The 45,395-nt window shown below is 36.8% G+C and carries 43 protein-coding genes; 14 read left to right on the forward strand and 29 right to left on the reverse strand.

Annotated features, from left to right (window positions below; genetic code table 11):
- Positions 1–47: 47 nt before the first annotated feature.
- Positions 48–332: a hypothetical protein gene (locus N782_RS12295; protein ID WP_036820326.1), complete on the reverse strand. Its 285-nt coding sequence runs from the start codon at positions 330–332 to the stop codon at positions 48–50.
- Between the two features lie 11 nt (positions 333–343).
- A complete protein-coding gene (locus tag N782_RS12300; protein WP_052111319.1) occupies positions 344–718 on the reverse strand; it encodes a YlaH-like family protein in 375 nt (124 codons plus the stop codon).
- Between the two features lie 149 nt (positions 719–867).
- Between N782_RS12300 and N782_RS12305 the strand changes: the two genes are divergently transcribed.
- A complete protein-coding gene (locus N782_RS12305; RefSeq protein ID WP_036820329.1) occupies positions 868–1,053 on the forward strand; it encodes a DUF5325 family protein in 186 nt (61 codons plus the stop codon).
- A gap of 204 nt (positions 1,054–1,257) precedes the next feature.
- On the opposite strand, the gene N782_RS12310 is transcribed toward N782_RS12305, so the two are convergent.
- Both N782_RS12310 and N782_RS12315 read right to left on the reverse strand, forming a co-directional pair.
- Positions 1,258–2,064 (reverse strand): inositol monophosphatase family protein, encoded by an 807-nt coding sequence (locus tag N782_RS12310; protein WP_036820332.1) that lies wholly within the window; start codon positions 2,062–2,064, stop codon positions 1,258–1,260.
- A gap of 230 nt (positions 2,065–2,294) precedes the next feature.
- Positions 2,295–2,483, reverse strand: a complete 189-nt coding sequence (locus N782_RS12315; protein ID WP_036820335.1) for a hypothetical protein — start codon at positions 2,481–2,483, stop codon at positions 2,295–2,297.
- 227 nt (positions 2,484–2,710) lie between these two features.
- Here N782_RS12315 and N782_RS12320 point away from each other — a divergent pair, with 227 nt between their 5' ends.
- Both N782_RS12320 and typA read left to right on the forward strand, forming a co-directional pair.
- Positions 2,711–3,346 carry a YktB family protein gene (locus N782_RS12320; RefSeq protein ID WP_036820337.1) on the forward strand — a complete coding sequence of 212 codons (636 nt, stop codon included), beginning with the start codon at positions 2,711–2,713 and terminating at the stop codon, positions 3,344–3,346.
- Positions 3,347–3,505: 159 nt separating this feature from the next.
- Entirely contained in the window at positions 3,506–5,335 is a 1,830-nt protein-coding gene (gene typA / locus N782_RS12325) for a translational GTPase TypA (RefSeq protein WP_036820340.1), read from the forward strand.
- Between the two features lie 50 nt (positions 5,336–5,385).
- Here the strand turns inward: typA and N782_RS12330 are convergent, their stop codons facing one another.
- Together N782_RS12330 and N782_RS12335 are read right to left on the reverse strand one after the other, a co-directional pair.
- Positions 5,386–5,673 (reverse strand): UPF0223 family protein, encoded by a 288-nt coding sequence (locus N782_RS12330; RefSeq protein ID WP_036820342.1) that lies wholly within the window; start codon positions 5,671–5,673, stop codon positions 5,386–5,388.
- A gap of 17 nt (positions 5,674–5,690) precedes the next feature.
- A complete protein-coding gene (locus tag N782_RS12335) occupies positions 5,691–6,647 on the reverse strand; it encodes an NAD(P)H-dependent flavin oxidoreductase (protein WP_036820344.1) in 957 nt (318 codons plus the stop codon).
- A gap of 223 nt (positions 6,648–6,870) precedes the next feature.
- Here N782_RS12335 and N782_RS12340 point away from each other — a divergent pair, with 223 nt between their 5' ends.
- Positions 6,871–8,343: an aminotransferase class I/II-fold pyridoxal phosphate-dependent enzyme gene (locus N782_RS12340; RefSeq protein ID WP_036820347.1), complete on the forward strand. Its 1,473-nt coding sequence runs from the start codon at positions 6,871–6,873 to the stop codon at positions 8,341–8,343.
- A 1,113-nt stretch (positions 8,344–9,456) separates the two neighbouring features.
- On the opposite strand, the gene N782_RS12345 is transcribed toward N782_RS12340, so the two are convergent.
- On the reverse strand, positions 9,457–9,570 hold the full coding sequence (locus N782_RS12345; protein WP_036820350.1) for a GapA-binding peptide SR1P: 114 nt from the start codon (positions 9,568–9,570) through the stop codon (positions 9,457–9,459).
- Positions 9,571–9,781: 211 nt separating this feature from the next.
- Between N782_RS12345 and N782_RS12350 the strand changes: the two genes are divergently transcribed.
- Positions 9,782–10,198, forward strand: coding sequence for a DUF1885 family protein (locus tag N782_RS12350; RefSeq protein ID WP_036820353.1), 417 nt, complete (start codon positions 9,782–9,784; stop codon positions 10,196–10,198).
- A 119-nt stretch (positions 10,199–10,317) separates the two neighbouring features.
- Here N782_RS12350 and N782_RS12355 read toward each other — a convergent pair whose 3' ends face one another.
- On the reverse strand, positions 10,318–11,238 hold the full coding sequence (locus N782_RS12355; protein WP_036820356.1) for a polysaccharide deacetylase family protein: 921 nt from the start codon (positions 11,236–11,238) through the stop codon (positions 10,318–10,320).
- Positions 11,239–11,409: 171 nt separating this feature from the next.
- On the opposite strand from N782_RS12355, the gene N782_RS12360 reads away from it, so the two are divergent.
- The 3 genes from N782_RS12360 to N782_RS12375 all read left to right on the forward strand — a co-directional run bounded on the left by N782_RS12360 (position 11,410) and on the right by N782_RS12375 (position 14,967).
- Entirely contained in the window at positions 11,410–12,471 is a 1,062-nt protein-coding gene (locus tag N782_RS12360; RefSeq protein WP_052111320.1) for an FUSC family protein, read from the forward strand.
- Between the two features lie 85 nt (positions 12,472–12,556).
- Positions 12,557–14,104, forward strand: a complete 1,548-nt coding sequence (locus tag N782_RS12365; protein ID WP_036820357.1) for a glycine betaine uptake BCCT transporter — start codon at positions 12,557–12,559, stop codon at positions 14,102–14,104.
- Positions 14,105–14,583: 479 nt separating this feature from the next.
- Positions 14,584–14,967, forward strand: a complete 384-nt coding sequence (locus N782_RS12375) for a hypothetical protein (RefSeq protein WP_036820362.1) — start codon at positions 14,584–14,586, stop codon at positions 14,965–14,967.
- Between the two features lie 98 nt (positions 14,968–15,065).
- Here N782_RS12375 and lpdA read toward each other — a convergent pair whose 3' ends face one another.
- From lpdA to N782_RS12400, 5 genes are all read right to left on the reverse strand, one after another.
- A complete protein-coding gene (gene lpdA, locus N782_RS12380; protein WP_036820364.1) occupies positions 15,066–16,472 on the reverse strand; it encodes a dihydrolipoyl dehydrogenase in 1,407 nt (468 codons plus the stop codon).
- A 4-nt stretch (positions 16,473–16,476) separates the two neighbouring features.
- Positions 16,477–17,784: a dihydrolipoamide acetyltransferase family protein gene (locus N782_RS12385; protein ID WP_036820367.1), complete on the reverse strand. Its 1,308-nt coding sequence runs from the start codon at positions 17,782–17,784 to the stop codon at positions 16,477–16,479.
- A gap of 27 nt (positions 17,785–17,811) precedes the next feature.
- The gene (locus tag N782_RS12390) at positions 17,812–18,789 is read right to left on the reverse strand and encodes an alpha-ketoacid dehydrogenase subunit beta (RefSeq protein WP_036820370.1); all 978 of its coding nucleotides are present in this window, start codon (positions 18,787–18,789) and stop codon (positions 17,812–17,814) included.
- 3 nt (positions 18,790–18,792) lie between these two features.
- Positions 18,793–19,872: a pyruvate dehydrogenase (acetyl-transferring) E1 component subunit alpha gene (gene pdhA / locus N782_RS12395; RefSeq protein ID WP_036820373.1), complete on the reverse strand. Its 1,080-nt coding sequence runs from the start codon at positions 19,870–19,872 to the stop codon at positions 18,793–18,795.
- 808 nt (positions 19,873–20,680) lie between these two features.
- Positions 20,681–21,451 carry a YkyA family protein gene (locus N782_RS12400; protein WP_237582654.1) on the reverse strand — a complete coding sequence of 257 codons (771 nt, stop codon included), beginning with the start codon at positions 21,449–21,451 and terminating at the stop codon, positions 20,681–20,683.
- Positions 21,452–21,784: 333 nt separating this feature from the next.
- On the opposite strand from N782_RS12400, the gene def reads away from it, so the two are divergent.
- Positions 21,785–22,339 (forward strand): peptide deformylase, encoded by a 555-nt coding sequence (gene def, locus N782_RS12405; protein ID WP_036820377.1) that lies wholly within the window; start codon positions 21,785–21,787, stop codon positions 22,337–22,339.
- A gap of 96 nt (positions 22,340–22,435) precedes the next feature.
- Here def and N782_RS12410 read toward each other — a convergent pair whose 3' ends face one another.
- Positions 22,436–23,212, reverse strand: a complete 777-nt coding sequence (locus tag N782_RS12410) for a Cof-type HAD-IIB family hydrolase (RefSeq protein ID WP_036820380.1) — start codon at positions 23,210–23,212, stop codon at positions 22,436–22,438.
- Positions 23,213–23,810: 598 nt separating this feature from the next.
- On the opposite strand from N782_RS12410, the gene N782_RS12415 reads away from it, so the two are divergent.
- Entirely contained in the window at positions 23,811–24,020 is a 210-nt protein-coding gene (locus tag N782_RS12415; RefSeq protein ID WP_036820382.1) for a DNA-dependent RNA polymerase subunit epsilon, read from the forward strand.
- Positions 24,021–24,023: 3 nt separating this feature from the next.
- Positions 24,024–25,691, forward strand: coding sequence for a ribonuclease J1 (rnjA, locus tag N782_RS12420; protein WP_036820384.1), 1,668 nt, complete (start codon positions 24,024–24,026; stop codon positions 25,689–25,691).
- A gap of 413 nt (positions 25,692–26,104) precedes the next feature.
- On the opposite strand, the gene N782_RS12425 is transcribed toward rnjA, so the two are convergent.
- The 3 genes from N782_RS12425 to N782_RS12435 form a co-directional block, all read right to left on the reverse strand.
- Positions 26,105–26,776 carry a potassium channel family protein gene (locus N782_RS12425; RefSeq protein ID WP_036820387.1) on the reverse strand — a complete coding sequence of 224 codons (672 nt, stop codon included), beginning with the start codon at positions 26,774–26,776 and terminating at the stop codon, positions 26,105–26,107.
- 181 nt (positions 26,777–26,957) lie between these two features.
- Positions 26,958–27,971, reverse strand: coding sequence for a cytochrome d ubiquinol oxidase subunit II (locus N782_RS12430; protein ID WP_036820390.1), 1,014 nt, complete (start codon positions 27,969–27,971; stop codon positions 26,958–26,960).
- Complete coding sequence (locus N782_RS12435) at positions 27,968–29,323, reverse strand: cytochrome ubiquinol oxidase subunit I (protein ID WP_036820393.1); 1,356 nt, start codon at positions 29,321–29,323, stop codon at positions 27,968–27,970. Before N782_RS12435 ends, N782_RS12430 begins: the two co-directional genes overlap by 4 nt.
- A 368-nt stretch (positions 29,324–29,691) precedes the next feature.
- Here N782_RS12435 and N782_RS20760 point away from each other — a divergent pair, with 368 nt between their 5' ends.
- On the forward strand, positions 29,692–29,991 hold the full coding sequence (locus N782_RS20760; protein ID WP_052111321.1) for a spore morphogenesis/germination protein YwcE: 300 nt from the start codon (positions 29,692–29,694) through the stop codon (positions 29,989–29,991).
- Positions 29,992–30,317: 326 nt separating this feature from the next.
- On the opposite strand, the gene qoxD is transcribed toward N782_RS20760, so the two are convergent.
- From qoxD to qoxA, 4 genes are read right to left on the reverse strand one after another with little or no spacing between them, the layout of a single operon-like run.
- Positions 30,318–30,626, reverse strand: a complete 309-nt coding sequence (qoxD, locus tag N782_RS12445; RefSeq protein WP_036820395.1) for a cytochrome aa3 quinol oxidase subunit IV — start codon at positions 30,624–30,626, stop codon at positions 30,318–30,320.
- A gap of 1 nt (position 30,627) precedes the next feature.
- Complete coding sequence (gene qoxC / locus N782_RS12450) at positions 30,628–31,239, reverse strand: cytochrome aa3 quinol oxidase subunit III (protein WP_036820397.1); 612 nt, start codon at positions 31,237–31,239, stop codon at positions 30,628–30,630.
- A gap of 3 nt (positions 31,240–31,242) precedes the next feature.
- Entirely contained in the window at positions 31,243–33,195 is a 1,953-nt protein-coding gene (gene qoxB / locus N782_RS12455) for a cytochrome aa3 quinol oxidase subunit I (protein WP_036820399.1), read from the reverse strand.
- A gap of 17 nt (positions 33,196–33,212) precedes the next feature.
- The gene (gene qoxA / locus N782_RS12460; RefSeq protein WP_052111322.1) at positions 33,213–34,097 is read right to left on the reverse strand and encodes a cytochrome aa3 quinol oxidase subunit II; all 885 of its coding nucleotides are present in this window, start codon (positions 34,095–34,097) and stop codon (positions 33,213–33,215) included.
- Between the two features lie 134 nt (positions 34,098–34,231).
- Between qoxA and N782_RS21550 the strand changes: the two genes are divergently transcribed.
- Positions 34,232–34,432, forward strand: a complete 201-nt coding sequence (locus N782_RS21550; protein ID WP_161783108.1) for a hypothetical protein — start codon at positions 34,232–34,234, stop codon at positions 34,430–34,432.
- 157 nt (positions 34,433–34,589) lie between these two features.
- On the opposite strand, the gene N782_RS12465 is transcribed toward N782_RS21550, so the two are convergent.
- From N782_RS12465 to N782_RS12480, 4 genes are all read right to left on the reverse strand, one after another.
- Positions 34,590–36,434, reverse strand: coding sequence for an ABC transporter ATP-binding protein (locus tag N782_RS12465; protein WP_036820402.1), 1,845 nt, complete (start codon positions 36,432–36,434; stop codon positions 34,590–34,592).
- A gap of 14 nt (positions 36,435–36,448) precedes the next feature.
- Positions 36,449–38,206, reverse strand: a complete 1,758-nt coding sequence (locus tag N782_RS12470; protein ID WP_036820405.1) for an ABC transporter ATP-binding protein — start codon at positions 38,204–38,206, stop codon at positions 36,449–36,451.
- Positions 38,207–38,450: 244 nt separating this feature from the next.
- Complete coding sequence (locus N782_RS12475; RefSeq protein ID WP_036820408.1) at positions 38,451–38,900, reverse strand: TlpA family protein disulfide reductase; 450 nt, start codon at positions 38,898–38,900, stop codon at positions 38,451–38,453.
- An 87-nt stretch (positions 38,901–38,987) separates the two neighbouring features.
- Complete coding sequence (locus tag N782_RS12480) at positions 38,988–39,530, reverse strand: peroxiredoxin (protein ID WP_036820413.1); 543 nt, start codon at positions 39,528–39,530, stop codon at positions 38,988–38,990.
- Between the two features lie 401 nt (positions 39,531–39,931).
- Between N782_RS12480 and N782_RS12485 the strand changes: the two genes are divergently transcribed.
- Entirely contained in the window at positions 39,932–40,780 is an 849-nt protein-coding gene (locus N782_RS12485; RefSeq protein WP_036820416.1) for a mechanosensitive ion channel family protein, read from the forward strand.
- A gap of 732 nt (positions 40,781–41,512) precedes the next feature.
- Here N782_RS12485 and N782_RS12490 read toward each other — a convergent pair.
- The 4 genes from N782_RS12490 to dapD form a co-directional block, all read right to left on the reverse strand.
- Positions 41,513–42,808, reverse strand: coding sequence for a hemolysin family protein (locus N782_RS12490; protein WP_036820418.1), 1,296 nt, complete (start codon positions 42,806–42,808; stop codon positions 41,513–41,515).
- Between the two features lie 116 nt (positions 42,809–42,924).
- Positions 42,925–43,173, reverse strand: coding sequence for a YkuS family protein (locus tag N782_RS12495; RefSeq protein WP_036820421.1), 249 nt, complete (start codon positions 43,171–43,173; stop codon positions 42,925–42,927).
- Positions 43,174–43,255: 82 nt separating this feature from the next.
- Positions 43,256–44,371 carry an N-acetyldiaminopimelate deacetylase gene (locus tag N782_RS12500; protein ID WP_036820423.1) on the reverse strand — a complete coding sequence of 372 codons (1,116 nt, stop codon included), beginning with the start codon at positions 44,369–44,371 and terminating at the stop codon, positions 43,256–43,258.
- A gap of 68 nt (positions 44,372–44,439) precedes the next feature.
- A complete protein-coding gene (gene dapD / locus N782_RS12505) occupies positions 44,440–45,159 on the reverse strand; it encodes a 2,3,4,5-tetrahydropyridine-2,6-dicarboxylate N-acetyltransferase (RefSeq protein WP_036820426.1) in 720 nt (239 codons plus the stop codon).
- Positions 45,160–45,395 lie beyond the last annotated feature (236 nt).

Consider the following 45,395-nt stretch of genomic DNA (forward strand, 5'->3'; position numbering starts at 1 on the left):
GTGGGGGCCACTTTTAGTTTAATTTACTGGGTTTTGTCCCAGCCTCTTTATTCGTAATTAGGAAATTTATGTGGTTCATCTTGGATGGTATCATTCATGCATTCGATCAATTCTAATGGGAAACGAAACACTCTCTCTTCTGTTAACGTCTGACAATGAACAAGATACATCTCTTCTTTCTTAGATATATGCATGTCGTTCACCTGATAATTCTTTTCAAGCATCTCTTCGAAAAATTGCATCGTTTCTTGAGCTGCCTTATCTCCAGGTCTTTCCCTTGCGACAATTTGAATAGTTAGCCAATTGTAAACCAAATCCTGCATGGAATGCATCCACATACCTCCTATTCACTTTGTGGGCGATCTTTACGCTCCCGATGTAGCCTAAACCTATATATACCTAATACGGCAGAGGAGATAAGTAATCCTTCCGCAATTGGTAAAGATAAACCAAAGAATGTAAGAATCATGCAGCCTATGGCAAGAACTACATAAACAACTGCAGATTTTAGCAGTGGTAGTTGCTTAGCAAAACCTAATTTATAGGTAACAACAGATAAAAACAAAATGATCAGATAAAGAAAAATAACCCCTCTTATTGCTATGGCCACTTCACTGTCATTATTTAAGTTTAATTCATCACCAAGTCCATTAAATAATAGTTTTGCAAAAAATGATAAATCATTCGGTACTTGAATCATATTTTCTGTTTGATCCATTGGTGTTCCTCCTAATTGTCCACATCAAATCTCTTTCTAATGATACTAAATCTCACAGTATCCTGCTACCCTAATGTTAGTTACATTTTTCAAATCCAATTAAATACTGTAAACTGGTAATAAAATGCGTTGGACGAGGTGAACTACATATGAAAAAAATTAACGTACCATTCTTTATACTGGCCCTATTAGCAGTATTTTGCTTTATGCTTGTAGGGGTAGCAATTGGCTTTCGTTCCGTTATATGGTCCATTTTCTTTTTATTACTTGGCTTTGGGGTAATGGGATATGGATTTACCATTAAACGAAAACAACGACTTTCCCAACAATCTTAGATGAATAGGAATCATTATGTCCATAATATGCTTCGTAGTATTTAAGAGATTGGCTTATAAAAAGAGTTACTAAGATTTTCAAAACCCATGACTGCAAAGCAATCATGGGTTTATTTACATAAGTAAAAAAGTATATTCGTGTTTCCTTTATCTCTTACGTAGCCGTCCAGTTTGTACGTCGCTAGCAGGGCACTTGGGCTTTTCTTATGTTTTCAACTCAATATGTTCATCAATGATTTCTTGATGTATGGCCGGATTACATGTAATGATGGAATTCTTATCAAGAAGTGTAATAGGTTCACCATCTGCCTGAGTTGTTATGCCACCTACTTCCTGAACTAAAATCACCCCCGCTGCTATATCCCACGGAGAAAGTTGCATCGTTACATATGCATCTACAATCCCCTCTGCCACAAAAGCGAACTCCAATGCTGCAGATCCATAGGACCTTGTTCCTCTTGCTTTTCTAATTAATGATTGCAATCCTTCTTTATGAACTAGCTTATTATCAATTGACCAGAAATGATTTAAACCGATGATGGATTGTTCTAGCTTTCTTTCCTCAGGCAGTAAAGGTAGCTTCTCATCGTTCTTATAAGCACCTTCGCCGCGCTTTGCATGGTACAAGCAGTCTTTCATTACATCATAAATAAGGCCAATTTCACCAACACCATCTTTATATATCCCTACAGAAATGGCAAAATGCTGCTTCTGATGAACAAAATTCATCGTTCCGTCTATAGGGTCTACAATCCATACTGTCCCTTGAACATGATTAATTTCATCCCCAAAACCTTCTTCTCCTAATACTTGATGGTCAGGATATTGAGTTCGTATCCGTTCAATAAAAAATTGTTCTGTCTCTTGATCTAATTCGGTAACCAAATCATTTGGGCTCGATTTTGTTTCAATTACAATTGGTTGATCCATCTTAGTTCGTATACGTTCCCCTGCTTCTAGCACCCAATTTTTGGCTCGGTTATATATTTGTTGCCTTTCTTGTTCATTCATACAAAAGTGCTCCTTCTACTCGAGATTGAAATTTGGTTATTTACAAAAAAACTTACTCTAATGGGTACACCATAAACTCTATAGAACTCCTATAAGTAAACTTTTCCATGTTGTAAGTGTAAGTGTATCAAACATTTAAACCAAGTTCACTCCGGCCTACTTATAGGTTTCGCTTAAGAAAGCATTCTAAACATAGAAAAGAACGAGCATAATTGCTCGTTCTTGGACCTTTATTGTTGTAATGTCACCCATTCTAATCGTAGTGCCTCTAATTTATCTTTAGTTATACTTATTCTTTCCTGATCTTTCTGTTCGATCGCCTCATGTAGATTCATTAATTCATAGTCAATTTCCATCTTTAGAACTGGCATACGTTCCAATACCTTCTTTTCATTTAATGCATCCATGACACGCTTCATATTGTCACTCCTTTTTAGAGCTTTGTAGTAATATATGTTAGAAGATTTTAACCTGACAAATGTTTTATTACTTTTATTTATCCAAATCCCTCTATATTCAAACCTATCCATGAAAATTGGGTATTCTCCTAGAAGTGTGTTAAAATTTGATAGCTAACAAAACGTACGACAAAATAAAACAAAACCTATACTTATTTTCGTACTAATCACAGAAAGGAGTTTTGATAATGAATCACTTTCCTGGCTTTACTCAAGATGATTTCAATGTGTTTACCATTTCAGGACTCGAACAACGAATGGAAGCTCTTAAGTCTAATGTATCACCAAAACTGGAAATAGCCGCTCAAGAATTAGCCCCATATATTACTTCCATTACAGGAGATGAAATGTTCGTACACGTGGCTAAACACGCACGTAGAACCACCAACCCTCCGAATGATACATGGGCTGCTTTAGCCAATAGTAAAAAAGGCTATAAGAAATTGCCTCATTTCCAAATAGGTTTATGGGAAAGCCACGTATTTATATGGTTTGCAGTTATTTATGAAAGTCCAATAAAACAAGATTTTGCTAAAGTGCTTAAACAAAATCTGAAACAAGTTCGTGAGCATATTCCTGCTGATTATGTTTGGTCTAAAGACCATACTAAACCGGAAGCTATCCCAAACAAGGATTTGTCTGATAGAGAATTCGAAAATCTAGTCGATCGATTACAAAACGTAAAAAAAGCAGAATTATTGTGTGGAGTTCATATTGATCGCCATGATGTTGTTCTCCAAGATCATGATGCATTTATTAAAAAATGTGAAGAGACATTTCATAAGCTAGAATACTTGTACCGCCTTACAAAAGAAGTTGAGTAACACAGACAATTCCTACAAATATTAAAATCGATGTTTGATTAAAGTTTTGTAAATTTGTTAGGGTTAAATAGGCAAACAACGTACTAGAGGTATGATGTATGTTATAATATTTAAGTTCAACGAGAACGCCATTTGAATTGATAGAGGAGAGTATATCAAATGAACGTAAGACAAGATCTACGAAACATTGCAATTATTGCGCACGTTGACCACGGGAAAACAACTTTAGTTGACCAGATGCTACGTCACTCTGGGACATTCCGTGACAATGAAAACGTTGATGATCGTGCAATGGATTCCAACGATTTAGAAAAAGAACGTGGCATTACCATTTTAGCAAAAAATACAGCAATCAATTACAACGATACCCGAGTGAACATCTTGGATACACCTGGACACGCGGACTTCGGCGGTGAAGTTGAACGTATTTTGAAAATGGTTGATGGCGTTATGCTAGTAGTAGACGCATATGAAGGTTGCATGCCTCAAACACGTTTCGTATTGAAAAAAGCACTAGAACAAAAACTGACTCCAGTTGTTTGTTTAAATAAAATCGATCGCCCAAATGCCCGCCCTGAAGAAGTGGTCGATGAAGTATTAGACTTATTCATTGAACTAGGTGCTGACGAAGATCAATTGGAATTCCCTGTTGTTTATGCTTCTGCATTACAAGGAACTTCCGGTTATGAAGCTGATGAGCAAAATGAAACAATGGATCCAATCTTTAATACGATCCTAGAATCTATTCCTGCACCAGTTGACAATACAGAAGACCCATTACAGTTCCAAATTACGTTGCTAGATTACAACGAATTTCTTGGTCGTATCGGAGTTGGACGTGTTTTCAGAGGTGGTATGAAAGTCGGCCAACAAGTTGCTCTTATGAAGAAAGATGGATCAGTTCAAAACTTCCGTATTACTAAATTATTTGGTTTTATTGGACTTAAGCGAATTGAAATTGAAGAAGCAAAAGCTGGAGATATCGTAGCTATTTCAGGTATTGAAGGAATTAACGTAGGGGAAACTGTAGCAGATGTAAATCATCAAGAAGCTCTGGAAATCCCGCGTATTGATGAGCCAACCCTTCAAATGACTTTCCTAACAAACAACAGTCCGTTTGCAGGTAAAGAAGGGGAATTCATTACAGCTCGTAAGATTGAAGAGCGCTTACGTACACAACTTGAGACAGACGTAAGCTTACGTGTAGAAGAAACAGATTCACCTGATAAATGGGTTGTTAGTGGCCGTGGTGAACTTCACCTTTCAATCCTTATTGAAAACATGCGCCGTGAGGGTTATGAACTACAGCTTTCTAAGCCTCAGGTCATCATTAAAGAAATTGATGGCGTAAAACATGAACCTATGGAGCATGTACAGGTAGACGTACCAGAAGATTATACAGGTACTGTAATGGAATCAATCGGCTACCGTAAAGGTGAAATGCTTGATATGATTAACCAAGGAAATGGTCAAGTACGTATTGAATTCAAGGTACCGTCTCGTGGTTTAATTGGGTATTCTACTGAATTCATGTCCCAAACACGTGGTTACGGAATTATTAACCACACATTTAGCGGCTATGAACCACTACTTGGTGGTACAGTTGGAGGACGTCGTCAAGGTGTTCTTGTTGCCCTTGAAAATGGTAAAGCTACCACATATGGTATCATGCAACTTGAAGATCGCGGCACAATCTTCGTAGAACCAACAACTGAAGTTTATGCTGGTATGATTGTTGGTGAACACAACCGTGATAATGACCTAACAGTAAATATTACTAAAGAAAAACACCTAACAAACGTACGTTCCGCCACTAAAGACACGACCAATTCCATTAAAAGTACTCGTAAATTAACTCTAGAAGAAGCACTTCAGTATCTAGATGATGATGAATATTGCGAAGTTACACCTGAAAACGTTCGTTTACGTAAGAAGATTCTTAATAAAAACGAGCGTGAAAAAGCAGCTAAAACCAAAAGTGGTAAATAAAATATAGAGTCAAAAAAAATGCGCCTATTAATCAGGCGCATTTTTTTATATTATTTTACTTTTATAATCTCTTTTGAATCATTATTTTTAGCTTCTTTCACAACTCGATATAGGGAATAACCTGATTCTTTTTCGAACTGTGAACCAATTTTCTTCTCCTCGCTTTTCGACGGTACAACTTGCTTGAATTTTGTATAAGCTTGCATTAATTCATCTTGTTTAACACCTTGTTCATATGCTTGTTCGACAAGCTTATAAAAATTAACAACATCAATTATTTCGTCGGTACTCCAATGTTCTGTATCTAACGGATAGTTGTATGCATTTTCTTCACTCATGTTACTTACTCCTTTCGTTATGACCATGTTTCACGAATACAATTCGCTTCATTTATCATTCGGTTCAATAATTCCTGAACTGAAGGGATGTCATCAATTCTTCCCGTAATTTGACCAGCCCAACCAAACCCTTTTTGATTATCACCTTCGTAGATATAACGCTTGTTGGCTTCCCCACTAATAAATGATTTTAACACTTCAAATCCAGGTTCGTCCTCTTCAAGTTTTAAAATTTCTTCGGTCCAATTGTTCTTTAGCGCTCTAGCTGGCGTACCAAGTGACCTTTTTATAACGACAGTCGAGGTCTCATCTCCTTCAATAAGATCTTGTTTATATGCTGCATGGGCATGTACACACTCTTTGGTAGCAATAAAACGGGTACCCATTTCAACTCCTTCTGCTCCTAGAGCAAGAGCTGCCATCAAACCTCTTCCATCTCCAACTCCACCTGAAGCAATTACAGGGATTTGGACACTATCTACCACTTGAGGGGTGAGTACAAAAGTTCCAATATCGCTTCTTCCTAAGTGACCCCCACCTTCATGACCGACAACCATAACAGCATCTGCACCTAGTTCCTCAGCCTTCACAGCCTGACGTTTAGCTGCAACTAGGACTAACGTATTTATTGGGTGATCTTCCACCATATCTAACACTGGCTTTGGGTTTCCTCCCGTAACCGATATAACAGGAACCTTTTCTTCGATAGCCACCTGCACCATTTCAGCAAAAGGTCTACCGTGTTGACCAATTGCAAAGTTTACACCAAAAGGTTTAGAAGTTTTCTGCTGTACTTTATGTATTTCTTCTCTTAAAGCTTCTGGATCTTGTAAACTCATCGCTGTTATTTGTCCTAGACCACCAGCATTAGATACAGCCGCAGCTAAGTCAGCGTATGCTAAATAGGCCAACCCTCCCTGTATAATAGGATATGTGATTCCTAACAACTCAGTCACCCTTGTTTTATACTCCATATTTCTTCCTCCCTTTTTAAAAATAACCCTATTGTTACTTGTATCCTAACAGAAAACTCTTCCACAATGTAGTAACTAGTCATCATCATTGCTTTTTGCTATAATTTGTTTTTAAGCATAAAAGACGTTTAGGAAATCTATGTTTCAACCGTCTTCCCAATTAATAATATACGTTTTACAATGGAAACGTTTTATAAATTCTAATACATAAGAGGTGTTGTCAATGTCTCAACAACATACCCCATTATTCACAGGTCTTGTCGAGCACGCCAAACGCAATCCAGTTCAATTTCATATCCCTGGTCATAAAAAAGGGGTTGGCATGGATAAGGCCTTTCGCGAGTTTATTGGTGATCAAGCTCTTTCCATAGATTTAATCAATATTAGCCCTTTAGATGACCTCCATCACCCTCACGGAATGATTAAAGAAGCTCAACAGTTAGCTGCTGAGGCATTTGGTGCAGATTATACATTCTTTTCTGTTCAAGGTACAAGCGGTGCTATCATGGCCATGATTATGTCTGTATGTAAGCCAGGAGATAAACTAATTGTACCAAGAAACGTTCATAAATCTGTGACTTCAGCTATTATTTTCTCTGGAGCAACACCCATTTTCATTCACCCTGAACTAGACGAACAACTAGGTATTTCTCATGGCATAACTCCTGAAGCTGTAGAAAAAGCATTAGCAGTTCACCCTGACGCAAAAGGAGTGTTTGTCATTAATCCTACCTATTTTGGTATTGCTGCTGATTTAAAAAAGATTGTTTCAATCGCACATGAGTATGCTGTTCCTGTACTTGTGGATGAAGCACACGGAGTTCATATTCACTTTCATAATCAATTACCACTTTCAGCAATGCAGGCAGGAGCAGATATGGCCGCTACTAGTGTTCATAAATTAGGTGGATCTTTAACTCAAAGCTCCGTGTTGAATATGAGAGAAGGATTGGTTTCACATGAAAGAGTACAGTCTGTATTATCTATGTTAACTACAACTTCGACCTCCTATATTCTACTCGCATCACTCGATGTAGCTAGAAAACACTTAGCCACAAAAGGCAAAGAATTAATGGACCAAACGTTACAACTTGCTGAACGCACCAGAAGCCTAATAAACGAGATCCCGTCCCTTTTCTGTGTAGGCGGAGAAATTATCGGGAGTAAAGCAACATTTGACTATGACCCTACAAAACTTATTATTTCTGTGAAACAATTAGGTATTACAGGTTACGATGTAGAGGTTTGGTTACGAGAACATTATAATATCGAAGTGGAACTCTCAGACCTGTATAATATTCTCTGCATTATTACACCTGGTGACACCGAAGCGGAGACAAAGTTTCTCATTGATGCCTTACATGCTCTATCGGAAAATTTTCAGCATAAGAATCAGACCGATACTCCCATACCTGTAAAAGTGCCGGATATCCCTTTACTAGCCCTCTCACCCAGAGATGCGTTTTATGCGGATACAGAGACTCTTCCCCTAGTGGAAGCAGCAGGAAGGATATCTGCTGAATTTGTGATGGTCTATCCCCCGGGAATTCCAATTTTCTTGCCAGGGGAAATTATTACTCAGGATAATATACACTACATTCATGAAAATTTAGATGCCGGATTACCAGTACAAGGACCTGAGGATGAAACACTGACACTTATTCAAGTCATTAAAGAACGACGAGCTTTTCAGTAATTCTATATTTCAAGATTAAGTGTTGAATTTACATTTAAAAGTACTAAATACGTATATTAAAATTATTCTATATTAGAGGAATAATCGTGAAGACTTGGTTAGAAGTAATTGGAGTGGTCCGATGCTTAAAAAGGCTTAGGGGTGGGTGGGAAACAAATCGCTTTCCTGAGGGCGAGCTGGTAATCCTCCTTGGGCCAAAATGCGGCCCTGCGTGGTATCACCAACCTCTTTCATTCGTGGGCCTCTCGCTGTTTCCCAGCCAAACCTGTCGATATGTTGCAATCGGAATCGGTAATAGGTAGGACAACTTTTTTTGGCGGACATATAATCTCTTATTTTCTGTAAAAACCCTCTTTTGGAGAGGCTAACGGACATATCGTATCTTATTTGTGAAAGGCTAAGTTTAAGTTTGGTGTTGATTTTAGAATCAATTAATCTGAATAGTTTTATTCAAGATAAGAAGCATAATTTGGACTAAGGGTTTTTGGTTCTGAGTGGTTGATTCGTTTGGAATTCACTCGCTTTCCGCGGACAATCGGTGAAGCCTCCTAGTTCGGCATTCTCCTCTCTGCGGGGTCTTCACACGATCGTTTTTCTGCAGGAGTCTCGCAAATTCCCAACGATTCAACGCCGTGTATTGGATTACTTATCTAGGAGGGTATTTGCCTTTTAATTGGATTAAGGGGAAAGCTTCAACACTATTAACGCATATATTCAGGGTGGTAAAACATGCTTAAACCCCTTTGGTATCAAGGAATTTAGGGTTATAAACAGATTGGCCAATCTGTTAACATCATTATACTCAACCTGGCACTAACTACGATGGATCCGTTATCCTAAATACCGATGGGCGGAGGGAAATGGTGAGACTCCTGCGGAAGAAGGGACAATGCGAGACCCCACAGAGAGGCGTAGCCGAACGAGGAGGCTTGCATGTTCCTCCGCGGAAAGCGAACCATTTCACCGCAGCCCCTTCCTTACAAACGTAACGGGTCCAGCCTCACCAGTTATTCAAGAGTATGGTGCTATTATGGATATCCACATAAATGTACACTAACATAAAAAAAGCCTGTCACTCTTCTACTATAGAGTGGCAGGCTTTTCTATTTACATCTATTCTAGTTCTTCGTCATTACAAGAAGTACATTTACCGTAAAGAGTTGATACCTTTTCATCTTCAAAATGATCAATAATTCCCTGACAGTCCTGACATACGATTGTACCCATTGATAATTCAACTCCCTTTTCAGTATTATTAAACCGCTTTCAAAAGCTATACTTATAGTATAATGTGACATACTAATATTTTCAACCCTCTTTTTAGTATGTCACATTGTTTTTTGCAACTTTACTATCCTAATCATTTTGTCTTACATTACATGTTTCATGTAAGCTTTTCATAGACTACTAGTACAAGTTGTGGAAAGGGGATTCGAAGATGTCTGAAAGTGCTTATATAACCTTGGTTGACCAAAGTAAACATCAAACCATAACCTTAAAGGAAATAGAAGAAATTTTAGAGATGTATCAGCTTATATGCCAAAAAACTGGAGCTCAGCTTGGATGGGATTACCACTCTTCCTCCTTCCCATATAACGTTGAAGAAATCCAACTTGAAAACACTTCTTTTCTATTATTACGCGGTAATAACGAAAAATATAGCTACATTTTAATGGGGGTACAAACCAATTTATCTAATGAAGATAAAAATTGTGTTATACAAATAACATTGCCTAATGGATACACTCAAGGAGATAAAAATAAAGCCATTGAATTTTCAAAGTATATTACTACTCAAGTCGAGGGAGAGCTTATATTGTTTAATAAGCGAAAGATGTACTTTTATAAACGCTGATAACATTTAGTCAGTACAGTAAAAAAACCCTGGAACTTTCACTTAGGAGTTCCAGGGTTTTTTTATTAGTTTATTTAGGGAGTAACAAAATTGAATTAGTGTGTGCGATTTTGTTTTTATTAAGGTGTTTTAATTTCTTCAGGACGAACAAAGCTATAACCTTTGTCTCTAAGTCCTTTTACAATATCGTCTAACCCCTTTGCAGTCCATTCACGATCATGCATAAGTAAATTTGCGCCATTGTGGAGCAAATTGGTGTTAACCATAATATCTGCAATTGCTTCCTCTGTCATGTATTCTTGATTCCAATCATAACCATACGTCCAATTCATGACTAGCATATCTTCATCTAGAGAAGTTTGTGTTGAATAATCTGTATTTGCGCCATGTGGAGCACGGAAAAATATTGGTCTTGTTCCTATAACTTCTTCAATTAGATCACTTAAAGGAAGAATCTGTGCTTTTTGTTCTTCTTTTGACAGGTTTCTTAGATTTTTATGATCCATCGTATGGTTTCCAATAGCAAATCCCATCTCATGGATTTTCTTTACAGTATTTTTCTCTTCTTCCGTATCCATAAAATGACCGTTTACAAAAAAGATGGCTGGTGCATCTAGCTCTTTTAAAGTTTTGGCCATGTCAAGTGCATGTTTATCTGGTGCATCGTCAATAGTAAGTAAAACTACTTTTTCTTCCGCGTCCCCTATTGGTTTAAGGTCCCAATTCTTTGTAAGTTCATACTTAGGTTCAACTGGCTCTTTACTCGTTTCCTCCTTTTCTTCTTCTATTTTCTCAGCTTTTGTTTCATTATCGTTATCTTCCTCGATAGATTCTTCATTGGAAGAAGCTTCTTCTGTTTGACCTTCATTGTCTTTGGGCTCTTCTGATTCTTGATTCGAAGATGATGTATTATTATCTTGTGTACTTTCTTGTACCTTATTTTTGTCCTGATCCCCATTTGTATTACCACTTGTTGTTTGATTTTGACCACATGCGGTTAAAACAAAGATAAGTATCAAGAGGCTGATTGTTTTTTTCATTAATATGACTCCCCCTATACTTTATATGTTGGTTTCTATTTCCATTATAATAAATTCCAACTCCTACTCCTATTGTTTTTTATTAATTTTATTTATTAAAATAAAGAATAGGTCTTTTTAACCTAATCTATATTACAATAGAATCGACAAACTTATAAAAAGGTGAGGATTATGATTAATGCTTTAAAAAAATTAAACTTATTTGGAGGGCGAACTTTAAAAACAGGCGTTTCCGTATTTGTTACAGCATTTATATGTCTTTTATTCGATTTGCCTGTAATGTTTGCTGTAATTACTGCAATTGTAACAATTGAGAATACAGCAGCAGACTCCATTAAAAAAGCAATGGTGAGGTTTCCTGCTTCTGCTATAGGTGCATTATTAGCTGCCTCATTCTATGGATTGCTTGGTCAAAATGCTCTAACTTATGCATTAGCAGCTATGTTAACTATAGCGGTATGTCATAAATTAAAACTTGATGATGGCATCTTAGTAGCTACTCTAACAGCTATAGCTATGATCCCGGACTTTAATTCACATTATATAGTTTCCTTTTTCATGCGACTGGGAACAACATCGGTAGGTATCATTGTATCTTCCCTAGTAAACTTCTTTTTGCTTCCACCCGATTATTCGAAAATGATTTATCAAAACATAAAGAATTTATTTGATGAGGCTGCTGACATATTGGAAGGATCATTGCCAAGATGCATGAATCAAGGTGGAGAACATGCTAGACAAATGCAAAGGGCCTATCGTCAATTAACTTTTCAATTAGAAAAGACGTATCAGCTTTCTCAGTTTCAACGAGAGGAATGGAAATACCATCGACACTCTACAAAAGAAATGAAAGCATTCCAATATGCACAAAAGAAATTGAATATGCTACAACAAATTGCATATCATCTTGGAAACTTACAATACGTTCAATTAAAAGAAAATGCATTTACAAATGAAGAAAAAAAATTAATAAATAGTATCATTTCTTCTATGGCGGAAATATTAAGAACACCAAACCATGAAATAACTGATGATCACTTCCTACAAATTGAACAGTTAGATAATGAGTTCTGGCATTGGAAGGAAGAGCACATTGAGCATCCAACAAAATATCGTCATCACTTCCCGCCACAAACGATTATCATTTATGAAATCTTATGTTTACATGATGTTCTAGAAGAGCTACAAGATGTTTCAAAAGACCGCTATCAGCTCATACAAATCCCATCTTGAGTTTGATAATACGTTTACGTATAATAGGCGAAGTGGTTAAGAAATCGTAAACAATGGACGTAAACGGAAAGGAATGAATTTTTTAATGAAAAATGTAACTAAAGTGTTTTTCATTTCTCTTGCCGTAGCCATCCTATTTATAATTTGGGGTGTTATACCAAAAGAGACATTACCCGAATACAATTTAGATGCTGTGACAAGCCGAGTTCAAGGATTTTTAGTTGAAAAATTTGGCTGGTTTTATCTACTTTCAGCCACAGGCTTTTTACTATTTGCCTTATTCCTGATTTTTTCTAAGTACGGAAATATTAAATTAGGAAAAGACACAGATGAGCCGGAATACCCTTATATAACGTGGTTCGCAATGCTATTCAGCGCAGGTATGGGTATTGGATTGATTTTTTGGGGAGCTGCAGAACCAATCTCCCACTTTCATAATCCTCCTAATGCTGAGCCTGGTACTACAGCAGCAGCTAAAGAAGCTTTACAATATAGTTTTTTCCATTGGGGACTACACCCATGGGGAATTTATGCTGTTATCGCGTTGGCTTTAGCCTATTTCCAGTTTAGAAAACAAGCTCCAGGTCTAATTAGTTCTATTCTTACACCGCTTCTCGGAGAAAAGCGTACAAGTGGTCCAATAGGAACACTTGTAGATTTTATTGCAGTATTTGCAACTATCTTTGGGGTAGCAACATCCCTTGGATTCGGTGCCAAGCAAATATCTGGTGGTGTATCGTTCATGATTGATGGTCTTAATGATACATTCACATTGCAACTATCCATTATCTTAATTGTTACCGTCCTATATATGGTTTCAGCTCAAACGGGATTAAATAAAGGGATCAAATACTTAAGTAACACAAACATTGTACTTGCTATAGGCTTAATGATATTCCTTTTATTCTCTGGGCCAACAAATTTTATAATGGATCTATTCACCACAACATTTGGAGGCTACTTGCAAAACTTACCTTCTATGAGTTTCAAGTTAAGCCCATTTGAACAAAGCTCTTGGACTCAAAACTGGACTATTTTCTATTGGGCATGGTGGATTGCATGGGCACCATTCGTAGGTACATTCATTGCACGAGTATCAAAGGGACGTACAGTGCGTGAATTTATTCTTGGTGTATTACTAGTACCAACGATTTTTGGTGCACTATGGTTCTCCGTATTTGGTGGTACAGGTATGCATCAAGAGTATTTTTCAGATGCAAATTTACAACAGTTGATTTCTGACCAAGGTGCAGAAGTAGCTCTATTCAGCGTGTTAGAACAAGTACCTTTAGGTAGCGTTATGTCGATTATAGCCATTCTGTTAATCACTACTTTCTTTATTACATCTGCTGACTCAGCAACTTTTGTACTTGGAATGCAAACAACAAATGGAGACCTAGACCCTTCAAATCAAGTGAAATTTATCTGGGGAATAGTTCAGTCTTCAGCTGCTTCCATTCTCTTATGGCAAGGTGGTTTACAAGCCTTGCAAACAGCCGCAATTATTGCAGCTTTTCCTTTTACGATTATAATGATTATGATGGTGTTCTCGCTTCTCAAAGCCTTTCAAGAGGAAGCCAGACGCTATCCATTAACAAGACAGAAACGCAAACCAAAAAGAGAAACAGAATAGAGTATTACGTACAAATACCAAAAAGCTCACCGCCTTATTTAAGGCGGTGAGCTTTTTTAACTTATTTCACCTATCCAATAATCCAAGAAAAAAGAACATGCCCTCCTGAAACTACACCAAAACAAATCACACTATGCAATAAGATTGATCGCTTACTAAACTTAAGTCGCTTTAAATATGGAACCGTTAATACAATCCATAAGATAACCAAAATTCCTTGAAAAGACCAATGATCTTTATTTGAAATGTGAACAACAAGTAAATAAAGACTCCAACTGATAATGAGTATATTATATAGCAACACATATTTCATACGCCTCTCCCCTACCTTCATTGTAAGGACATGCTCTAATTCAGTATATGATGAAGAGGCAACAAGTATTTTTCAATTTTATAACATTTGTATAACAAGCCTAATTTTTCCGTTTTTGTTTGATACAATGAGACAAAACAACAATATGTAGGTAGGTGAAGCACCCATGCTAAAAGGATGGCTTCCATTAGTAATTATATTTGTACTAATGACTGGATCCTGTTCACCAAAAGAAGCTTCTACTTTAAATGTATATGAAATGAACCCAGCTGATTATAGTGTGTTCTTATACTCAGAAGAATCGAAAATTGAATTAGAAGAAAATTATATAGATGCAATATTAGAATTGAGATTATCTAATCCAGAAAAACTTGGAAATATATCCTTAACGAAGAGTTCTATCTTCAGTAAGGAAACAAACCACCCTTCCATTTCTCATTATCCGGCTTTAGTGATACAGAAGAATGGACAAACATTAGCTACTATGACGGGACAAAAAAGAAAAAATGACATATTCACTCTGCTGCAAGACACGATAACTTATAAGTAGTTTTATAAATATGAGGAGCAATGAATGCTCAAATAGATGTTCATTTACCCCTAAAAAATCCCTCCCATCCACAAAGGATGGGAGGGATTTTATATGCTTTACATAGAGTGAATTGGTTTTCCTAGAGCAACTTCAGCTGCTTCCATCGTAATCTCACCTAATGATGGGTGAGCATGAATCGTAAGAGCTAAGTCCTCAGCAGTCATACCTGATTCAATAGCCAAGCCTACTTCAGCAATCATATCACTAGCGTTTGCACCAGCAATTTGACCACCAATGATTAGGCCGTCTTCTTTGCGAGTAACAAGTTTTAAGAAGCCATCGTTTTCATTAAGCGATAAGGCACGACCATTAGCAGCAAATGGGAATTTAGCTGCGTTAACGTCGTATCCAGCTTCTTTCGCTTCAGCTTCAGTGTAACCAACACTTGCTAGTTCAGGCTCAGAGAATACAACAGCAGGGATGCCATGATAATCTATTTCAGAAGCATGTCCACTAATTGCTTCAGCAGCTACTTTACCTTCGTAAGAAGCTTTGTGAGCTAGTGGCGGTCCATCTACGATGTCTCCGATAGCATAGATATTATCAATGTTTGAACGGCACTGCTTATCAATTTTAATTAAGCCTTTATCGTCTAGTTCAATACCTACCTGCTCTAGACCAAGCTCGTCAGTATTAGGTTTACGTCCTACTGTAACAAGTACGTAGTCTGCATCAATTGTGTGTGTTTCACCTTTTGCTTCGTACGTTACAGTAGCACCATTTTCACCTTCTTCAACGCCTTGAGCCATTGCATTCGTTACAACATTTACGTTCTTCTTTTTAAGCTTCTTCTTAACAAGTTGACGCATTTGTTTTTCGAAACCAAGTAGAATATCTTCTTGACCTTCTAGGATAGTAACTTCTGTACCGAAGTTTGCATAGGCAGTACCTAGCTCAGTACCAATGTAGCCACCACCTATTACTACCATTTTTTCTGGTATCTCTTCTAGCGCCAATGCTCCAGTAGAGCTGATTACACGATCAGAGTACTTGAAGTTAGGTAGCTCGATTGGACGAGAACCAGTCGCGATAATACAGTTATTAAACGTATAGGTTTGAGAGTTCTTCTCATCCATAATACGTACGGTGTTTTTGTCAACGAAGTAAACTTCACCTTTAACGATATCTACTTTATTACCTTTAAGTAGACCTTCAACACCACCTGTAAGCTTATCAACAACTTTCCCTTTCCATTCTTGAACCTTAGAGAAATCAACCGTAACGTTCTCAGATTTTATTCCCATTTCATCAGCACCATGAGCATGCTCATAGCGGTGACCTGCTTGGATTAATGCTTTTGATGGAATACAACCAACGTTTAAGCATACACCACCAAGGTTTCCTTTGTCTGCAATTGCTACTTTTTGACCTTCTTGAGCTGCGCGGATAGCGGCAACATAGCCGCCAGGTCCAGCACCAACAACAAGAGTGTCTAATTCAATTGGAAAATCTCCTACTACCATACGATTACGCCTCCATCATGATTAATTGTGGATCGTTCAGTAAACGTTTGATTTGATTCATTGCATTTTGTGCTGTAGCACCGTCAATTAGACGATGGTCAAAGCTTAGTGACAATGCAAGAACCGGAGCTACGACAACTTCTCCATCTTTAACAACTGGTTTCTCAGCAATACGGCCAATTCCTAGAATAGCTACTTCAGGATGGTTAATTACAGGGGTGAACCATTGTCCACCAGCTGAACCGATGTTTGTAATAGTACAAGAAGCGCCCTTCATCTCCTCAGATGTTAGTTTACCATCACGAGCTTTTCCTGCCAATTCATTGATTTCTGAGGAAATGTCGAAAATGGATTTACGATCAGCATCTTTAACTACAGGTACTACAAGACCTTTATCTGTATCTGCAGCAATTCCAATATTGTAATAATGCTTATAAACAATTTCTTGTGCTTCATCATCAAGAGATGCATTTAGAGTTGGATACTTCTTCAACGTTGAAACAAGAGCACGTACTACGTATGGAAGATACGTAAGTTTAATGTCTTGATCAGCAGCTACCTGTTTAAATTTCTTGCGATGAGCAACTAACTCAGTAACGTCAACTTCATCCATTAAAGTTACGTGAGGAGCTGTTTGCTTAGAATTAGACATTGCTTTAGCAATAGCTTTACGCATACCACTCATTTTCTCACGAGTTTCAGGATATTGACCTTGAGGAGCTTCTTGCTGTTGTGTTTCTTGAGTTGACTCTTGACCAGTAGTCTCTTCTGTCTCTGTTTGGGCAGCTTCAGACTTCTGATCACCGTTAACATAAGCTTCTACGTCTTCTTTAAGAATGCGGCCATTCTTTCCAGACCCAGATACTTTATTGATGTTTACGTCTTGTTCACGTGCAAATTTACGAACAGAAGGCATAGCAATTACGCGTTCGCCCGATTCTTCTTCCTCGTTATCAGAAGTAGAGTCATCTGAGCTTTCAGTTTTAGCTTGCTCTTGTTTTTCTTCTTCTTTTGATTCTTTTTCTTCTTCCTTAGAAGAATCATCAGAACTTTCGCTAGTGTTACCTTCATAACCAGGTGCGTCAATGGTGATAATGACAGTACCTACTGTCGTAACTTCACCTTCACCAACATGTACTTCTTTGACGGTACCTTCAACTGGAGAAGGGATTTCAACTACTGCTTTATCGTTCTGAACTTCACAAAGGACGTCATCTTCTTTAATTTCGTCGCCATCTTTGACGAACCATTTAGCAATCTCACCTTCATGGATACCTTCACCGATATCCGGTAGCTTGAATTCATAAGCCACTATGAATACCTCCTATCGTTGGTTGGATTAAAAGTTCATTACTTTATTTACTTTTTCAATGATATTGTTGTGGTTTGGTAACCAAACTTCTTCAGCTTGTGAGAATGGATAAACTGTATCAGGTGCAGTAACACGTAGAATAGGTGCTTCAAGATGTAGAATTGCGCGCTCTTGAATTTCAGATGTTACAGCAGCTGCTACGCCACCTTGTCTTTGAGCTTCTTGAATCATAACAACACGATTCGTCTTCTTAACAGATTCGATAATTGTATCGTAATCAATTGGACTAATTGTGCGTAGATCAATCACTTCCGCTTCAATCCCATCTTCAGCTAGTTGATCTGCAGCTTTTAGTGCTTGATGAACCATTGCACCATAACCGATTAATGTAACATCTTTACCTTCACGTTTTACATCTGCTTTATCTAAATCAACTGTATAATCTTCTTCAGGTACTTCGCCACGGAAAGAACGATAAAGCTTCATATGCTCTAAGAAGAATACAGGGTCATTATTACGAATTGAAGAAAGAAGCAGACCTTTCGCATCATATGGTGTAGAAGGTACTACAACTCTGATTCCTGGCTGTTGAGTTAACAAGCCTTCTAAAGAGTCAGCATGAAGTTCAGGAGTATGAACACCGCCACCAAATGGAGCACGGATTGTAACTGGCATGTGATAAGTGTTGCCTGAACGATAACGGTAACGTGCCATTTGACCATTTATTGCATCCATTGCTTCATAAATAAATCCAATGAATTGAATTTCAGGAACTGGGCGGAAGTCTTGTAGTGCTAAACCTACAGACATACCAATGATACCGGACTCTGCTAGTGGAGTATCGAATACACGATCTTCACCATATTCAGCTTGCAGGCCTTCTGTAGCACGGAAAACGCCGCCATTTTGACCTACGTCTTCACCGAAGATTAAAACATTTTCATCATTTTTAAGTTCGGTATGCATCGCATTAGTGATGGCTTGAATCATTGTCATTTGTGCCATGATCTACTTCGACTCCTTTTCTTCGTATTCTTCCTTTTGTTCTTTCAAGTTAGCAGGAAGTTCTTCATGCATAATGGAAATCAAATCTGTAACCTTTTGTTTAGGTTGTTCGTCTGCTTTTTTAATTGCAGCTTTAATTTCCTCTTTAGCATTTTCAATAATTTCATTTTCTTTCTCTTCAGACCATAAGTCTTTGCTTTCAAGATACTTACGGAAACGAGTTAGAGGATCTTTCTTTTCCCATTCGTTTTCTTCTTCTTCATCACGATAACGAGTTGGATCGTCACCAGCCATTGTATGTGGACCATAACGGTACGTTAGCGTTTCAATTAGTGAAGGCCCTTCACCATTTACAGCGCGTTCACGTGCATCAAGTGTTGCTTTGTAAACAGCTAGTACGTCCATACCATCTACTTGTACACCTTCAATACCAGCTGCTACAGCCTTTTGAGCGTTTGTTTGCGCTGCTGTTTGTTTTTCAGCTGGAACAGAGATTGCATAACGGTTATTCTGTACAAAGAAAATAGCAGGAGCTTGATATGCACCAGCAAAGTTAATTCCTTCATAGAAGTCACCTTGAGAAGCTCCACCTTCACCAGTGTACGTTACAGCAACATTTTTCTTGCCGCGTTTTTTAAGACCAAGCGCTACACCAGCAGCTTGAGTATATTGTGCACCAATGATAATTTGTGGACTGACCGCGTTCACTTCAGGCATTTGATTACCATGGAAGTGTCCACGGGAGAATAAGAATGCTTGATATAATGGAAGTCCGTGGAAAATAAGCTGTGGAACATCACGGTATGCAGGAAGTAAGAAATCTTCCTTCTCCATAGCAAAGTGGCTTCCTAACTGAGATGCTTCTTGTCCTGCTGTTGGAGCGTAGAAGCCTAGACGTCCTTGACGATTTAGCGCAATAGAACGCTGATCAAGGATACGAGTATAAACCATGCGGCGCATTAATTCTTGTAGATCTTCATCAGAAAGATCAGGCATTGCATCTTCATTAACGATTTCGCCGTCTTCGTTTAAGATTTGAAACGTTTCAAACTGATTTTCAACTTGTTCAATAGTGCGTTTCAAGTTCTTCACCTCTTCCTTTCTACCATCCTAAATTTTAAAACTAACTTTTATTAGCATTTCCCAAAAGCTAAAAAAATGTGTACCTAATTTGCTCATATTGTGTTTACCCTTATAAAAGGTGTGATAATCACTGCATTACCCATTTGTTAAGTATCTGTTTCATAAAACTGGCAAAATAAAATGGTACAACTTTTAACCACTTAGTAGTTTAGCTTATTCATCTGCGACTCGTCAAACACTTTGTGTTCTCTTAATCAAAGTTCACAAAAGAAACAGTTATTCTTTTGGGCCTTTAATGCATCACAAAACTGTATTAGTGTTTTTTGTAACCTGTAACAATAACACCATATAATTTAATAAACTGCAAATAATTTGATTTAGATTTGAATTAGGATACTTTTATTTATTATTCAACTAAGAATAATAAATTTTTAGAAATATAATGAGTATGTAAAATATATTGAAACACCTAATTTTTATGAAATACAAACCAATAACATAAGGGAGCAAAAGCTCAGGACGCAGTTTAGCCATGTACAAAACCGCTCTCCATGGGCGTGGGTTGGTTCGATGTTGCTAAGTGATGTAGCGATTTAATCGAATTTCAACTGCCCCCGTACTAATAAAGAAAACACGAAAAGCAATTGCGATGAGATGTAGACTTATCGTCAGGAGGTGCCGGAAGTTTGCTATTCGCTAGGCGCTGGAGCTAGCATTGTCCTCATCACTTTATTAATGTTATCCGCAAATTTAACCCTTTTGTAGTTTAGCTAGAAAACAAAAAAAATAAACTGCCCATTTGGACAGTTTATTCTTCATTACTTCCTTCATCTTTTTGTTCATTATTATTATCTGAATTCTCTTCTTTATTGTCAGAAGATTCTTTTTCTGATGAGCCTTTATCATTTTCAGAGTTACCTTCGTTTTCATATTCAACTTCTAACTCAGCAGCTTCATAAAAATCTTTTTTAAGGTTATTGTATTTCTTAGTGTATTCATTAAATTTAGTGTTTGCTTTCATTACTTCATCATACTTCTTATTTATCTTTTCGATTTGAGCATCAAGTTTTTCCTTTTTTAACTCTTCATCTTGGAGCATTTTGTATAACTCTTCATCTAATTGAATTGCTTCTTCATAAGATTTATACAAATTTTGATAAGCATCATAGCGTTTGTTGAAAACATCAACCATATCATTTGCTTTATCTTTGGCGGTTTCATTCTCTAATTCTTCAATTAAAGGCTTCACTTTTTCAAACTCTTTCTTTGCAGCTTCAATACTCTCTTTTTCAACACTTAACTTTTCTTTGCGTTGCTCTATTAAATCTAAAGCCTCATTAGATTTACTTTTGATTTTTTCCATATCTTTCATGCCTAAATCAATAATCTGATCGTAAAGTTTTTTCTCTTTTTGTTCTAGTTTCACCAATGGATCTTGTTGTTCCTTAAATGCATCTTCTAATGTAACAGCCTCTTCTAAGTGATTATAAATTTTCTCAGCGGTTGAAGGACCATTATTACAAGCAGAAAGCACAAAAATTACTGAGATGAGCACTAACATGATTTTCCCTAAACGCAAATTCGTCTCCTCCTTACAACAATTTTCTTCACAAAATTAAAAAGTGTGGTTTTGCAATAGTATATGAAAAAATGATCAAAACTTGTCCATAATATCATATATTGTATAGAAAACTTGCAAAATAGCAAGCTATATACTTGCTTAGTTACTCACTTTAAATATTGTAAAAATTTATATTATAAAGTATATTATACCATCTATATAATACCCGCTTAATCATTTTTTGATTTATAACTCAGGTTTATTTTATCCATATATGAAAGATTCCCTTGCTCATATTATTTGTGGTAAACTAAAGATTATGAACTTTGCTTGAAAAGGATGTGTAACCTTATGCTTACAATGGAAGATATCGTTCGAGAAGGGCACCCGGTGTTACGTGAGGTAGCAAATGAAGTACCTCTTCCGCCTTCTGAAGAAGATCAAAAAACATTAGAAAACATGCTACAATTTATTAAAAATAGTCAGGATGACCAAATCGCAGAAGAATATAACCTTCGGCCAGGAGTTGGTTTAGCAGCACCCCAAATTAATGTATCTAAACGAATGTTAGCTGTTCATTTTGTTGATTTTGATGATAAGCAATATAGTTATGGCTTAATTAACCCTAAAATAGTAAGTCATTCTGTAGAAAAAACTTATTTAACCTCTGGAGAAGGTTGCTTATCCGTTGATCGTGATGTACCAGGATATGTGCCTCGCTATGCTCGTATTACAGTAAAAGGTACTGACCTTGATGGGAATGAAGTTAAATTACGTCTACGTGGTTTTGCAGCAATAGTTTTTCAACATGAAATCGATCATTTAAATGGAATTATGTTTTACGACCACATTAATAAAGATAACCCATTTAAGGAGCCGGAAAACGCAACTCCTGCAGATGAATAAAAAATTAATAGTAAAAAGCTTTTATAGCAAGGTTTTTTAAATAAAAAATCCTAGCACATAATTTTAGTGCTAGGATTTTTATATTATTGAAAATAACTATTCTAATAACCCAACCATACGAAAACCATGAGTTAAACCATCTTCTTCGACATTTTTGGTTATTACATCAGCCAAGTCCTTTAGTTCTGGTTGAGCATTTCCCATTGCAACGCCAGTATTTACAAACTGAATCATTTCTTTATCATTCAGTCCATCTCCAAAAGCATATGTGTTTTCTTTTTTTAAGCCTGTGCGTTCAATAAACTTCTCTATGCCAATCGCCTTTGAGCCGCCTAGAGGTAAGACATCCAATGAGTATTGATGCCATCTAATAAAATCAAGATAATCATGCGTATCTAAATATTGACTCTCCTCGTTTTTTGTACAAAATAGTAGAGCTTGATGAATATTTTGGTTCTTATAGAATTCGGAATCGATTTCAGGGTAAGCAAATTTTAAACTCCCCATGCTTTCGCTTATATGTGAATGCTCCTCTTCACTGGCTCTCATTCCCATTTCATTAAGAAAAACCATTGGATGACCAGATTGTTGTGCTTGTGTATATAATTGCTCAATACTAGTTGTAGAAAGAGGATTTTGATATACCACTTCGCCTTCAAATACAACATACTGCCCATTGAAACTAACAAAGGAATGGATGTCTAATTCTTTCCGTATGTGTTCAAACATAAACGGAGCTCTACCAGTAGCAATAGCCACAAGGATTCCTTTGTCTTTTAGTTGTTGTATCGATTCCTTAGATGACTCTGGGATTTTTTTCTCTTCATCTAGTATAGTGCCATCTATATCTAAAAATACAATTGGTTTAGTCATAATATAGCTCCCCACTTTCCACACGTGTTTATAATCTTATATATACTTCTACATTCCAACTCATTGTATCATGTCCTAACAAATACTAGGTAAAGACAAGTAATTTTCTTATATATAATCTATTTAATTAAGCTAAGAGTGTAAAGATTTTTAATTATATGTACATACTACTAAATAAGATATTAGCTCTGGACGATACTCCTCTCATTTTATAATAAAGATCAGCTTAAAAGACGAAATGAGAAAGATTTTCAAATTCTCTTCTTCCTAACTATTCAATTCTTACTGAAAAGATACTATACTATAGGTAAGAGGGAATTTGATCGGCAGAACGTTTTTTTATACAGCTTTTCTTCGTATAAAGAAAGGGGTTGTATGATATAATGTTAAAACGTTTGAAGGAAAAGCTTAAGAAGCGTTTGAAAGATATAATGAGTAAAAAATCGCTAGCTTAACATTTTGATCGATGAATAACTCGCTTTATATACCCTTCTCTTGAAAAGAGCATTGTATCATTACCATACAAAACCAAAACATGCTATTATTGGACATAGGACAAGAATACGGAAATAACCAGGATGTTAGGAGAGATTGAATTATGATATTTAAAGTACTCTATCAGGAGGAGTCAAAGGAAGTACCTGTTCGTGAACGTACAACAAGCACTTATGTAGAAGCCGAAACTGAAAGACAAGTTCGTTCCAAATTAGCCGATCGCAATCTAAACATTGAATATGTTCAAGCCTTAGATGAGGACCACCTTGAATATGAAAAAAAATCTGAAGACTTCAAAGTGGAGAATATATAATCAATGAAGTTTGTAAAAAATGACCAAACTGCGGTTTTTGCCCTAGGTGGTCTTGGGGAAATCGGAAAAAATACGTATGGAGTTCAATTTCAGGATGAAATCATCCTGATAGATGCAGGGATTAAATTCCCCGAAGATGAACTTCTTGGTATTGACTACGTTATTCCTGATTACACTTATTTGGTACAAAACCAAGACAAAATTAAAGGTTTATTTATCACACACGGACATGAGGATCATATCGGCGGGATCCCTTACTTGTTAAGAGAGTTAAATGTCCCTGTTTATGGTGGTAAATTAGCGATCGGACTTATTAAAAACAAATTAGAAGAACACGGACTTTTACGGAATACTAAACTTCATACAATACAAGAAGATGAAGTTGTTAAATTCCGTAAAACATCTGTGACTTTCTTCCGTACAACACACAGTATTCCTGACTCCTTTGGTATCGTAGTAAAAACTCCTCCAGGAAATGTAGTACACACTGGAGACTTTAAGTTTGATTTTACACCAGTTGGTGAACCAGCTAACCTACAAAAGATGGCTGAAATTGGTAAGGAAGGCGTTCTTTGCCTTCTCTCTGACAGTACAAATAGTGAAATCCCAGACTTCACAATGTCTGAAAGAGTTGTAGGGGAAAGTATTGACAATATCTTCAGTAAAGTAAAAGGAAGATTAATATTTGCAACCTTTGCTTCTAATATACACAGATTACAACAAGTAGTAGAAGCATCTGTGCAACACAATCGTAAAATAGCTGTTTTTGGTAGAAGTATGGAAGCTTCCATTAATATTGGAATCGAATTAGGGTATATTAAAGCACCAAAAGACACGTTTATTGATCATGCACAAATCAATCGATTGCCTAGTCATGAAGTAACTATTTTATGTACAGGCTCTCAAGGTGAACCTATGGCAGCTCTATCTCGAATTGCAAATGGCACTCACAGGCAAATTCAAATTATCCCTGGTGATACAGTAGTATTTTCTTCATCACCAATACCAGGAAATACAGTAAGTGTCAGTCGTGTCATTAACATGCTTTATCGTGCAGGAGCAGAAGTTATTCACGGTTCTCTTAATGATATTCACACGTCAGGTCATGGTGGACAACAAGAACAGAAGCTGATGTTACGATTAATGCAGCCTAAATTCTTCATGCCTATTCACGGTGAATATCGTATGTTAAAAATGCATACGAAATTAGCACAGGACATCGAAATGGATCCTAGCGATTGCTTTATTATGGAAAATGGTGATGTACTTGCCCTTGGCAAGGAAAATGCAATGATAGCAGGAAAAATCCCATCTGGTTCTATCTATGTAGATGGAAACGGTATCGGAGACATTGGAAACATTGTACTTCGTGATCGTCGTATCCTTTCAGAGGAAGGGCTTGTTATCGTAGTTGTCAGCATCAACATGAAGGAGTTCAAAATATCTTCCGGTCCAGATATCATTTCCCGTGGGTTCGTTTACATGCGCGAATCAGAAGACCTAATAAATGAAGCACAAAAAATTGTTGCAAAACACCTAGACAAAGTAATGGAACGCCGTACTACGCAGTGGTCTGAAATCAAGAATGAGATTACAGATACTATTGCACCGTTCCTTTATGATAAGACGAAGCGTAAACCAATGATTTTACCGATTATTATGGAGGTTTAATACCAGAATACTAATGCTGATTAACCTCTTACGATAAATCATAAACCCCTTTTAAACGTTATTACCCCCAATCCACATTCAATGGATTGGGGGTATTTTTGTTTATTATATTTGTAACTTACAGAGCCATTATCTTACCTGTTTAGTATGGAAGAGAGGGATGTTTCCGTAGCTTTTGTGAGAATAAAGGTGGCCGGGGAGGGAACCCAATCCTTACTTAAGCATCAGGACCCACGCCCTAACCAATAATTATCTCAACTCCAAGTCTTCAAAGTTATGTCTCTTACTTGGAATAAGTATTTTTCAATTGATCGTATTAAATAAAAAAAAACATGGGAGTTCATTAACCCCCATGCGGTTTAATTTGTAAGCTAGCGTGTATGCCTCTATATCGATTAACTTTTATTAATACATTAATCATCGTCTTCAACAACAAGATTCTTTTCAAACCTTGATATATCTTTATCCTCACCAATGATAATAAGTACATCATTTTCAAGAATTGTTTCAGTAGCCATTGGAGACACGTTAATTTCACGATCTCGCTTAATTCCCACTACGTTACATCCATAACGGGCACGTATGTCTAAATCAACTAATGTCTTGCCAATCATCTTCTCACCCGCTTTAACCTCAACGACAGAATGGTCATCTGATAATTCAAGATAATCAAGTACATTATTTGAAATGATGTTATGCGCAATACGTTTACCCATATCACGTTCAGGGTGAACAACTTGGTCGGCGCCGATTTTATTTAGAACTTTTTCATGATAATCATTTTGAGCTTTTACTGTGATTTTCTTAATACCTAATTCTTTTAACATTAATGTACTTAAAATGCTGGCCTGAATATTATCACCGATAGCAACGATTACATGGTCAATATTTCGAATGCCTAATTCTTTTAATACATTTTCATCTGTCGAATCTGCTATTACGGCGTGTGATGCTATATCTTTATATTCATTCACTTTGTCTTCGTCAACGTCAATTGCTAAAACTTCCATACCTTCACGGCTTAATTCTTTACAAATACTTCCACCGAAGCGACCTAAACCGATTACAGCATATTCTTTCTTCATAGCTCTTGCCCCCATCTATGTACTAACCATTTAGGTTAGCAATCACTTTCATTTAAAATTTTACCGATATTATGTTCTAACGATACAAGTCTACCATAAAAGGAATAGACAAGGAAAGATTCTTTCCACAAAGAGAAAAACTGTCCATGCTTTATACTAAGAATGGACAGTTTTTCATAACTTATTTATTTCCTTTTACGTAATCTGCGTCAAATAAGAACATCCGCATTAATAGAATTAATGAAGGTATTAATAAGCAAAGCCCTGCTATAAAGGCAATTACTAACGCTAAGCCCATTGTATCATTGGTAACACTACTCTGTAGCGTAATATATGGCTCTAATAGATAAGGTAAATGACCTGCACCATATCCAAAGAATGCGAAGAAGAATTGGAACATAACGAAAATAAAAGCTAATCCTAAACGTTTTCTCTGGTACACTAAGAAAACCGCGCCTAAGAAGAACGCAACAGATAAACCAAACATCCACCAAAGATCTAACATTTTTTCAAAGTGACGGTGGTTATGCTGACTCATCGCAATAAACGTTGTAAGACTTGCTATGATGGTTGGTGAACTCCAAAAGATCATGTACTTTCGTACAAGTTCCATAGCTGGTTTGTCATTAGCACGATTAGCATAAAACGTTAAAAAGGCAGAGCTAATAAATAACACAGAAACAATAGCTAAGAAAACTACACTCCAAGAGTAAGGACTTGTTAGAAGCTCTCCAGTCAGTAGACGTACTCCATTAGAGGTTTCTTCTATAAATCCTCCTTCAGAAATCGTAAGAGCTGTAGCTAGCGATGCGGGTATAAATAATCCAGTTGCTCCATATAAAAACATATAGACTGAACTTTGTTTCGAACCATAATTTTCAAATGCATAGAAGGACCCTCTGATTGCTAATAGGACAATCGCGATACTACCTGGTATCAATAGGGTTTGTCCGAAATAATATGCTGTATCTGGAAAGAACCCGATTAAACCCACAAAGAAGAAAACAAAAAATACATTCGTTACCTCCCATACAGGAGATAAGTAACGAGATATAATTTTGTTAATAATGTGGTCCTGCTTGGTTTGTTTTGCATAGTAAGCAAAGAATCCTGCGCCGAAATCAATGGAAGCTACGATTAAATAGCCATACAGAAAGATCCATAATACTGTGATTCCTACTAATTCGTAACTCATACATCAACACCTCTTTGATCGACTTCTGGATATCTATGCTCAAGTTCTACTTCAGCTGGGTTATCAGAGAATAGTTTGCGTAATACTGAGACGGAAATCACACCCAGTAAAATATAGAGACCAAGGAACAGCAGGAACATCCAATCAACGTGTGGTGATGTGGTAGCACCTTCTGAAACTTTCATATAGCCTCTTAATATCCAAGGTTGGCGTCCAACTTCAGCAAAAATCCATCCAAACTCAATAGCCAACATCGCAAAAGGACCATTCAATACAATGAGCCACAATAGCCATTTATTGTGCTCACTCCAACGTTTTAATTTGGAAAGTACAATATATAAAAAGGATACTCCTAAAGCATACATACCGAGCATAACCATTAAGTCAAACATATAATGAATCCAAAGGGGTGGTGTTTCCTCTTCTGGAAATTGGTCCAATCCAACGACTTCACTATTAAAATCACCATGTGACAAGAAACTGAGTGCATTTGGCAACCGTATTTCATTTTCTACTTCATTGTTCTCATTTAGTGTCCCAAATAAGATAAGGTCAGCACCTTTTTCTGTTTCAAAATGCCATTCACCTGCTGCAAGTTTTTCTGGTTGTTCATCTGCTAGGAATTTGGCAGATAAGTCTCCTGCAATAGCAGTTAAAATTGCGAAGAAGAAGGTAGCTATCATCGTTAGTTTTAGTGCTTTTTTATGGTAATTAGATGATTTTTTCTTCAATATGATAAACGCAGTAATAGCAGCTAGTATAGCAGCAGATGTTAAATAACTGGATGACAACACATGAAATACTTTTGTAGGTGTTGCCGGATTAAACATTGCTTCTAAAGGATCAATATCTGTAATAGTTCTTCCTTCTAATTCGAAACCTTGTGGCGTATTCATAAACGAATTAACAGTGGTGATAAAGAATGCTGACATCCCTGCACCAATTACAACAGGAATAGAAAATAACCAGTGATAGATTGGGTTATTAAATCGATCCCACGTGTACAGATAAGCCCCTAAGAAAATGGCCTCGAAAAAGAATGCGAATGTTTCAAGGAATAATGGAAGACTAATAACATTTCCTGCAACTTGCATAAAGCTCGGCCATAACAAAGACAACTGTAGACCTATTGCAGTACCAGTTACAACTCCTACTGCAACCGTAATAACAAACCCTCTCGTCCATCTTCTAGCTAAGAGAGTGTAATTGGCATCTTTTTTCTTAATACCGATAAACTCAGCAATAGAAATCATGAGTGGTACTCCAACACCAATTGTTGCAAATATAATATGAAAGGCCAACGTCAGGGACGTTAACATACGACTCATTGTTACACTATCAAACTCCATCATTTTACGTTGCCCCCTTTTAAAAATAAGCTCGACTATTAAATAGTTCTACATCTTTAATAGTCTTGTAGATTCATGTACTTCTTTTTAACCATAATACCTTCAGTGTACATTATACAAACTCTCAAATGCGTAACATAGAGTGACTGTTTTGTGACAAATTTCACAATCATGATATATTCCCAGTTTATAAAAAAAAACAATTGGACACAACAATTTAACATTAGTATAAATGTGAAATTTCTGTGTCCAAACTTAAATTGTAAGGGTTTTCATAATGTTCAAAGGTTGATATAGTAATAATAAGAAAAATGTTCACAATTTCGTCATAAGTATCATCCTTCACAATTTGAAAGATCGGAGTGAATGACATGGATGTGTTAATGGTATATGCCCTTTTTGCAAGTATAACGCCTTTATTTTTATGGATGGAACACCGTGGGACAGCAATCGTACAACTCCCTTTCATCGCTGGTATGTGGGGATTTTTCTTTACTGAATTCTTTTCCATACAAACAAGTGGTTTCTTATATGGTAGTTTATTGACGTTATCTTTACTTAATTTAATCTATGCTCATATCGCTTTTTATCTTATATTCTTTCACAATCAAAAAACTCGCGAGCATATATTTGAAAAGTTCCCTCATATTACTAAGAAGAAATTAACATAGCAGAATAAAAGCTCGGGGTGCCCTGCTAGCGAAGTATATGCTGCGGCCCACACGATGTGGGTTGGTTCTATGTTGCTGTATGACGCAGCGGTTTTAATTGAACTTCCATTGAATCAGTAAGGAGATAAAGGCAACACGAAGACATGAGTGATTCGATGTTAACTTATCGTACGGAGGCGAGGGAAGCATACTAGTCGCTGGGCGCTGGACCTGAACGTGGCCATTTCACTTTTTTAGTTATACAAAACTGTTGGATTTTATAATACACTAAACGATAAAAGAAGCATGAGTTAGTTAAACTCATGCTTCTTTTTAACCGGAAATTCTTACATAGACATGCTATGCATCATGGAGTTAATTACCCAAATTGTCCCTGCAACAATAATCACACCAATGATCGCACTATAAACCATCGTGAATACTTGGGCACCTCCCTCTCCTTCTCGTATATGCATAAACATAAATAGCTGAATTCCTGCTTGGATGATAGCTAAGGAGACAATAATCCATATGATAGCCGTTATAGATAAACTTGTATAAAGAGCGATCCATACTGAAAGTAACGTTAGAGCTATAGACAATATAAAGCCAATCACATGATTCCATGGGAAATTACTATGAGAGTTTTGTGTCATATTACATCACCATCCCTAATAAATACACACCAGTAAAGATGAAGATCCAAACAACATCTAAAAAGTGCCAATATAATGAAATAATAAAGGCTTTTCTAGCTGTAGTTGAATTTAAACCATTACGAGCAAGTTGAATTAAAATCATAGTCATCCAACCAATCCCCAGACTTACGTGAGCACCGTGTGTACCTAGTAAAGTAAAGAATGCGGACCAAAATGCACTTGTCTGTAGAGAAGCTCCTTCGTGTATATAATGAATAAACTCCTCAATTTCAAAGTATAGAAAGCCTAAACCTAAAAGCATGGTGAGTATAAACCAAATCATCAAACCTTTTCTGCTTCCCCTTCGCATTTCATGAATGGCAATTCCACAAGTGAAACTACTCGTAAGAAGTATGAACGTCTCAATGAGCACTCCTCTTAATTCAAATAACTCAGAAGGTCCAGGTCCATCTGCCAATCTACCTGTCAGCACAAAATACGTTGCAAACAATGTCCCAAACAGGGCAATTTCTGCACCCAAGAAAATCCAAAAGCCAAGAATGTTTAAACGACTTTTTTCTGTTTGAAATTCCAATGGTTGATTCGGATCAATCGCTTCATCGTGGCTCATTGTCTAGTCCTCCTTCCTACGTACGTTTCGTTCAATTTCTTTAATTTCCTCTACTTCAACATGGTGACCTTCATCTGGGTCAAAGGATCGCATAATCATTGTTACAATAACTCCAATGGTTGCTGCGATTGCCATCCACATCCATTCAAAAACAAGACCAAATCCTGCTATAAATAAAAGTACTGACATAATAACAGGAACTCCAGAATTATCAGGCATGTGAATCTGTTCAAGTCGTTCTTCCTCAATATCTAGCTCTTGCTTCCCTTCTTTTTTTATTTGCCAGTACGGATCGAGACCATGAACGTCAGGGATCTTAGCAAAGTTATAATAAGGAACTGGTGCTGGAGTTGACCACTCTAGTGTACGACCATCCCATGGATCTCCTGTTTTCACACGTTCTGCATATCGGATGCTGTAATAGATGTTATACACAATAATGACGAATCCAATTGCCATTAGTACACCACCAACGGACGCTACGGCATTTAGTTCAAACCAACCTGTATCTTCTGCATAGGTATGAACACGTCGAGGCATACCAGCGAACCCTAAGAAGTACATTGGGAAAAAGCAAACATTAAAACCAATTACGAAAATCCAAAAACTAATTTTTCCTAATGTTTCGTTTAATTTATGACCAAATACTTTTGGATACCAATAATATAACCCAGCGAAACAAGCATAGACTGTCCCCGATATCAACACATAGTGGAAATGGGCAACTAAGAAGTACGTATTGTGATATTGATAGTCCGCTGCTGCCATCGCTAGCATAACTCCTGTTACTCCACCAATAACAAAGTTCGGAATAAATGCAAGTGACCATAGCATTGCGGTATTGATTTTAATTCGACCTTTGTAAAGCGTGAGTAGCCAGTTAAAGATTTTCACACCAGTTGGAATTGCAATAGCCATTGTCGTTAGCGAGAAGAAAGAATTCACTGATGCATCCGCTCCCATTGTAAAGAAGTGATGCACCCAAACTATAAAGCTTAATAGAGCAATCACAACCATGGAATAAACCATTGCCTTATAACCAAATAAATTTTTTCTTGAGAATGTACTAATAACCTCGGAAAAGATACCAAAAGCAGGTAGTATTACGATATAAACTTCAGGGTGTCCCCAAATCCAAAATAGATTTGCCCAAAGCATCGGCATACCACCATCCATGAGAGTGAAAAAGTGAGCACCAAAAATACGATCTAATGTCATTAATGCTAGTGCTACTGTTAAAACTGGAAAAGCGAAAATAATAAGGACACATGTAATGGCACTAGACCAAGTGAACATTGGCATACGCATTAACGTCATACCAGGTGCTCGCATTTTAAGAATCGTAACTAAGAAGTTAATTCCTGTAAGCAGAGTACCTATACCAGCAACCTGCAACCCAAGTAAGTAATAATTCTGACCAGGCCCTGGGCTTAATTCATTTCCTGCCATAGGAACATAAGATGTCCATCCAGCAGAAGGAGAACCACCAATAATAAATGATATATTGAATAACATGGCTCCCATAAAGAAAGTCCAAAAACTAACTGCGTTTAAAAATGGATACGCAACGTCTCTTGCTCCTATCTGTAATGGTACAACTACGTTCATAAGGCCGATTAGAAATGGCATTGCCATAAATATAATCATGATTGTACCGTGTGTCGTAAATATTTCATTGTAGTGTGATGAATCCAAAAATTCATTGTTTGGTAGCGTAAGCTGTGCCCGCATGAGCATTGCGTCTACACCACCGCGAAAAAGCATTAACACTGCAGAAATAATATACATGACACCTAATTTTTTATGATCGACTGTCGTGAGCCATTCATTCCAAAGCCATTTCCATTTTTTATACTTTGTTAATACAAAGATAATCCCAATCAAACTGAGAATAATGGAAACATCAGCTCCGTATATCAAAGGGTCACCAGTGACGAAAAATTCATCTAACTGCATTCTAGTCGCCTCCTAACCTAGTGAGATTCAGCTTCTTCTGGATTGTAGCCTTGTCTCTCTCTTGCTTTTATTGCATATTCTGCATTCTTTGCATGATTCACCCATTGTAAGTGAGTGGAAGAATAGGTTTGACGAGGAACATGTCCAGGTAACAGAAGCTCATCGTACTTGTTCTGTGTTAATGCCGGAGCCTCATTCTGTGTTTTATTCACCCAATTTTGAAACTTCTCAGGTGATTCGGCATACACCTTAAATTGTTGCTTGGTAAAGCCTTCACCTGTAAAGTTTGCATTTCGACCTTGATAAACGCCTGGTTCATCAGCTTGAAGGTAAATCTCGGTAAGCATGCCTGCCATGTTGTATTCCTGACCACCTAAACGCGGAATCCAAAGTGCTGCCATGGAATCTGCTGATGAAAGTTTGAATAATATAGGTCGATCTTCAGGAATATGCAAATAATTAACCGTTTCAATTTCTTGCTCCGGATAACTAAAAAACCATTTCCAATTAGCTGATGTTGCATGAATAATCAGTGGTTCTTTGTCTTTTGAGCTCTCTGGTGCCTCTTCCAATTCGTATATTGTCTTAACTGTTGGTACAGCTAACAGAATAACAATAATAATAGGGATTACTGTCCAGATTATCTCAAGCCATTTATTCCCTTCCATCTCATCTGGTTCATGGGAGTCGTGGCCAGGGCGTTCTCTATATTTCGTAATAATAAATGCAAAAAGCCCAAACACAACGGCTACAACAATCAGCATTAGAGATATAGACCATACAATAAGGTCTTTCTGTGCATCTGCTACAGGCCCCTTAGGATCTAATACTGGAAGTGCACTACATCCACTTAAGAAAATAAGTAAAGAACTAAATAATAATAGATGCTTTATCTGTTTCATATATAAGGTCACCTACCTTGTATAATTTTTAAGTATTAGATTATTCAATTTATCACAAAACTCTTTGCATCTAACAATGAGCGTATTTGCTATAGTAACAAAATTTTTTTATTAGAAATCGATTTCAAGAAAATGTGTCATACAATCGTCACGAAATTAGAAATGTAAACCAATTTCTTGCGCCGGTTAGGGACGTACAAACTGCTGCCTACAGGACGTGGATTGGTCCGATGTTGCTACGTGATGTAGCGACCTTAATCGAACTTCACCTGATTCCATATGAGATAAAGGAAAAACACGAAGAGCGACAGCGATTCGATGTTGACTTATCGTAAGGAGGTGCAGGAAGTTTGCTAGTCGCTAGGCTCTGGAGCTGGACGTGGCTACATCACTTTTTCAGTTATACACAAGCATTGAATTTTATAATAGTAAGCTAAACAGCAAAAAAATAGCCCTTCTCCACTATATAGTGGAGAAGGGCTAACATTTCATCTACATTGCATCTAGCATTTGGAACTGTGTTTTTACTAAATCGAAATACTCACCGCGTAATTGCATTAACTCCTCGTGACTTCCTTGTTCTAAAATCTTACCATGTTCAAGAACGAAGATATTGTCTGCTTCACGAATTGTTGAAAGTCTGTGAGCAATGATGATTGCCGTTCGGCCATGTAATAGTTTACGCAATGCTTCTTGAATTTTCATTTCTGTTTCTGTATCAATACTTGATGTTGCTTCGTCTAGAATTATGATTTTAGGATCTGCAAGAAGAGCTCTAGCGAATGACAATAATTGGCGTTCACCTGCAGAGAGAATATTACCTCGTTCCTCTACTTCCGTTTCATATCCATTTGCAAGTCGTTGAATAAAGTCATCAGCACCAACTACCTTAGCTGCCTCCATTACCTCTTCATCAGAAGCGTCTGGACGTCCAAACCGGATATTTTCAATAATCGTACCAGAGAAAATAAAAGTGTCCTGTAGCACAACGCTAATTTGTTGACGTACACTATTTAACGTTACATCTCTAAGGTCATGGCCATCGATCTTAACTGCTCCCTTAGTAGGATCGTAAAAACGACTAATTAGATTTGCAATAGTAGACTTTCCGCTACCAGTATGACCAACTAATGCCACTGTCTGCCCTTGCTTCATCTCCAAATTAATATCATGAAGAGCAATACGCTCTTCATCATAAGCAAATTGAACATGATCAAATTCTATATGACCTTTAATGTCATCTAAGACAACCGCATCACTTTTTTCTTCAACATTAGGTTGTTCATCTAGAAATTCAAAAATTCTCTCTGAAGCCGCCATAGCCATTAAAAGTTGATTATACATCTGACCTAGACGTGAGATAGGTTCCCAGAACATTCCTAGGAAAAAGGCGAATGTTACAAATGTACCAACCTCTATGCCTCCATTTGCTGGAGTCTGAATTATTAGGTAAGCCCCATAAGAAATTAAGATAACTGTTCCAATTGCATTACTCATCTCGACAAAAGGTCTAAACATAGCACTCTTCTTTGTCGCATTACGCCAGCTTTCGAAATTATCTGTATTAACACCATCAAAGTACTCTGTGTTTTCTCTTTCTTGAGAGAATGATTGAGTAATACGAATACCTTGAATACTCTCATTTAAGTGTGAATTTAAACGAGATTGTTGTATACGAACTTGCTGCCATGAACGTCGGATACGTTTGCGAAGTTTCGTCGATATAAAGAACATAATCGGTAGTATTACCATAATAGCAAGCGCTAATTTAGGGCTTAAGAATAACAATATACAGATAATCCCAATTAACGTCACCACATCCATCAGTAAATTAATGATTCCGTTCGTGAATAGCTCTTGCAATGAATTGATATCGTTCATTATTCGAACAAGAATGGAGCCAGCTGACTTGGAATCAAAAAAACGATGCGACAAACGTTGAACGTGGGAAAATAGATGTTTACGTAAATCATAAATAACATTCTGACCTAAAATATTTACCCACCTAATTCGTAATGCGTTTCCTACATAACTTAGTAAATAGAGAATCGCAATTCCAACTACAAGTTGGATGAGAAGATTCATATTTTTATCCTCAATCGCCACATCGATTACTACTTTACCAATAAGAATTGGAACTACTAATCGAACAATCGTTGATACAAGCATGGCGAGTACTGCTAAAGGTAGCAACGTTTTGGAATAGGGTCTCACATATTGTAATAATCTTCTCATTTGTTGCCAGTTAAATGGTTTATCAATAGCTTGATCTTGCGTGTACTTAAAACGCTTTAGATGTGGACTAACTGCTTTTTGGTCTTTCGTTCTTCTTGCCATCCTTTCCCACCTCCTTATGAACTTTTGGTTGCTTCCATGATGGCTTCTTTATCTTGATACTGAATATCGTAAATCCGTTGGTAAGGACCTCCGTTGCTAAGAAGTTCATCATGAATACCTCGTTCTACTACTTTTCCATCTTCAAGAACGATGATTTCGTCTGCATGTTTTAATGAAGAAATACGGTGAGCTATTATGAATGTAGTTCTTCCTTTCATCACTTCTTTTAACGCTCTTTGTATTTGCAGCTCTGTTTCCATATCCACAGCAGATGTTGCATCATCAAGCACTAATACACTAGGATCAATAAGGATAGCTCTTGCAATAGCTACACGTTGCTTTTGACCTCCAGAAAGTCCCATACCTCTTTCTCCGAGTAACGTGTCGTATCCATTAGGCATTTCCATAATAAAGTCATGAGCTTGCGCCCGCTTAGCTGCATCAACAATATCATCCATGCTAGCTTGAGGGTTTCCATATGCTATATTCTCTTTTATGGTAGTGGAGAATAAAAATGATTCCTGTAATACAAAACCAATATTGCTTCGTAACTCTTTTAATCCATATTCATAAACTGGTTTCCCATCTATTAGTACTTCACCTTTTTCTGGTTCATAGAAGCGAGTAATTAATTGAGTGATACTTGTTTTACCTGAACCTGTTGCACCAATTAAACCGATTGTTTTTCCTGGGGGTGCGTCGAAACTAATATCCTTTAGAGCAGAATCATCATCCTCCTCATACGAAAGCGTGACATTTTTAAATGTTACATGCCCATCTAGTCGTGCCTTTCGAATTGGAGCTTCCATCTCTTGGATATCTTCATTAGCTTCTAATATTTCAAGTAACCTTTCCCCTGAAGCTTTTGATTGAGAAAAAAGGTTAATTACGAAGCCGAGATTCATTAATGGACCTAAGATATACCATACTAAACTAAAAAATGCAGTTAATTCTCCTATCTTCAATGACCCATTGATAACGAGATAAGCACCAAAGGCCAACAACGCCACAACACATATATTTCCAATGAACTCCATAAGTGGGAAATACTTGGCCCAAATGTTAGATGTTTGTAAATAATTTGATCGATAATCATCATTTCGATCAACAAAGCGACCAATTTCAAAGTCTTCTCTAGATAGGGACTTTACTGTATTCATACCACTTATATTCTCTTGCACCCTCGTATTCATTCTTCCAAATGCTTTTCTAATACCTCTAAAAGCTGGATGAACACGTTTGTCAAATTTATACACTACTACACCTAGGAACGGCATTGCAGCCATTGTGACTAGAGCTAACTGCCCAGAATAATAAAACATAACACCTAAACTAATGACAATCAGCAACGTAATACGGATTAATTCTGCAAAACCAAAGGAAAGGAAAAAGCGAAATGCCTCGACGTCCGCAGTCAATCGAGACATTAAATCTCCCGTTCTTGCGTTATCATAATAGCGAAATGGCAATCGTTGAAGTTTTTTATATAAACCATCTCTTAATGTATAGACTGACTTAATCCCAAACAAATCACCTAAGTACTGCTGAAAATAAGTTGCTATACCCTTAATAATCATTAATCCAATAAATATTGCTGCTATATATGGAATCAGTTCATATCGCTCAGGTTCTACAACATCATCAATCGTTTTTTGTAAAACAATTGGGTACACAACAGTAATTCCGGTAACTAAGATTAGGAATAATAAAGATGTAAAAAAGTACTTCTTAAATGGCATGTAATACTCTTTTAACTTTTTTAATGTATCCAATAGTGCCCCCTCCTTTTTCTACTCCAAGATTCTAACGTAATTATAAATATATCGAGTATCGAAATAAATTTCCACCCATTCGCCTTAATTTTTTAAAAATTTTAAAACATTCCATCTATAGTTGGGAATTAACTACAACTTTAGACTGAAGCTTGGGCTTTATTATGACTTAGTTTAATTTATTGGATGATAGCTATTCAAAAAAATAACCCGATCCAAATGGATCGGGTTATTAAATAAGATATTACTTCTCATTATTTCCTAGAACACGATTTACACGTTTTTCTAGCATCTTCATTCCGCCACCGCCGGCTTGAAAGTGACGAAGATTTCCTTCTTCATCAAATACATAATAAGCTGGTACGTATTGATTTTCGAAGGCATCTGTTAGTTCGTGTTTATTGTCTACAAATATTGGCTGTGAGATCCCATGTTCTTCAGCTACTTGCTTGATTTGGTCTAAATCCAAGTCTTTCTCAGAACGAGGCATATGAACAGCTACAACGTTAAGATCATCTTGATAACGATCACGGAATTCATTTACATTTGGCATTGCTTCTTTGCAAAGCCCACAACTTACAGACCAGAAGTGAATAAGTGTTGGCTTGTCTCCAAGAAGATCGTCCTTGGTTACCTCCCCATTAATCCATTCGGTAGCACCTTTAAGTTCAGGCATTGGAGCTCTAAGTTTCATAAGGTAGTCCTCCTTTTATTTACAAGCAGTTTATTAGATAGGAAAAAGGTCTAACTAAACAGTTAGACCTTAGTGTTCCCTCTACTATTATAGAGTATCCTGACCTGGCTTCCAGTTTGCTGGGCAAAGTCCACCAGTTTGAAGTGCTTGAAGTACGCGAAGTGTTTCGTCCACGTCACGACCAACTTCGTCAGGGTTAACTGTAGCATGTTTTAATTCACCTTCAGGACTAATAATGAAAAGTCCACGAAGTGCAATACCTTCTTCTTCAATTAGAACACCATAGTCTTTTGATACTTGATGGTTTGTATCTGCGGCTAATGGATAGGAAACATCGCCAAGACCATTTTCATCACGACTTGTGTTAATCCATGCAAGGTGAGTGTGTACTGTATCTGTAGATGCACCCACTACTACTGCATCAAGATCTTCGAATTCATCGTAACGATCAGAAATTGCTGTAATTTCTGTAGGGCAAACAAAAGTGAAGTCCATTGGATAGAAGAAAAGAACCGTCCACTTGTCATTTTTCATATTTTCTTCAAGGCTTACTTTTTGAAATTCTTTGTTAGGCATAACAGCTTCCATTTCAAAGCGTGGAGCTTGTTTTGCTACCATGCGTTCTGCCATGATAATCCCTCCATTAATTAGTAAGTATTTACATCATTTTTTGCAATTATTGATGGTTATTCAAATTACCTCTCAACCACATTTTATATTATAACGAAGCCTCAATTTTTAGTCAATGTTATTTAATAATTAATTTAATCTGGATGTGTTACCTTATGAATACCATCAAACCTTTATCATTGTTCCCTACTACATTTCTCATTAAACAATAAAAACGAATAAATGAGAAGTGATATGCTTTATAGAATGTTTTAAGAACTAATTAAAAGTGAAATGACAATGTATGTCAAAGATTGATATATTTCGAGCATTACCATTTGAAATGGTTCTTTTATGTAAGGTATAGTAAATTACATAATGCTTACATATGTAATTTTATAATGATTTGGAAAGGAGATTATATGAATTTATTCAAAGATGGAGAATTTAGTTGGACAGCATTGCTGGATTCAGTTATCACTGCAGGATTGAAAGTTGGTTTGGTGATCCTAGTATTTTTAATTGTTTCTCCACTAGGAAAGCGAATCATTAAAAGTTTAATTAATGGAGCTGGAAAGAAACAAAAATTATCAGAAGGTCGATCTAAAACGCTAGAAAAACTTATACTAAATGTTTATTCCTATGCTTTAGGCTTTATTTTAATTGCTACATTATTTGGATTATTAGGAATTAAACTAGCCCCTCTGATCGCCGGAGCAGGTATTATTGGACTAGCTATTGGTTTTGGTGCACAAGGACTTGTTAGCGATGTCGTTACTGGTTTCTTCATTTTACTGGAAAAGCAAGTGGAAGTAGATGAATATGTAACTGCCGGAGGGATGAATGGCGTTGTGGAAGAAGTAGGGCTACGCACTACAAAAATTCGTAGCTTTGATGGCACTTTAAACTTCATTCCCAATCGTCACATCAGTACTATTAGTAACCACTCTAGAGGAAACATGCGTGCACTAGTTGATATTGGTATTGCTTACAGTGAGAATATCGATGAAGCTGTAAAAGTATTGCAAAAAGTTTGCGATGATTTCGCCCAAAATGATGAACGCATTAAAGATGGACCAAATGTACTTGGAGTACAAGGTCTAGGTTCCTCTGATGTAGTCTTGAGAATACTTGGTCATACAGAAAACATGCAACAATGGGCTGTAGAACGCGACTTACGTAAGCGTATGAAAGAAGCACTAGATGCAGAAGGAATTGAAATTCCATTTCCTCACCAAGTTTATATTACAAAACATGAAGAACAATCATAGTTTTCAAAGTGATTATCCTTTAACAGCACTATACTCCACACTTAAAAGAGTTTTGGATTAATTCCAAACTCTTTTTTATATACTTTTACCATATTAGGCCCCATTATGTTGAAGATGATAAGAGGGATGTTTCCTTTCCTTAGATAGAATAAATGTGGCCAAATTAGAGTAAACGTTTTCCGAATAATGGTATTCACGAAGCAAGGAATGGATTATGACCCAATGTGATGCTATGCTAACGGACATATAGTATCTTATTCTTCGATTTCAGGGGTATCTTCCATTTGTAACGGACATCCAGAAGCTGTCTATTAACTGTGGAAACCATCCACCGATATAATATTTGGAGTTAATAATGGGCAAAGCCCCCCCACAATTAGGCTTTTTTAGAGTGATATATCTATTTTTTAGCCTAATAACCATGAAATTGGAGTGAGTTTGAATGAGACTCAAACTTATCCAGAGTTAATAGACACCTTCATCAAGTACGCTATTTAGCCTAAATTACCTTAATATAGTGTGTTTTTTTCACAAATAAGATAATATATGTCCGTTAGCCTCTCCAAAAGAGGGTTTTTACAGGAAGTAAGAGATCATATGTCTGTCAAAAAGTTCTCCTACAATTGCCGCTTCTGATAACAACATTTCAGCAGCCCGCAATGTATATTTACAATGCATCATTTAAACATTTATCAATACTCTCTCTTACTAAAACAAGCCTAAACTCATAGTTTAGGCTTGTTCATCTTCCCTCTTCCATACTTCTACTTTCTTAATATGTGAGTCCTCTAAATCTTTTACTTTAAAACGATATTTACCGACATCAATTTCAGTACCTATATCCGCTTCCATATCCTGCATCATGATCCAACCAGAAATAGTATCGACGTCATCGTGATCTAATTCTAAATCAAAGTAATCATTTACATCCTGTATAGACATTTTGCCATCAAGCAGTTTATGACCGTTTTCTAACGTTTCCAAAGGAAGTTCTTCCTGATGATCAAATTCGTCTCTTATCTCCCCAACTATCTCTTCCAGTATATCTTCTACAGTCACAATACCTGACGTTCCACCATATTCATCGACCAAGACAGTCATATGTGTGTGTTCTTTCTGCATGGTTACTAATAAATCACGAAGGGGAGCATTTTCAAATATCTTTCGTACAGGTCTTATATAATCTCGAACTTGACTCGTCTCATCGCACTCATCATAAAAAAGCTCTTTCATATGAACGATACCAACTATATCATCCTTATCCTCATTAATTACTGGATAACGCGTGTAACGTTCTTGCTTCATCATTTCAATAATATCCATAATAGAATCATTTAAGTCAATGACTACCATTTCCGTTCTTGGTATCATTATTTCTTTAGCTGAGCGATTATCAAATTCAAATATACGATCTACATATTTATACTCTGCTTGAGTAATTTCTCCTTGATGATAGCTTTGCGTTAGTATGTGTCGTAATTCTTCTTCTGAATGCACTTCCTCTTGTTCTTTAGCAGTTTGTAATCCAAACATACGTACAAGTATATTAGCGGATCCATTTAGTAACCAGATTAGTGGATACATAATAATATGGAACCAAATTAGAGGGCGCGCAATTAGTAAAGAAATGGCTTCTGCTTTTTGTATAGCTAAAGTCTTCGGTGCCAATTCCCCTAACACCACGTGTAAGAATGTAATAATAAAGAATCCAATTGCAAAAGAAATGGTATGGGTTAGCGCTTCTGGCAAAGCAAAGGCTTCAATTAAAGGATGAATCAATTTTTCCATGGTCGGTTCACCTAACCAACCTAATCCTAAGGCAGTTATTGTAATTCCTAATTGACAAGCAGACAAATAGTCATCTAAATTTTTCACAAGCTTAAGACTTAAATTTGCTTTTTTATTTCCATTTTGAGCCATTGATTCTAAACGAGATTTTCTAATCTTTACAATAGCAAATTCACTTGCTACGAAAAATGCAGTTAAAATAATTAATAATGCTACAATTGAAAGTTTTAAAGCAATCATTATGACCTCTCCCTATCCAATAAAAAAGGTTTAGAGTGCTGTTAATTCCACAGACTTCTATCCCAAAATAATTCTTTAAAGGGCTGACTTATATGTATATCAGTCAGCCCTTTTGTTTATGCTTTTATACCTTTAGAGTCTACTGCCTGACAGACTTCATCAGCTGTTAAACCATCAGCATTTATGACAGACCCTTGTGTGGAGGCTGTTGCCATCCCCATAACATTTTTATCTTGACCAGAGATTACACAGCAATCACAGCCATTTGCATCTTCTTCACTTCTTAAATCAACAATATCGTACCCTTTAGCCTGTAATGCTTCACGAACATCTGAAAGAGTTCCTTCTACTCCAACTTTAGCCATAGTACATCCCTCCTTTGAATATAGAACGAAATCGTTCAGCATATAGTTTATCCTGAACAAAAGAAGGTATGCACCAGAAGCTCTATAATTGGCGTAACGAAGCCTCTACTACATTCACTCCTATCTCTAAAGCTTCTTCATTAGGTTGTAGTTTGCTATGATGTAACCCATACGGGGAATCAACTCCAAGCCAAAACATAAATCCAGGAATATCTCGAAGCATATAGCCAAAATCTTCCCCCGTCATTGCTGGTTTAGATTCTTTATAATGATACCCTTGATCCGTAACTATTTTCTCAAAAGGCTCTATAAACTCATCTGAATTACGTACTTGATAGTAATTTGATCCATAATCGATTGTAATGGAACACTCTTGACTAATTTCGGTACCTTTAGCTAATGCCTCAATTCTTTCTTTTAGTAAGTCCATTGTCTCCGCATGGAATGATCTCATTGTCCCTTCTAAGCGAGCATTTTCAGCGATTACATTTTGCACAAAACCTCCTGAAATCTTTCCAACTGTTAAAACAGCTGAATCTAAAGGGTCAACATTTCTAGCTACAATTTGTTGTGCTTGCACTGTGAACTGACTCGCAGCTAACACCATGTCTCTAGTTAAATGAGGATAAGCAGCATGCCCACCTTTCCCTTTGAAATCAATAAATAATTCACTTGTGTTAGCAAAAAGTAACCCTTTACGAGACGAGATTGTTCCTACAGGGAGCTCGGGAGCTATATGTAAGGCAAAAACCATATCTGGCCACCATTCCTTCATTTCCTCACTCTCAATCATAGGTAGCGCTCCTCCCGGACCTTCTTCAGCAGGTTGAAATAAAAATAACGCATTCTGTTCAGCTGGTTCTTTAGCCAAACGAGTTAATGCTCCTAATGCAATTGTCATATGCATGTCATGCCCACACGCATGCATATTCCCTTCATGTGTGGATTGAAACGCATAACCTGTACCCTCCTGTATAGGAAGAGCGTCAATATCAGCACGATAAGCAATCGTTTTTATAGCATCAGTTCCTAAAACTTTTACAAGAATACCGGTTTTCCACGTTTTAACTTGTAAAAAATCTTGAGGTAACTGCTGAATAAAGTTTAATAAGTATTGCTGAGTTTTTGTCTCCTTGAAACCAAGTTCAGGAATTTGATGCAAGTCTCTTCTAACCTCTATTAATTTTTCACTTTTCATTAAATCACCTCATTATTTATTACATCATATAGAAAAGAAGCAGGAGTAGTCCTCCTGCTTCATGATTATTAATCGTCTAATTTGCGAAGTTCTTGTTTAATTTCTGTTTTCCCTTTTGTTTGATCATCAATTTCCTTAATGACCTTTGCAGGGGTACCAGCTACAACCGTATTTGGAGGAACATCCTGAGTAACAATAGATCCTGCTGCTACAACAGATCCTTTGCCTACTGTAACCCCTTCTAGAATAACTGCGTTTGCACCTACGACAACCTCATCTTCTACCACAACTGGTTTAGCAGAAGGTGGCTCAATAACACCTGCTAAGACAGCGCCAGCACCGATATGGCAATTCTTACCTACTGTAGCACGACCACCAAGTACAACGTTCATATCAATCATAGTGCCTTCGCCTACAACAGATCCAATATTAATAGCAGCGCCTAGCATGATAACGGCACCATCACCAATCTCAACCTGATCACGTATAATAGCACCCGGCTCAATACGAGCGTTTACTTTTTTCAAGTCTAACGTTGGTATTGCTGAATTACGTCGATCATTTTCAATTACGTAATCAGCAATCGCTTCCTCATGTTCTTTCAAAAGAGGTTCTACCTCTTTCCATTCCCCAAAAAGAACACCCGTTTCGTTATCAACGAATGTTTTTACATTCTCACCAAAATCAAGCGTCTTTAGGTTCTCCCCTTTAATATATACTTTCACAGGAGTTGATTTTTTGCTATTTGAAATAAAAGAAATAATTTCATTTGCATCCATTTGTTCCATGTCTAGTTCCTCCTTTAATATGTATATTCCTTTATTGTTTTACTTTATCAAACACAATGTGTAGTGACAAGCAAATAACTTTGTCCAAAATAATTTAAAGAACGCTATTTCTACCACTTTACCAAAAGATTAAATTTTACTTATAAAAAGGCTGTGTTAAAGTTTGCTGTTGATATAATAATAAAATAGTTTTATGTTCCTCCATAATAGCACCATTATATTGAAGACTTGGATTC

The organism is Pontibacillus yanchengensis Y32, from assembly GCF_000770635.1.
GTDB lineage: Bacteria > Bacillota > Bacilli > Bacillales > BH030062 > Pontibacillus > Pontibacillus yanchengensis.

Bases quoted from the DNA above. Each gene is read 5' to 3' on its own strand.
- N782_RS12295 (WP_036820326.1), bottom strand. From the start codon at position 332: ATGCATTCCATGCAGGATTTGGTTTACAATTGGCTAACTATTCAAATT.
- N782_RS12300 (WP_052111319.1), bottom strand. From the start codon at position 718: ATGGATCAAACAGAAAATATGATTCAAGTACCGAATGATTTATCATTT.
- N782_RS12305 (WP_036820329.1), top strand. From the start codon at position 868: ATGAAAAAAATTAACGTACCATTCTTTATACTGGCCCTATTAGCAGTA.
- N782_RS12310 (WP_036820332.1), bottom strand. From the start codon at position 2,064: ATGAATGAACAAGAAAGGCAACAAATATATAACCGAGCCAAAAATTGG.
- N782_RS12315 (WP_036820335.1), bottom strand. From the start codon at position 2,483: ATGAAGCGTGTCATGGATGCATTAAATGAAAAGAAGGTATTGGAACGT.
- N782_RS12320 (WP_036820337.1), top strand. From the start codon at position 2,711: ATGAATCACTTTCCTGGCTTTACTCAAGATGATTTCAATGTGTTTACC.
- typA (WP_036820340.1), top strand. From the start codon at position 3,506: ATGAACGTAAGACAAGATCTACGAAACATTGCAATTATTGCGCACGTT.
- N782_RS12330 (WP_036820342.1), bottom strand. From the start codon at position 5,673: ATGAGTGAAGAAAATGCATACAACTATCCGTTAGATACAGAACATTGG.
- N782_RS12335 (WP_036820344.1), bottom strand. From the start codon at position 6,647: ATGGAGTATAAAACAAGGGTGACTGAGTTGTTAGGAATCACATATCCT.
- N782_RS12340 (WP_036820347.1), top strand. From the start codon at position 6,871: ATGTCTCAACAACATACCCCATTATTCACAGGTCTTGTCGAGCACGCC.
- N782_RS12345 (WP_036820350.1), bottom strand. From the start codon at position 9,570: ATGGGTACAATCGTATGTCAGGACTGTCAGGGAATTATTGATCATTTT.
- N782_RS12350 (WP_036820353.1), top strand. From the start codon at position 9,782: ATGTCTGAAAGTGCTTATATAACCTTGGTTGACCAAAGTAAACATCAA.
- N782_RS12355 (WP_036820356.1), bottom strand. From the start codon at position 11,238: ATGAAAAAAACAATCAGCCTCTTGATACTTATCTTTGTTTTAACCGCA.
- N782_RS12360 (WP_052111320.1), top strand. From the start codon at position 11,410: ATGATTAATGCTTTAAAAAAATTAAACTTATTTGGAGGGCGAACTTTA.
- N782_RS12365 (WP_036820357.1), top strand. From the start codon at position 12,557: ATGAAAAATGTAACTAAAGTGTTTTTCATTTCTCTTGCCGTAGCCATC.
- N782_RS12375 (WP_036820362.1), top strand. From the start codon at position 14,584: ATGCTAAAAGGATGGCTTCCATTAGTAATTATATTTGTACTAATGACT.
- lpdA (WP_036820364.1), bottom strand. From the start codon at position 16,472: ATGGTAGTAGGAGATTTTCCAATTGAATTAGACACTCTTGTTGTTGGT.
- N782_RS12390 (WP_036820370.1), bottom strand. From the start codon at position 18,789: ATGGCACAAATGACAATGATTCAAGCCATCACTAATGCGATGCATACC.
- def (WP_036820377.1), top strand. From the start codon at position 21,785: ATGCTTACAATGGAAGATATCGTTCGAGAAGGGCACCCGGTGTTACGT.
- N782_RS12410 (WP_036820380.1), bottom strand. From the start codon at position 23,212: ATGACTAAACCAATTGTATTTTTAGATATAGATGGCACTATACTAGAT.
- N782_RS12415 (WP_036820382.1), top strand. From the start codon at position 23,811: ATGATATTTAAAGTACTCTATCAGGAGGAGTCAAAGGAAGTACCTGTT.
- rnjA (WP_036820384.1), top strand. From the start codon at position 24,024: ATGAAGTTTGTAAAAAATGACCAAACTGCGGTTTTTGCCCTAGGTGGT.
- N782_RS12425 (WP_036820387.1), bottom strand. From the start codon at position 26,776: ATGAAGAAAGAATATGCTGTAATCGGTTTAGGTCGCTTCGGTGGAAGT.
- N782_RS12430 (WP_036820390.1), bottom strand. From the start codon at position 27,971: ATGAGTTACGAATTAGTAGGAATCACAGTATTATGGATCTTTCTGTAT.
- N782_RS12435 (WP_036820393.1), bottom strand. From the start codon at position 29,323: ATGATGGAGTTTGATAGTGTAACAATGAGTCGTATGTTAACGTCCCTG.
- N782_RS20760 (WP_052111321.1), top strand. From the start codon at position 29,692: ATGGATGTGTTAATGGTATATGCCCTTTTTGCAAGTATAACGCCTTTA.
- qoxD (WP_036820395.1), bottom strand. From the start codon at position 30,626: ATGACACAAAACTCTCATAGTAATTTCCCATGGAATCATGTGATTGGC.
- qoxC (WP_036820397.1), bottom strand. From the start codon at position 31,239: ATGAGCCACGATGAAGCGATTGATCCGAATCAACCATTGGAATTTCAA.
- qoxB (WP_036820399.1), bottom strand. From the start codon at position 33,195: ATGCAGTTAGATGAATTTTTCGTCACTGGTGACCCTTTGATATACGGA.
- qoxA (WP_052111322.1), bottom strand. From the start codon at position 34,097: ATGAAACAGATAAAGCATCTATTATTATTTAGTTCTTTACTTATTTTC.
- N782_RS12465 (WP_036820402.1), bottom strand. From the start codon at position 36,434: ATGGCAAGAAGAACGAAAGACCAAAAAGCAGTTAGTCCACATCTAAAG.
- N782_RS12475 (WP_036820408.1), bottom strand. From the start codon at position 38,900: ATGAAACTTAGAGCTCCAATGCCTGAACTTAAAGGTGCTACCGAATGG.
- N782_RS12480 (WP_036820413.1), bottom strand. From the start codon at position 39,530: ATGGCAGAACGCATGGTAGCAAAACAAGCTCCACGCTTTGAAATGGAA.
- N782_RS12485 (WP_036820416.1), top strand. From the start codon at position 39,932: ATGAATTTATTCAAAGATGGAGAATTTAGTTGGACAGCATTGCTGGAT.
- N782_RS12490 (WP_036820418.1), bottom strand. From the start codon at position 42,808: ATGATTGCTTTAAAACTTTCAATTGTAGCATTATTAATTATTTTAACT.
- N782_RS12495 (WP_036820421.1), bottom strand. From the start codon at position 43,173: ATGGCTAAAGTTGGAGTAGAAGGAACTCTTTCAGATGTTCGTGAAGCA.
- N782_RS12500 (WP_036820423.1), bottom strand. From the start codon at position 44,371: ATGAAAAGTGAAAAATTAATAGAGGTTAGAAGAGACTTGCATCAAATT.
- dapD (WP_036820426.1), bottom strand. From the start codon at position 45,159: ATGGAACAAATGGATGCAAATGAAATTATTTCTTTTATTTCAAATAGC.